Annotated in this window: 50 protein-coding genes (1 of these 50 only partly in view); 34 read left to right on the top strand and 16 right to left on the bottom strand. The window is 70.5% G+C overall.

The window, feature by feature from the left end; all coding sequences use genetic code 11:
- The first annotated feature begins 478 nt into the window (after window positions 1-478).
- Together AB0G28_RS36500 and AB0G28_RS36505 are read left to right on the top strand one after the other, a co-directional pair.
- Window positions 479-1,267, top strand: a complete 789-nt coding sequence (locus tag AB0G28_RS36500; protein WP_361100105.1) for an alpha/beta fold hydrolase — start codon at window positions 479-481, stop codon at window positions 1,265-1,267.
- Window positions 1,264-2,022: an SDR family oxidoreductase gene (locus AB0G28_RS36505; protein WP_361100108.1), complete on the top strand. Its 759-nt coding sequence runs from the start codon at window positions 1,264-1,266 to the stop codon at window positions 2,020-2,022. The genes AB0G28_RS36500 and AB0G28_RS36505 overlap by 4 nt, the downstream gene beginning before the upstream one ends.
- On the opposite strand, the gene AB0G28_RS36510 is transcribed toward AB0G28_RS36505, so the two are convergent.
- Complete coding sequence (locus AB0G28_RS36510; protein WP_361100111.1) at window positions 2,007-3,554, bottom strand: transposase; 1,548 nt, start codon at window positions 3,552-3,554, stop codon at window positions 2,007-2,009. The genes AB0G28_RS36505 and AB0G28_RS36510 overlap by 16 nt on opposite strands.
- Before the next feature lie 153 nt (window positions 3,555-3,707).
- Between AB0G28_RS36510 and AB0G28_RS36515 the strand changes: the two genes are divergently transcribed.
- The 5 genes from AB0G28_RS36515 (at window position 3,708) to AB0G28_RS36535 (ending at window position 10,425) form a co-directional block, all read left to right on the top strand.
- Window positions 3,708-6,305 carry a bifunctional FO biosynthesis protein CofGH gene (locus tag AB0G28_RS36515; protein WP_361100114.1) on the top strand — a complete coding sequence of 866 codons (2,598 nt, stop codon included), beginning with the start codon at window positions 3,708-3,710 and terminating at the stop codon, window positions 6,303-6,305.
- Between the two features lie 87 nt (window positions 6,306-6,392).
- Complete coding sequence (locus tag AB0G28_RS36520; protein WP_361100117.1) at window positions 6,393-6,920, top strand: DUF4232 domain-containing protein; 528 nt, start codon at window positions 6,393-6,395, stop codon at window positions 6,918-6,920.
- A 90-nt stretch (window positions 6,921-7,010) separates the two neighbouring features.
- Entirely contained in the window at window positions 7,011-7,865 is an 855-nt protein-coding gene (locus tag AB0G28_RS36525; RefSeq protein WP_361100120.1) for an arpA protein, read from the top strand.
- 11 nt (window positions 7,866-7,876) lie between these two features.
- Window positions 7,877-8,692, top strand: a complete 816-nt coding sequence (locus AB0G28_RS36530; protein WP_361100123.1) for a class I SAM-dependent methyltransferase — start codon at window positions 7,877-7,879, stop codon at window positions 8,690-8,692.
- Window positions 8,689-10,425, top strand: coding sequence for a choline/carnitine O-acyltransferase (locus AB0G28_RS36535; protein ID WP_361100126.1), 1,737 nt, complete (start codon window positions 8,689-8,691; stop codon window positions 10,423-10,425). The genes AB0G28_RS36530 and AB0G28_RS36535 overlap by 4 nt, the downstream gene beginning before the upstream one ends.
- Here AB0G28_RS36535 and AB0G28_RS36540 read toward each other — a convergent pair.
- Both AB0G28_RS36540 and AB0G28_RS36545 read right to left on the bottom strand, forming a co-directional pair.
- Window positions 10,411-11,334, bottom strand: coding sequence for an alpha/beta hydrolase fold domain-containing protein (locus AB0G28_RS36540; protein ID WP_361100129.1), 924 nt, complete (start codon window positions 11,332-11,334; stop codon window positions 10,411-10,413). The genes AB0G28_RS36535 and AB0G28_RS36540 overlap by 15 nt on opposite strands.
- Window positions 11,331-12,113 carry a class I SAM-dependent methyltransferase gene (locus AB0G28_RS36545; protein WP_361100132.1) on the bottom strand — a complete coding sequence of 261 codons (783 nt, stop codon included), beginning with the start codon at window positions 12,111-12,113 and terminating at the stop codon, window positions 11,331-11,333. Before AB0G28_RS36545 ends, AB0G28_RS36540 begins: the two co-directional genes overlap by 4 nt.
- A 172-nt stretch (window positions 12,114-12,285) precedes the next feature.
- Here AB0G28_RS36545 and AB0G28_RS36550 point away from each other — a divergent pair, with 172 nt between their 5' ends.
- The 8 genes from AB0G28_RS36550 to AB0G28_RS36585 all read left to right on the top strand — a co-directional run bounded on the left by AB0G28_RS36550 (window position 12,286) and on the right by AB0G28_RS36585 (window position 24,045).
- A complete protein-coding gene (locus tag AB0G28_RS36550; protein WP_361100135.1) occupies window positions 12,286-14,484 on the top strand; it encodes a discoidin domain-containing protein in 2,199 nt (732 codons plus the stop codon).
- 116 nt (window positions 14,485-14,600) lie between these two features.
- Entirely contained in the window at window positions 14,601-15,275 is a 675-nt protein-coding gene (locus tag AB0G28_RS36555; protein ID WP_361100138.1) for a response regulator transcription factor, read from the top strand.
- Window positions 15,272-16,738 (top strand): HAMP domain-containing sensor histidine kinase, encoded by a 1,467-nt coding sequence (locus tag AB0G28_RS36560; protein ID WP_361100141.1) that lies wholly within the window; start codon window positions 15,272-15,274, stop codon window positions 16,736-16,738. The genes AB0G28_RS36555 and AB0G28_RS36560 overlap by 4 nt, the downstream gene beginning before the upstream one ends.
- Before the next feature lie 1,187 nt (window positions 16,739-17,925).
- The gene (locus AB0G28_RS36565) at window positions 17,926-18,933 is read left to right on the top strand and encodes a LacI family DNA-binding transcriptional regulator (protein WP_361100144.1); all 1,008 of its coding nucleotides are present in this window, start codon (window positions 17,926-17,928) and stop codon (window positions 18,931-18,933) included.
- Window positions 18,934-19,258: 325 nt separating this feature from the next.
- Window positions 19,259-20,635, top strand: coding sequence for an extracellular solute-binding protein (locus AB0G28_RS36570; RefSeq protein WP_361100147.1), 1,377 nt, complete (start codon window positions 19,259-19,261; stop codon window positions 20,633-20,635).
- Complete coding sequence (locus AB0G28_RS36575) at window positions 20,613-21,581, top strand: sugar ABC transporter permease (RefSeq protein WP_361100150.1); 969 nt, start codon at window positions 20,613-20,615, stop codon at window positions 21,579-21,581. The genes AB0G28_RS36570 and AB0G28_RS36575 overlap by 23 nt, the downstream gene beginning before the upstream one ends.
- Window positions 21,578-22,447, top strand: coding sequence for a carbohydrate ABC transporter permease (locus AB0G28_RS36580; protein WP_361100153.1), 870 nt, complete (start codon window positions 21,578-21,580; stop codon window positions 22,445-22,447). The genes AB0G28_RS36575 and AB0G28_RS36580 overlap by 4 nt, the downstream gene beginning before the upstream one ends.
- 26 nt (window positions 22,448-22,473) lie before the next feature.
- Window positions 22,474-24,045 (top strand): glycoside hydrolase family 13 protein, encoded by a 1,572-nt coding sequence (locus AB0G28_RS36585; protein ID WP_361100155.1) that lies wholly within the window; start codon window positions 22,474-22,476, stop codon window positions 24,043-24,045.
- A 55-nt stretch (window positions 24,046-24,100) separates the two neighbouring features.
- Here AB0G28_RS36585 and AB0G28_RS36590 read toward each other — a convergent pair whose 3' ends face one another.
- Window positions 24,101-25,435, bottom strand: coding sequence for a hypothetical protein (locus tag AB0G28_RS36590; RefSeq protein WP_361100158.1), 1,335 nt, complete (start codon window positions 25,433-25,435; stop codon window positions 24,101-24,103).
- A gap of 104 nt (window positions 25,436-25,539) precedes the next feature.
- Here AB0G28_RS36590 and AB0G28_RS36595 point away from each other — a divergent pair, with 104 nt between their 5' ends.
- Complete coding sequence (locus AB0G28_RS36595; protein WP_361100161.1) at window positions 25,540-26,985, top strand: ABC transporter substrate-binding protein; 1,446 nt, start codon at window positions 25,540-25,542, stop codon at window positions 26,983-26,985.
- The gene (locus AB0G28_RS36600) at window positions 26,982-27,563 is read left to right on the top strand and encodes an amino acid transporter (RefSeq protein WP_361100164.1); all 582 of its coding nucleotides are present in this window, start codon (window positions 26,982-26,984) and stop codon (window positions 27,561-27,563) included. The genes AB0G28_RS36595 and AB0G28_RS36600 overlap by 4 nt, the downstream gene beginning before the upstream one ends.
- On the opposite strand, the gene AB0G28_RS36605 is transcribed toward AB0G28_RS36600, so the two are convergent.
- Window positions 27,560-28,438, bottom strand: a complete 879-nt coding sequence (locus tag AB0G28_RS36605) for a LysR family transcriptional regulator (protein WP_361100167.1) — start codon at window positions 28,436-28,438, stop codon at window positions 27,560-27,562. The genes AB0G28_RS36600 and AB0G28_RS36605 overlap by 4 nt on opposite strands.
- Before the next feature lie 71 nt (window positions 28,439-28,509).
- Between AB0G28_RS36605 and AB0G28_RS36610 the strand changes: the two genes are divergently transcribed.
- Entirely contained in the window at window positions 28,510-29,529 is a 1,020-nt protein-coding gene (locus tag AB0G28_RS36610; protein WP_361100170.1) for an SDR family oxidoreductase, read from the top strand.
- Here the strand turns inward: AB0G28_RS36610 and AB0G28_RS36615 are convergent.
- Window positions 29,526-30,260, bottom strand: coding sequence for an SDR family oxidoreductase (locus tag AB0G28_RS36615; RefSeq protein ID WP_361100173.1), 735 nt, complete (start codon window positions 30,258-30,260; stop codon window positions 29,526-29,528). The genes AB0G28_RS36610 and AB0G28_RS36615 overlap by 4 nt on opposite strands.
- Window positions 30,261-30,288: 28 nt before the next feature.
- On the opposite strand from AB0G28_RS36615, the gene AB0G28_RS36620 reads away from it, so the two are divergent.
- Window positions 30,289-30,918 carry a class I SAM-dependent methyltransferase gene (locus AB0G28_RS36620; protein ID WP_361100176.1) on the top strand — a complete coding sequence of 210 codons (630 nt, stop codon included), beginning with the start codon at window positions 30,289-30,291 and terminating at the stop codon, window positions 30,916-30,918.
- A gap of 50 nt (window positions 30,919-30,968) precedes the next feature.
- Here AB0G28_RS36620 and AB0G28_RS36625 read toward each other — a convergent pair whose 3' ends face one another.
- The 3 genes from AB0G28_RS36625 to AB0G28_RS36635 form a co-directional block, all read right to left on the bottom strand.
- Entirely contained in the window at window positions 30,969-32,873 is a 1,905-nt protein-coding gene (locus tag AB0G28_RS36625) for a S8 family serine peptidase (RefSeq protein ID WP_361100179.1), read from the bottom strand.
- A 136-nt stretch (window positions 32,874-33,009) separates the two neighbouring features.
- Window positions 33,010-33,900, bottom strand: a complete 891-nt coding sequence (locus tag AB0G28_RS36630; protein WP_361100182.1) for an NADP-dependent oxidoreductase — start codon at window positions 33,898-33,900, stop codon at window positions 33,010-33,012.
- 57 nt (window positions 33,901-33,957) lie between these two features.
- Complete coding sequence (locus AB0G28_RS36635) at window positions 33,958-34,530, bottom strand: nucleotidyltransferase family protein (protein WP_361100185.1); 573 nt, start codon at window positions 34,528-34,530, stop codon at window positions 33,958-33,960.
- Between the two features lie 95 nt (window positions 34,531-34,625).
- On the opposite strand from AB0G28_RS36635, the gene AB0G28_RS36640 reads away from it, so the two are divergent.
- Both AB0G28_RS36640 and AB0G28_RS36645 read left to right on the top strand, forming a co-directional pair.
- Window positions 34,626-35,942: a DUF222 domain-containing protein gene (locus AB0G28_RS36640; RefSeq protein ID WP_361100188.1), complete on the top strand. Its 1,317-nt coding sequence runs from the start codon at window positions 34,626-34,628 to the stop codon at window positions 35,940-35,942.
- A 67-nt stretch (window positions 35,943-36,009) separates the two neighbouring features.
- Window positions 36,010-36,462 (top strand): GNAT family N-acetyltransferase, encoded by a 453-nt coding sequence (locus tag AB0G28_RS36645; RefSeq protein ID WP_361100191.1) that lies wholly within the window; start codon window positions 36,010-36,012, stop codon window positions 36,460-36,462.
- Here the strand turns inward: AB0G28_RS36645 and lpdA are convergent.
- The 3 genes from lpdA to AB0G28_RS36660 form a co-directional block, all read right to left on the bottom strand.
- Window positions 36,452-37,843 (bottom strand): dihydrolipoyl dehydrogenase, encoded by a 1,392-nt coding sequence (gene lpdA, locus AB0G28_RS36650; RefSeq protein WP_361100194.1) that lies wholly within the window; start codon window positions 37,841-37,843, stop codon window positions 36,452-36,454. The two genes, AB0G28_RS36645 and lpdA, sit on opposite strands and share 11 nt — an antisense overlap.
- 395 nt (window positions 37,844-38,238) lie before the next feature.
- Complete coding sequence (locus AB0G28_RS36655) at window positions 38,239-39,003, bottom strand: lysophospholipid acyltransferase family protein (protein WP_361100197.1); 765 nt, start codon at window positions 39,001-39,003, stop codon at window positions 38,239-38,241.
- Window positions 39,004-39,094: 91 nt separating this feature from the next.
- Complete coding sequence (locus AB0G28_RS36660; RefSeq protein WP_361100199.1) at window positions 39,095-39,499, bottom strand: nitroreductase family deazaflavin-dependent oxidoreductase; 405 nt, start codon at window positions 39,497-39,499, stop codon at window positions 39,095-39,097.
- Between the two features lie 214 nt (window positions 39,500-39,713).
- On the opposite strand from AB0G28_RS36660, the gene AB0G28_RS36665 reads away from it, so the two are divergent.
- The 10 genes from AB0G28_RS36665 to AB0G28_RS36710 all read left to right on the top strand — a co-directional run bounded on the left by AB0G28_RS36665 (window position 39,714) and on the right by AB0G28_RS36710 (window position 50,345).
- Window positions 39,714-40,754 (top strand): LacI family DNA-binding transcriptional regulator, encoded by a 1,041-nt coding sequence (locus tag AB0G28_RS36665; RefSeq protein ID WP_361100202.1) that lies wholly within the window; start codon window positions 39,714-39,716, stop codon window positions 40,752-40,754.
- Between the two features lie 80 nt (window positions 40,755-40,834).
- The gene (locus AB0G28_RS36670) at window positions 40,835-41,968 is read left to right on the top strand and encodes a dihydrodipicolinate synthase family protein (RefSeq protein ID WP_361100205.1); all 1,134 of its coding nucleotides are present in this window, start codon (window positions 40,835-40,837) and stop codon (window positions 41,966-41,968) included.
- The gene (locus tag AB0G28_RS36675; protein ID WP_361100208.1) at window positions 41,968-42,780 is read left to right on the top strand and encodes a sugar phosphate isomerase/epimerase family protein; all 813 of its coding nucleotides are present in this window, start codon (window positions 41,968-41,970) and stop codon (window positions 42,778-42,780) included. Before AB0G28_RS36670 ends, AB0G28_RS36675 begins: the two co-directional genes overlap by 1 nt.
- A gap of 52 nt (window positions 42,781-42,832) precedes the next feature.
- A complete protein-coding gene (locus AB0G28_RS36680; protein ID WP_361100211.1) occupies window positions 42,833-43,498 on the top strand; it encodes an IclR family transcriptional regulator C-terminal domain-containing protein in 666 nt (221 codons plus the stop codon).
- Between the two features lie 47 nt (window positions 43,499-43,545).
- On the top strand, window positions 43,546-44,256 hold the full coding sequence (locus tag AB0G28_RS36685; RefSeq protein ID WP_361100214.1) for a response regulator transcription factor: 711 nt from the start codon (window positions 43,546-43,548) through the stop codon (window positions 44,254-44,256).
- A 2-nt stretch (window positions 44,257-44,258) separates the two neighbouring features.
- Window positions 44,259-45,548, top strand: a complete 1,290-nt coding sequence (locus AB0G28_RS36690; RefSeq protein ID WP_361100217.1) for a HAMP domain-containing sensor histidine kinase — start codon at window positions 44,259-44,261, stop codon at window positions 45,546-45,548.
- Between the two features lie 219 nt (window positions 45,549-45,767).
- Complete coding sequence (locus tag AB0G28_RS36695; protein ID WP_361100220.1) at window positions 45,768-47,159, top strand: amino acid permease; 1,392 nt, start codon at window positions 45,768-45,770, stop codon at window positions 47,157-47,159.
- Complete coding sequence (locus tag AB0G28_RS36700) at window positions 47,156-47,911, top strand: carbon-nitrogen hydrolase family protein (protein ID WP_361100223.1); 756 nt, start codon at window positions 47,156-47,158, stop codon at window positions 47,909-47,911. The genes AB0G28_RS36695 and AB0G28_RS36700 overlap by 4 nt, the downstream gene beginning before the upstream one ends.
- Entirely contained in the window at window positions 47,908-49,599 is a 1,692-nt protein-coding gene (locus AB0G28_RS36705; RefSeq protein ID WP_361100226.1) for an NAD(P)/FAD-dependent oxidoreductase, read from the top strand. Before AB0G28_RS36700 ends, AB0G28_RS36705 begins: the two co-directional genes overlap by 4 nt.
- An 80-nt stretch (window positions 49,600-49,679) precedes the next feature.
- Entirely contained in the window at window positions 49,680-50,345 is a 666-nt protein-coding gene (locus tag AB0G28_RS36710; RefSeq protein WP_361100229.1) for a TetR/AcrR family transcriptional regulator, read from the top strand.
- A 131-nt stretch (window positions 50,346-50,476) separates the two neighbouring features.
- Here AB0G28_RS36710 and AB0G28_RS36715 read toward each other — a convergent pair whose 3' ends face one another.
- Window positions 50,477-51,208 (bottom strand): TetR family transcriptional regulator, encoded by a 732-nt coding sequence (locus AB0G28_RS36715; protein WP_361100232.1) that lies wholly within the window; start codon window positions 51,206-51,208, stop codon window positions 50,477-50,479.
- Between the two features lie 67 nt (window positions 51,209-51,275).
- Here AB0G28_RS36715 and AB0G28_RS36720 point away from each other — a divergent pair, with 67 nt between their 5' ends.
- Window positions 51,276-52,148 carry an alpha/beta hydrolase gene (locus AB0G28_RS36720; RefSeq protein WP_361100234.1) on the top strand — a complete coding sequence of 291 codons (873 nt, stop codon included), beginning with the start codon at window positions 51,276-51,278 and terminating at the stop codon, window positions 52,146-52,148.
- An 81-nt stretch (window positions 52,149-52,229) separates the two neighbouring features.
- The gene (locus AB0G28_RS36725; protein WP_361100237.1) at window positions 52,230-52,631 is read left to right on the top strand and encodes a hypothetical protein; all 402 of its coding nucleotides are present in this window, start codon (window positions 52,230-52,232) and stop codon (window positions 52,629-52,631) included.
- On the opposite strand, the gene AB0G28_RS36730 is transcribed toward AB0G28_RS36725, so the two are convergent.
- Window positions 52,617-53,858, bottom strand: coding sequence for a helix-turn-helix domain-containing protein (locus AB0G28_RS36730; protein WP_361100240.1), 1,242 nt, complete (start codon window positions 53,856-53,858; stop codon window positions 52,617-52,619). The genes AB0G28_RS36725 and AB0G28_RS36730 overlap by 15 nt on opposite strands.
- 111 nt (window positions 53,859-53,969) lie before the next feature.
- Here AB0G28_RS36730 and AB0G28_RS36735 point away from each other — a divergent pair, with 111 nt between their 5' ends.
- Complete coding sequence (locus AB0G28_RS36735; RefSeq protein ID WP_361100267.1) at window positions 53,970-54,830, top strand: SGNH/GDSL hydrolase family protein; 861 nt, start codon at window positions 53,970-53,972, stop codon at window positions 54,828-54,830.
- Here the strand turns inward: AB0G28_RS36735 and AB0G28_RS36740 are convergent.
- A complete protein-coding gene (locus AB0G28_RS36740) occupies window positions 54,820-55,338 on the bottom strand; it encodes a pyridoxamine 5'-phosphate oxidase family protein (protein WP_361100243.1) in 519 nt (172 codons plus the stop codon). The two genes, AB0G28_RS36735 and AB0G28_RS36740, sit on opposite strands and share 11 nt — an antisense overlap.
- Window positions 55,339-55,340: 2 nt before the next feature.
- On the bottom strand, window positions 55,341-55,983 hold the 3' portion of the coding sequence (locus tag AB0G28_RS36745; protein ID WP_361100246.1) for an LLM class F420-dependent oxidoreductase. The gene runs 341 nt beyond the window's last position; 643 of the gene's 984 nt are visible here — the last part of the coding sequence; the start codon falls outside the window, past its right edge — the gene reads right to left on this strand; its stop codon occupies window positions 55,341-55,343.

Here is a 55,983-nt window from a genome sequence, read left to right on the forward strand (position 1 = left end):
CCTGAGCCAGGATCAAACTCTCCAACAATGTCTTCGAATTCAATCGAGGCAAAATACTTGCTCTCAAAGGAAACCCCGACGAGGGGGTTACCATAAATAAGCTCTACTGGCTTAGTTCACTAGCACACTGTTGAGTTCTCAAGCAACACACCCCGAACCCGCCGCCATCAAGCGGCCCGCTCGAAGCGAGTCATTCCTAGCAGTTTTGGGTGAGACACCCACTCAATCGCGATCCGCGAGAGCTTGGTTCGTGTCCCTGTCGCTCGGTCTCCCTGGCGACGAAGAGAAGATTACACGCCCGGAAACGGCCCGAAACAGGGGGGTCGGTTAACAAGATCAGCGCAGGTCAGACCCCATGACGATGCCCGTCTGCGGCTCAGTCTGCCCCGAACCGGCCGCGAGCGCCACCGAAAGAACATTGCTCCGAGTACATTGCACCGTATTGCTCCGCGCCAAAGCTCCGCCTAGCGTCGGCCGCATGACACTCGCCCACGACGACCTCGGCCCGCGGACGGGACGACCGGTCCTCCTCGTCCACGGCCACCCCTTCGACCGCTCGATGTGGCAGCCCCAGGCCGAGCACCTGGCCGGCCGCGGCTACCGCGTCGTGACCCCCGACCTCCGCGGCTACGGGCAGTCGAAGAGCCAGGACACCAAGACCGGCCTCGACGTCTTCGCGAACGACCTGGTCGAGCTGGCCAGCCACCTGGGGCTCGAGCGGTTCGTCCTCGGCGGCCTCTCCATGGGCGGCCAGATCGTCATGCAACTCGTCGCCGACCACCCCGGCCGCGTCGAGGCTCTCCTGCTCGCCGACACCTTCGCGGGACTGGACACGCCCCAGGCCAAGCAGGCGCGCTACGACACCGCCGACCGGATCACCGCGGAAGGCATGGAGGGCTACGCCGACGAGCTCCTCCCCAAGATGATCTCGAAGCAGACCTGCGAGACCAGGCCCGACGTCGAAGCGCACGTCAGGAAGATGATGCGCAACGCGCCGCAGGAAGGTGCCGCGGCCGCGCTCAGGGGACGCGCCGAACGCCCCGACTACACGCCCGGACTGAGCGCGATCGACGTCCCCACCCTGGTGGTCGTCGGCAGTGAAGACGAGTTCACCCCGGTCGCCGACGCCGAACTGATCCACCGGAACGTGCGGGGTTCCACCCTGGTGGTGATCGAGGGTGCCGGCCACCTGCCTAACCTGGAGCGCGAGACGGAGTTCGACGAGGCACTCAGCACCTTCCTGAACAGCAGCGGAGCCACCCCATGACCCAGCAGACCGTGTTCGTGACCGGCGCGAGTGCCGGCTTCGGTGACGCCATCGCGCGCCGGTTCGTCGCCGAGGGCGCCCGCGTGATCGCCGTCGCCCGCAGTGCGGACAAGCTCGAGAAGCTGGCCACCGAGCTCGGCGACGCCGTCCTCCCGGTGACCCTCGATGTCAGCGACCCCGAAGCCGTCAAAACCGCCGTCGACGGTCTCGCCGAAAACTGGCGAGAGGTCGACGTCCTGGTCAACAACGCCGGATTGGCCAAGGGCCTCGAGCCCGCGCACAAGGCCGACCTCGAGGACTGGGACGAGATGATCGCGACCAACGTCCGCGGTCTCGCGCACGTCACGCGCGCGCTGCTGCCCGGCATGGTCGAGCGCGGCCGCGGCCACGTGATCAACATCGGCTCGATCGCCGGCACCTACCCCTACCCCGGCGGCAACGTCTACGGCGCGACCAAGGCGTTCGTCCACCAGTTCAGCCTCAACCTGCGCAGTGACCTGCACGGCACCGGCGTGCGCGTCACGAACGTCGAGCCCGGCATGGTCGGCGGCACGGACTTCTCGAAGGTCCGCTTCGACGGCGACCAGGCCAAGGCGGACAAGGTCTACGAAGGCACCACGCCGCTGACCGCGAACGACGTCGCGGAGTCGGTGTACTGGGCCGCGTCCCAGCCGAAGCACGTGAACATCAACGTCATCGAGCTGATGCCGGTGGTCCAGAGCTTCTCGGCACTGCAGATCTACCGCGAGAGCTGAAACAGATCGGCCAGGGCCTGCTGACCGGGATCCAGCTCGGTCAGCAGGCGCTTGGTCCGCGGCCGCCCGCCGGTCGACGGGTACCGCAGCACCAGCTCGCCGATGCCGGCCAGCTGGTCGAGCAGCTCCCGCACCGACAGGTTCATCCCCGCCCGGTCCGCCTCGCGCCGCATCAGGTGCGTCACGGTCGCGGCGAGCACCGACACCAGGCCGTGCGCGGCGATCCGCTGCCGCGTCCACTCCCAGCGCGGGGTCGGCCCGGTGACGGCGGGGCCGGTCAGCCAGCGGAACGTCGATTCGAGGTGGGTGCGGGCCCGGTAGGCCGTCACGACGTCACCGACCGGCCAGTCCCGGTCGGTGACCAGCACCTGCTTGCCGAAGAACTCCTCGTCGAGCCGCGCCACCGCGGCGGCGTCGATCCGCCGTTCGAGCCGGATCTCGCCGGGCCGGTTCCCGCTGAGCACGGCGGTGAGCACGCGCTCGACGCGCCGTCCCCGCGTCACCCGGCCGATCTCGGCGTGCACCTGGGCGCGGTCGCCGCGGTGGGTGCCCGCGGCCAGTGCCCCGGCCAGGCCGTCCAGCTCCCGGGTCGCGGTGGCCAGCTCGTCGGCGAACGCGCGGGACTGCGCCGCGTGCAGCGTCGCCGAATGCGTGAGGATCACCCGTCGCCGCACGCCGTCGACGACCGCGTGCGTGTCCAGCGCGGTGAGGCCGGCGAACCGCTCGGGGTCGACGCGCTTGCGCGCGGACGCCGGCTGGGTCAGCAACTCCGGGTAGTCGATCAACGGCAACGAACCGACGAAGCCGCTTCGCGAGCCCAGGTCCAGCTGGGCCGCCTGGCCCGCGTGGAAGACGAGCGTCGCCGGGCTGAGTTCCCCCATCAGCGAGGCGAACGTCGGCGCGGTGCCGTCGTCGCGCCGGTACAGCCGCGATTCGAGGGGGATGGCGCCGTCGCGGGTCACCCGTAGTCCGACGCCGGCGAGCACGCCCTGGCAGGCGGACGGCAGCGTGCAGTCGGCCGGGGCGAACGCGGCGAACTGCGGGACGTCGACGGCGAGCGCCGCGTGGTCGTCGAGGATGTCCAGGACGGCGGTGGCGACGGCTTCCTCGATCCCCGCGATGCGTTCCGGGGTGAGGCGTTCGAGGGCCCGCCACAGTCCCTCGACCGTGTCCATCCGGGGCCGGACGAGATCGGCGGCCGCCCCGGAAGCCCACCATTCGCCGATCGGCGTCTCGGGAGCGGTCGCGCGGTGCAGCACCGCGACGGCGAGGGTCAGCCCCAGGCCCGGCTTCGAGCGCACGACGTCGTCGACACGGCGGACGAAGTCCAGGCGCGAGAGCGTCGCCCACACCGCGGCGACGTCGCCGTACGTCCGGTACGTCGCCGAAGCGGGTTCGCCGCCCGGGACGGCGCGGGCGATCTCGTCGGCCGTGCCGAGGTAACGCTGGGTCACCACCCGGGGCTTGCCGTCGACCCGGGCGGACTCCGCCAGGTAGTAGTACGTCCGTCCGCCGATCTTCTTCCCGACCACCGATGCCACCCTTTAGGTAATACACGCCACCGGCCTGATCGACAACCAGTCGAACGCCCTGACCTGCGGTGACGATCACGCGCACCGAACGGGTGAGCCGGGTGCGGAACACACACTGGCTGGTCCCGCGACGACGGTCCTAGCGTGGGCGGAATGGGACCCGAACCCGACGCCACCGCCCCGACCGCCTCCGCGATGCGCCGCGCGCTCGCCCGGGCGCGTGACGGGAAGACACTCGACGTAGCCGAAGCGAGCGTCCTGCTGCACGCCCGCGGTGACGACCTCACCAGGCTGTCCGAGTACGCCTCGCGCATCCGCGACGCCGGCCTGGCCGAGGCCGGGCGCGCGGGCGTCATCACCTACAGCCGCAAGGTGTTCATCCCGCTGACCCGGCTGTGCCGCGACCGCTGTGGTTACTGCACGTTCGTCACCGTGCCGGGGCGGCTCGAATCGCCGTTCCTCTCCCCCGACGAGGTCCTCGACATCGCCCGCAAGGGTGCCGAGATGGGCTGCAAGGAAGCCTTGTTCACGCTCGGCGACCGGCCCGAGGACCGCTGGAAGGCCGCCCGCGAGTGGCTGGACGCTCACGGCTACGACGACACCCTCTCTTATGTCCGCGCGATGGCGATCCGGGTCCTGGAGGAGACCGGTCTGCTGCCGCACCTCAACCCGGGCGTGCTGACCTGGCAGGACTTCCAGCGGCTCAAGCCGGTCGCGCCGTCGATGGGCATGATGCTGGAGACCACGGCGACCCGGCTGTGGAGCGAGAAGGGCGGCCCGCACTACGGCTCGCCGGACAAGGATCCGGCGGTGCGGCTGCGGGTGCTCGAAGACGCCGGGCGCAGCAGCGTCCCGTTCACCACCGGTGTCCTCATCGGCATCGGGGAGACGTTCGAGGAGCGCGCGGACGCGCTGTTCGAGATCCGCAAGGTCGCCAAGACCTACGGCGGCATCCAGGAAGTCATCGTGCAGAACTTCCGGGCCAAGCCGGACACGAAGATGCGCGCGACCCCGGACGCCGACCTCGAAGAGCTGGCCGCGAACATCGCCGTCGCGCGGCTGGTGCTCGGCCCGAAGATGCGCATCCAGGCGCCGCCGAACCTGATCGGCAACCAGTACGACCTGATGATCCGCGCCGGCATCGACGACTGGGGTGGCGTCTCGCCGCTGACCCCCGACCACGTCAACCCGGAACGCGCGTGGCCGCAGATCGACGAGCTCGCCCGGCGCACCGAGAAGGCCGGCTTCGAGCTGAAGGAACGGCTCACCATCTACCCGGAGTACGTCAAGGCCGGCGAGCCGTGGCTGGACCCGCGGATCACGCGGCACGTCGCCGCGCTCGTCGACTACGACACCGGGATGGCCCGCGAAGGCGCGATGCCGGTCGGCATCCCGTGGCAGGAGCCGGACGGCGGCTGGCAGGAGTCCGGCCGCACCGACCTGCACACCGAGATCGACACCAGCGGCCGCACCGAAGACCGCCGCAGCGACTTCGACTCCGTCTACGGGGACTGGAAGGAGATCGGCGACCGGATCAAGACCGGGCCGGCCAAGTTCGACACGGACATCCTGGAAGCCTTGCGCAGCGCGGAAAAGGACCCCGCCGGCCTGTCCGACGACGCCGCGCTGGCCCTCCTGCACGCCGACGGCAAGGAGCTGGACGCGTTCACCCGGATCGCCGACGACCTGCGCCGCGAGACGGTCGGCGACGACGTGACCTTCGTCGTCACGCGGAACATCAACTTCACGAACGTCTGCTACACGGGTTGCCGTTTTTGCGCCTTCGCGCAGCGTCGCACCGACGCCGACGCGTACACGCTCTCGCTGGAGCAGGTCGGTGATCGCGTCGACGAGGCGTGGGCCGCGGGCGCGACCGAGATCTGCATGCAGGGCGGCATCCACCCCGACCTGCCGGGCACCGCTTACTTCGACCTCGCCGCCGAGGTCAAGCGCCGTCAGCCGGAGATCCACCTGCACTCCTACAGCCCGATGGAGGTCGTGAACGGCGCTTCGCGGACCAACCTGTCCCTGAAGGACTGGCTGATCAAGGCCAAGGAGTCCGGCGTGGACTCGCTGCCGGGCACGGCGGCGGAGATCCTCGACGACGACGTCCGCTGGGTGCTCACCAAGGGCAAGCTGCCGACGTCGGAGTGGATCAAGGTCGTCACGACGGCGCACGAGGTCGGCCTGCCGACGACGTCGACGATGATGTACGGCCACGTCGACACGCCCGCGCACTGGGTCGCGCACCTCAAGCTCCTCGCGCGGCTGCAGCGCGAAGGCCTGGAGAAGCACGGCCGGCGCGGGTTCACCGAGTTCGTGCTGCTGCCGTTCATCCACCAGAGCGCGCCGATCTACCTGGCCGGCCTCGCCCGCCCGGGCACGACGCTGCGTGAGAACCGCGCGGTGCACGCGCTGGCCCGGATCCTGCTGCACGGCATGATCGACAACATCCAGAGCTCCTGGGTGAAGCTCGGCGAAGAGGGCAGCCGCGCGGTGCTGCGGGGCGGCGTCAACGACATCGGCGGCACGCTGATGGAGGAGACGATCAGCCGGATGGCCGGCGCGTCGCACGGGTCGTACAAGACGATCAGCGACATGCGCGCGATGGTCGAGCCGCTGGGCCGCCCGCTGGTCCAGCGCACGACGGGCTACGGACGGCCGTCGCCGGAGCGGATCGCCGCCGCCGAGGCTTCGGACGGCGTCGCGACGCAGGTGCGCAAGCCGCTCCTGCCGCTGCTGACGCCCTGAGACAACGCCGGAACGCCATGAACGACTCTTTCAGGTCACCTGGTGACCTGAAAGAGTCGTTCATGGCGTCCGCTATCCTGCCGCAGCATGGGGGTTTCTCGCTTCGCGCCGTTGCTCGTCCTCGCGCTCTTGGCCGGCTGTGACAGCCCGCCGCCGCCCGCCCCGACACCGACGCCACCGCCGAGCCCGACGTACGGGCCGCCGCCGTCGACCGGTCTGTCGCTTTCGGTCGGTCAGGTCGAAGCCGGCCTCGGCCACCGCGCCAGCGTCCTGACACTGACCAACCGGGACACCGTGGCGCGGAAGGTCACCGGCTACCCGGATCTGAAGGTCCTGGCGGGCGACGGTTCGCCGCTCGACGTCAAGGTCCTGCACGAGACGTCCTACTTCGCCCCCGACCCGGGCCCGCAGGACCTGACGCTCCAGCCGGGCGAGAAAGCGCTGTCGGTGCTCGCCTGGTCGGCGACCGTCACCAGCGGCGACAAGCACACCGGCGCCGCGATCGCCGTGGTCCCGATCCCCGGGGAGCCCATGCAGAAGCAGCCCCTGGAGACGGACCTCGGTACCACCGACACCGTCCAGCTCAGCGCGTGGGCGACGAAAATCGGCAACTGACCACCTTGTGTCACCGCTCACAAACCGACGGTTGACCAGCGGGCTTCTGTGCTACCTCTGTTCCTTCACCCGCCGGAAGGGACCTCGACGATGAGCACCTCCGTAGCGCCACTGGAAATGGTCGACACCGGCCGTTACCCGCTCACCGAGCCGGACAGCCCTGCCTGGCGGGAGGTCGTCGGCCGCACCCGCGCGGAGCTGGCCGACGCCGGCTGCAGCGTGCTCCCCGACTTCATCCGCGCCGAGCTGCGCGACGTGCTGCGTGAGGAGTGCGCCGCGCTCGAACCGCACGCGTACACAAAGGTCGAACGGGTCAACGCCTACAACACCGCGATCGACGAGCCGCTGCCCGAGGACCACCCCGGCCGGACGATCATGGAGCGCGGCAACGCCTTCGTCGCGCGCGACCGCATCCCGGCGTCGTCGATCATCAGCCGGCTCTACACGAGCCCGGTGTTCCGGCGGTTCGTCGCGGACTGCTTCGGGCTGCCGGAGCTGCACGAGCTGGCCGACCCGTTGTCCGGGCTGACGCTCAACGTGATCGCGCCCGGCCGCGCGCACCCGTGGCACTTCGACACGAACACCCACACCGTCAGCATGCTGACGCAGGCCGCGGACGGCGGCGGCATCTTCGAGTACTGCCCGAACATCCGCTCCGCCACGGACGAGAACTTCGCCGCGGTGCGTTCGGTGCTGGCGGGCGACACCCGGCTGGTCCGGCGCCTGGACCTGCGGCCCGGTGATCTCCAGCTGTTCAAAGGACGCTTCGCGCTGCACCGCGTCAGTACCGTGGAAGGCGCGATCGCGCGGCACTCCGCGATCTTCGCCTACAGCGAACGCCCGGGCATCGTCGGCAGCGCCGAGCGGACCCGGCAGCTGTTCGGCCGTGTCCTGCCCGCCCACCTCGCCGGACGCGCCGTCCGGGGCGACGAACTGCTCGACTAGGAGCCTGGCCCGTGCCCTTCGACTCGACCGGCAAGATCTCGTTCGACCACATCTACACCGCGCCCGACCCGCGCCCGTTCTTCGGCACGCTGAAGCGCGTCGGCTACGGCATCCCGCAGCTGGCGAAGCCGTACTTCGCGAAGCTGATCGCCGAACACCCCGCCGAGCGGCCGACCGTGCTCGACGTCGGCTGCTCGTACGGCGTCAACGCGGCCCTGCAGCGGTGCGACACGACGATGGACGACCTCTACGCCCACTACACCTCCCCGGCCGTGCGCGCGCTGAACCACGCGGCACTGGTCGAGACGGACCGGATGCGCGTCCGCACCGGCAACCCCCGGTTCTACGGCCTCGACAGCTCGGCCCCGGCCCTCGAGTACGCGCTTTCCGCCGGCTTCCTCGACGAGGCGATCCACGCCGACCTCGAACGCGACGACCCGGACAGCACCCAGCAGAAGCTCCTGGACGACGTCGACCTCGTCATTTCCACCGGCTGCGTCGGGTACGTCACCGAGAAGACCCTCACCCGCGTCGCGCGCGGCGCGCGGCCGTGGATGGCGCACTTCGTGCTGCGGATGTTCTCCTACGAGCCGATCGCCGAGAGCCTGGCCGAGCTGGGGTACGAGACCGCGAACGTCGAAGGCGTCTTCCGGCAGCGGCAGTTCGCGTCCGCCGAAGAGCAGGAACAGATCCTGGACACCCTGAGCGCGGCCGGCGTCGACCCCACCGGGCTGGAGTCCGACGGGTGGCTCTACGCGCGGCTGTATGTTTCCCGTCCTGATGGCTCGGCCGCGAAACTCGCGGCGCGACTCGAAGAAGAAGGATGACCGTGAGCAGTCCGGAATGGTCCACCCGCACCTTCGGCAACGAGGACCGGCTCCCCCGCGTCCCGCTCCCCACGCTGGAGGACAGCGGCCGCCGGTTCCTCGAGTGGTGTGCCCCGCTGCTGACGCCGGACGAGCTGGCGGAGACCGAAGCGGCGGTCGCGGAGTTCCTGGCGGGTCCCGGGCCCGAGCTGCAGGCCCGGCTCGAGGAGTACGACCGCTCGCCCGGCGTGCGGAGCTGGCTCGACACGTTCTGGCCGTACCGCTACCTCGGCCGCCGCGACCGGATCGCGCTCAACGCCAACTTCTTCTTCCTGTTCCAGGATTCCCCGCTGGGCCAGGTGGAGCGGGCCGCAGAGCTGGCCGCGTCCGCCGTGGACTACAAGGTGCGGCTCGACGACGAACTCGTGCCGCCGGTGCTCCTGCGCGGCACACCGCAGTCGATGGTGCAGCACAAGTTCCTGTTTTCGGCGACGCGGATCCCGGGCGAGGTGCTCGACACCGCGCGCACGCAGTTCCCGTCGCCCGAGCGGCACATCGTCGTCTTCCACAAGAACACGCCGTTCCGCATGGACGTCATCGCCGAGGACGGCCGTCCGTACTCGGCCGCGCAGATCGCCGACGGGCTGCGCGCGATCCTCAAGGACGACCACCGCACCGACGTCCCGGCCGGGCACTTCACCACGAAGGCCCGTGCGGAGTGGGCGGCTTCGCGGGCGGCGTTGCTCGAAGCCGGCAACGCCGACGCACTCGAGACCATCGAAACCGCGTTGTTCTGCCTGTGCCTGGACGACTTCACGCCGTCGAACACGCTCGAAGCCGGTGACCGGCTGCTGTACGGCGACAACCGCTGGTACGACAAGGCCGTGTCGCTGATCGTGTTCGAAGACGGCACCGCGGGGATCAACGTCGAGCACTGCGAACTCGACGGCACCACGATCCTCGGCTTCACCGACGCCATCCTGAGCGGCTCGCGCGAGCCGCGGGATACGGCCGACGGGGTTCCCGGCTACGAGGTCGTCGAGTTCACGCTGACCGACGCTCTCCGCGAAGACGCACGTGCCGCCGGAGCCGCGTACCGGGCGTACGGGGAGGCCACCGCGACGCAGACGGTGTCGTTCGACTTCGGCGCCAACCGCGCGAAGGAACTCGGCATGTCCCCCGACGCCTTCGCGCAGATGTCGTACCAGCTGGCCCACCGCCGCGCGAAGGGCCTGACCGGCGCGACGTACGAGTCGATCGCCACTCGGCAGTTCCAGAACGGCCGGACCGAGGCCATGCGGGTCGTCACGCCCGAGGTCGTGCGCTTCGCCGACGTCATGACCTCCGACGCCTCCGCGGAAGAAAAGCGCGAAGCGTTCCGTGCCGCCGCGGCGAAGCACGTCGCCCGCGCGAAGGAGTGCCAGGCCGGCGACGCGCCGGAGCAGCACCTGTGGGAGCTGCAGCTGATCGGCAAACGCCGTGGCGACACCGAAACGCCGGCCCTGTACACCTCGCCGGGCTGGCTGAAGATGCGGGACGACTACCTGAGCACCAGCTCGGCGCCGTCGGTCAACATCCAGTACTTCGGGTTCGGGTCGACCAGCCCGCAGTGCATCGGCATCGCGTACGTGCTGCTGCCGGACCGCTGGAACATCTACCTGAGCACGCCGAAGCACGTTTCGGCGGAGATGTACCGCTTCGCCGACGAACTCACGAAGGCGGTCACCGAGCTGCAGGAGCTACTGGCCGAGTAGGCGGCGCAGCCACGTCAGCCGGGCGGCCCGGGCCGCCCGGCTCACCTTCGCCTCGGGGGCCAGCGAGTCGAAGCCGTGGAAGCCGCCCGGCCACACGTGCAGCTCGGCGTCGCCGCCCGCCTGCCAGATCCGGTTCGCGTACGTGATGACCTCGTCCCGGAACGTCTCGACCGAGCCGACGTCCAGGAACGTCGGTGGCAGGCCGGAAAGGTCCTCGGCGCGGGCGGGCGCCGCGTAGGCCGGGACGTCGTCGGTGCCCCGGCGGTCGCCGAGGTACGCCGTCCAGCCGATCATGTTCGCCGTCCGGTCCCACAGCCCCCGGCCGTCGAGGTCGACGGCCGACGCCGTGTCGTTGCGGTCGTCGAGCATCGGGCAGACGAGCAGCTGGCCGGCCAACGCCGGGCCGCCGCGGTCGCGAGCCAGCAGCGCCGTCGCCGCGGCCAGGCCGCCGCCCGCGCTCGCACCGCCGAGCACGACCGGGCCGGCGCAGTTCTCGACCGTCCACAAGAGACCGGCGTGGCAGTCCTCGAACGGCGCCGGGTACGGGTGCTCGGGCGCGAGGCGGTAGCCCGGCGAGACGACGGTCAGGTTCAGCTCGCCGGCCCAGGCCAGCAGGTTCCGCGCGTCCTGGCCGAGGTGGCTGCCGGCGACCAGGCCGCCGCCGTGGATGTAGTACACGACGCCCGCGCTCTCGGCGGGGCGCACGACGAGCAGTGGAACCTCCCCCGCGTACTCCTCGGTGACCCGGTATGCCGGATACGCGGCGGCCACCTGCTCGACGGTCCAGTTGTCGGCGGCGTTCAGCTCCCGGCGTCCCGGGATCTCGTCCAGGCGAGACAGCGACGGGCGAACCGCGCGCAACGCCTCGATGACCGGCGCCAGCTCGGGGTCGAACCGCGGCGGCGTCATGACGTCGGCTCCGAAACGACGAGGACCAGCGAGCCCTCGAAGGCCGGCTGCTCGCGAAGCTTGCCGTAGCGGCGTTCCCACGTGCCGTCGTCGAGGTCGTGCTGCAACTCGGCGGCGAACCGGTGGTGCACGCGGTCGTCGACGAAGCTCCACGCGGAGCACGACAGCCGCGCGCCCGGGTCCAGGAGGCGTTCGGGACGCGCGTAGTACGCCTCGTTGAACCCGTCGGTGCAGTCGCTCGGGATCGGCACGCCGATGACGGACGTGTGGCCGCCGAGCCCGTCGGCGATGTCGTCGATCGGCGGATAGCGGCGGGCCTCGGTCTCGATCACCTCGGGCGCGTAGTCGAGCAGCCAGAACCGGCGCAGCCGCTCCGGGTCGCACGTAAGGATCGCGATCGGGCCGCGCGTGACGCGGCGCATCTCCCGCAGCCCCGCCCACAGGTCGTTCCACTGGTGCACGCTGAACGTGCTCATCGCGCCTTCGAAGGCCCGGTCGGGGAACGGCAGTTTTTCGGCGACTGCGTCGACCGCCGGCGGCAGGCCCGCCGGCCGTTGCGCACGCATCGACGCGGACGGCTCGACCGCGGTCACCTCGCGGTCGGCCGGCTCGTACGCACCGGCTCCCGCGCCGACGTTGAGGACAGTTCGCGCGTCGCCCAGCGCGTCGAGGATGTACTGGCCGATCCGCGGATCCGGCTTGCGGTAGTCGGTGTACACCCCGCCGATCGCGCCGTAGTCCGCGTCCCCTGCGCTGCCGTCAGCCCGTCGCTGGCTCATGGCGACAACGTAGCAAGTCGGGCCGCACGTCGGATGAACTGCGAGGCCGTCAGATTCTGTCGCAAATTTGCGTAAGTCAGTCAAACTATTGCGGATTCTTGTTCGATATTCGTATGATCCCGGTCACGTCGACGTCCTGCACCTCCCGATCCCCGCGAGAAAGGTGACGACGATGTCCCCTACCCCCCGGCGCCGCGCGGTATTGCTGGCCGCGGCGCTCGCCGCGTCCGGGCTGACCGTGCTGGTCACCGGCGCGACGACACCGGCTGTGGCGGCGACCTGCCCCACGACGGCGTCCGGCGGCGCGAACGTGCCGTTCCGGACAGTCGAAGCCGAGTGTTCGGCGACGAACGGCTCGGCCGTCGGCCCCGACTACACCCAGGCGAGCCTGGCTTCGGAAGCGTCCGGCCGGCAGGCGGTCCGGATCGGGACCGGCCAGTACGTCGAGTTCACCCTGCCCGCGGCGGCCAATGCGATCAACGTCCACTACAGCGTCCCGGACGGTTCCTCGGGCCGGCTTTCGGTGTACGTCAACGGAACCAAGCTGGGCAGCGGGCTCTCGGTGACGTCGCGGTATTCCTATGTGGACACCGGCTGGATCCCGGGCGCGAAGACCCACCACTTCTTCGACGACGCGAGGCTGCTACTGGGCCAGAACCTCGCGCCGGGCGCGAAAGTGCGCGTGCAGGCCGACTCGGGTGACGTCGGCCAGGCGACCCTCGACCTCGCCGACTTCGAGCAGGTCGGCGGTGCGGGCACGAAACCGGCGAACGCGCTGTCGGTCACCGACTACGGCGCCACGGCGGACGACGGCTCCGACGACTCGCAGGCGTTCCGCACCGCGCTGTCGGCGGCGCGCTCGCAGGCACGTGAGGTCTGGGTGCCGTCCGGGCGGTTCGAGATCGGCTCGGCCCTGCAGATCGACCAGACGACCGTGCGCGGCGCCGGCCCGTGGTACACGGTGCTGCACGGCAACAACATCTTCAACAACGGCAGCGCGTCCGGGAACATCAGGCTCTACGACTTCGCCGTCTTCGGCGACGTCACCGAGCGGAACGACGGCAGCCCCGACAACGCGTTCCACGGCGTCCTCGGGAACGGCTCGGTCGTGTCGGGCCTGTGGATCCAGGACACGAAGTGCGGCCTGTGGCTGATGAACGGCGCGTCGTCGAACGTCGTCATCGAGAACAACCGCATCCTCGACACCCAGGCCGACGGCGTGAACTTCGACGGCGCGGTGACGAACTCGACGCTGCGCAACAACTACCTGCGCAACAACGGCGACGACGGGCTCGCGCTCTGGTCCAACGGCCAGGCCGATTCGGGCAACACCATCGCCAACAACACCGTCGTCCAGCCGAACCTGGCCAACGGCATCGCGCTGTACGGCGGCTCGAACAACACCGTCAGCGGCAACCTGGTGCAGGACACCAACGCCCTCGGCGGCGGTTACGTCGTCGGCAACCGCTTCAACTCGGTTCCGCTGGGCGGCACGATCACGCTGTCGGACAACACCGCGCTGCGGGCCGGGGCGCTCGACCCGAACTGGCAGTTCGGCGTCGGCGCGCTGTGGTTCGACGCGCGCGACCAGGCGATCACCGGCGTGACGATCCGCGTCACCGGGTTCACCGCGATCCAGAGCCCGTACGAGGCGATCCAGTTCATCGACGGCAACGGCGCCGGCAAGCCGATCCAGGGCATCACCATCGACGGCGTCTCGGTCCAAGGTGTCGGCACGTTCGTCGCGCAGGCCCAGACGCAGGGGTCGGTGTCGATCAGCAACCTGACGGCGTCCGGCGTCGGCGTCACCGGGACGTACAACTGCCCCTACCCGGCGTCGATCCCGCGCATGACGTTCAGCGGGTCCGGCAACAGCGGCTGGACCGGCACCTGGACCGACTGCTCGACCTGGCCCCCGCCGAACTCCGGCCCGCCGCAGCCACCGCAGCCGGGCACCAACCTCGCGAAGGGCAAGCCGATCAGCGCGTCGGGTTCGCAGGGCGGCTTCCCGCCGTCGAACGCGGTCGACGGGGACGCGAACTCCTACTGGGAGAGCACGAACAACGCCTTCCCGCAGACGCTGACCGTGGACCTCGGCACGGCTTCGTCGATCAACAAGGTGACGCTGAAGCTGCCGCCGTCCTCGGCCTGGGGCCCGCGTACCCAGACGGTGACGATCTCCGGCAGCACCGACGGCGGCTCGTATACGACGCTGGTGGGTTCGCGCGGCTACACGTTCGACCCCGCATCCGGCAACACGGCATCGGTGTCGTTCGCGACGACGTCCCAGCGTTTCGTGCGGTTGACGTTCAGCGGCAACACCGGCTGGCCCGCCGGCCAGGCGTCCGAGCTCGAGGTGGCGGCCGCCTAGCTTTGACGGGCACAGTGTGACGAAACGGCACGGCGGCTCGACGGTTCCGCACGAGAACCGCCGGGCCGCCGGCCGCTGCATTACTCTCGCCGGGAGATCATCCCGGGGGAGGACCAGTGCCGCGTCTGCTGCTCGTCGAGGACGACGAAGCACTGGCCGAAGCCCTTTCACTGGCGTTGCGCGCGCTCGGCCACGACGTCGTCCACGCCCCCACCGGCGAGCACGCGCTGACCGCGCTGGGCGACGCCGAGTTCGTCCTCCTCGACGTCATGCTGCCCGGCATCGACGGCTTCGAGGTCTGCCGCCGCATCCGCGCCCGCAGCCGGCTGCCGATCGTGCTGCTGACCGCGCGCGGCGACCCGATCGACGTCGTGGCCGGGCTCGAATGCGGCGCCGACGACTACGTCGTCAAACCGGCGGAACCGCGCGTGCTCGACGCGCGGATCAAGGCGATCGGCCGCCGCGCGCACCCTGCCGTGCCGGAGGCCGGCCTGCTGCGCGTGGGCGAGCTGGAGATCGACGCGGCCGCGATGAGCGTCACCCACGGCGGCGAGGAGCTCGCCCTGACCGCCACGGAGATCCGGCTGCTCGTCGAGTTCGCCGAGCACCCGAACCAGGTGCTGAGCAGGCAGGTGCTGCTCAAGCGGGTCTGGGACTACGGCTACGTCGGCGACTCGCGGATCGTCGACGCGGCGGTCGCGCGGCTGCGGGCCAAGGTCGAGGACGACCCGGCGAACCCGGTGCTGCTGCGGACGGTCCGCGGCCTCGGCTACCGCCTGGTGACGAGGTGAGGCTCCCGGCCGTCAGCCTGCGGACACGGATCGTCGCGGCGATCGTCGGAGTGACCACGACGGCGACGGCGGTCATGGCGTTCTTCGCCTACCGGGTGCAGTCCGAGGACGTGGTGAATGCGTTCACCATCGCCGCCGAGTCCCGGATGGTCACCGACACCATCGACATGCAGAAGGAAGTCGACCGGGTCCGGCCCGAGGAGCGGGCCAACGCGATCCTGGACAAGCTCAGGTTGCAGCCCGTCGGCTGGCTGCTCGTGATCAAACCACCCGGCAAGCCGTTCACCACGGTCGCCCGCGCGCCTCTGGAAATCGCCGGGCACCCGGTCATCGCCCTCGGGCCACCACGGATGGTCGCCACGGAAATCCCGGAGGACCTGCTGAGGCCGGTCGAGGCCGAGGTACTGTCCCGCCCCTTCGGCAGGATCTGGATGAGCGACGCGCACACCACGGATCCGGCCACCGGACGCCCGGTGCTGGTCGTGAGCCGCGACTTCGGCGGCACCGACTACTTCCTCGTCGAGTTCTTCGACCTCGGCGTGCTCGAAACCGACCTCGGCGCCCTGCGCCGGAACCTGGCGCTCATCGCGCTCGGGGTGAGCGTGCTCGGCGTCGGCGTCGCGTTCCTGATCGGGCGCCGGATCCGCCGTCCGATCAAGGAGCTGTCCGTGGCCGCCGACGAGCTGGGCGCGGGTGCGCTCGGCACTCGCGTCCCGGTCAAGGGCCGGGACGAGGTCGCCGCGCTCGCCGAGTCGTTCAACGCGATGGCCGCGCGGCTCGGCGAGTCGATCGACGAACTCCACGCCAAGGACCGCCAGCAGCGGCGGTTCGTCGCCGACGTCGCCCACGACCTGCGGACGCCGCTCGCCTCGATGATCGCCACCGTCGACAGCCTCGACCACGCCGAGCCCGCCACCCGCACCCGCGCCACCGCGATCCTCGGCACCCAGGCCCGGCGGCTGGCGAAGCTCGTCGAAGACCTCCTCGAGATCGCCCGGTTCGACGTCGGCAAGGCCGACCTGCGGACAGCGCCCGTCGACCTCGCCGATCTGGTCGCCGACGCCGCCGAAGTCACCGGCGTCGAAGCCGCCGTCACAACGACCGGCGACGTCACGGTCGTCGCCGATCCGCGGCGAGTGCACACGGTGATGGCGAACCTGCTGAGCAACGCCGTCCGGCATGGCGCCGCGCCGGTCACGGTCACCCTCGACGGCACCGGCGAAAACGTCGTCGTGCGCGTCGCCGACGCCGGTCCCGGGGTGCCGGAGGACCTGCTGCCGATCCTGTTCGACCGGTTCACCCGCGGCGACCACGCGCGTCAGGCGACCGAGGGCAGTGGTCTCGGGCTGGCGATCGCCCGGGAGAACGTGCTCGCACACGGCGGGACGCTGGCGGCGCACAACGACGGCGGCGCGGTGTTCACCGTGCGGCTCCCCCGGTCCACCGGCGTCGAGAACGCCTGATCGGCGAAGGCGCTGAGTCCCCGCCAGCTCAGGTCGCGTGGGTGCTGCGCGTCGAAGTAGGGCAGCGGCAGGTGCGCGAGCAGCACCGCCGCGCCGATCAGCGGCCACGGGCGGAAGTCCCGTGCCGGACCGAGCCACAGCACCAGCGCGAAGTTCGTGACGAGCAGAAACGCCCAGCGCGCCCAGTCCCAACCGCCGAAGGCGAGCAACGCCGGTGCCGCGACGGCCGCGGCGCCGAGCACGTCCGGCCGCTGCGTCAGGAAGCCCGTCACCACCACGACGAGGATGGGCGCCAGCAGCACCAGGACCTCGGTGACGGAGTACAGCTGCCAGCTTTCGCTCTGGGTGCGCTCGAACAGCGCCAGCGCGTCGGCTCGCGGGGTGAAGCCGGCGCCGGTCATCGCGGTCCACAGCCGGTCGGCCGCGCCGGCGCTCGACGCCGGCAGCGCAAGCACGGCGAGTTCCACCGCCACCGGCGCCGCGAGCAGCGCCGCCGCGCGTCGCCACGGAAACCGCCGAGCCAGCACCACCGCGAACACCGGCAGGACGGTGAGTGCCGCGATCTCGTGCACGAGCACGGCGGCGGTCATCAGCGCCGCCGCCACCGCGGGCCGACGTGGCAGTTGCCACAAAGCGGCGAACAGCAGGAGGTACAGCACCTGTTCGAAGTAGCCGACGTCGTGGAAGAAGAACCCGCCGGTCGGCAGCAGCAGCCAGCCGACGATCAGGAGCCGGTGGCCGAGGTGCGGGGCGCGGAAGAACGCGAAGGCCAGCACCGCCAGCAGAGCACCGAGGACGGCGAACGCCGCGACCGCGAAGACCCAATACGCGTAGCCGGTGGCGACGGCGAGCGGGTGCAGCAGGGTGCCGACGAGGAACCGGCGGTGAAAGCCGTCGGTGACCGAGACGGCTTCGAGCGTCGCGACCCAGTCGCCCGGCATCCGGAACCCGCGGTAAGCGGCGAGCAGCAGAGCGAGTGCGGCGAGCGCCGTGAGGCCACGGGAGTTCGTGTCCCGGGTGGTGGCGCGGTCGAGTGTGCTGGTCATCGTCCCCCTCGGATCGTCTTCCGAGGGCCAAGCTAGGAACGGGATGTGCGCGTCGCGCGACCGTTGATCGACAGATCGGCACCGGTTCGGCACGGCAAGCTTCGTCCTGCTTTTTCGCCTGCTTGCTGTAAAGTTTCACCCATGACGCGTCGCCTTGCCGAAGTCGCCCGCCAGGTCGGGGTCAGCGAAGCCACGGTCAGCCGGGTGCTCAACGGTCGGTCCGGGGTGTCCGCCAGCACCCGGGCCGCCGTGCTCACCGCGCTGGACGTGATGGGCTACGAACGGCCCACCCAGCTGCGCGGCGACCGGGCTCGGCTGGTCGGGCTGGTGCTGCCGGAACTGCAGAACCCGATCTTTCCCGCATTGGCCGAGATCATGGGCAACGCGCTCGCCCAGCAGGGGTTCACCCCGGTGCTCTGCACCCGGACCGCGGGCGGGGTGTCCGAGGCCGAGTACGTCGAACTGCTGCTGCAGCAGCAGGTGTCGGGCGTGGTGTTCGCCGGCGGGCTGTACGCGCAGGCGGACGCGATCCACTCGCATTACCACCACCTCGTGGAGCGGCGGCTGCCGACGGTGCTGATCAACGCCGCGGTCGACCACCTCGGACTGCCCCAGGTCTCGTGCGACGACGCCGTCGCCGTCGAGCAGGTCGTAGGGCACCTGAGCTCGCTCGGGCACGAGAAGATCGGCTTGGTACTCGGCCCGTCCGACCACGTGCCGTCCCAGCGCAAGCTCGAAGCATTCCAGGCGTACGCGGCGAAGCTGGGGCTGCCGGTGCTGGACGAGCTGGTCGAGCACGGGATGTTCTCGATCGAAGGCGGCCACGCGGCGGCGGCCCGGCTGTACCCCCGCGGCGCGACGGCGGTGCTGTGCGCGAGCGACCTGCTGGCCTTGGGCGCGATCCGCGCGGCCCGGCGGCAGGGCCTGTCGGTCCCCGACGACATCTCGGTGGTCGGCTACGACGACTCGGCCCTGATGAACTGCACCGACCCACCCCTGACGACAACCCGCCAGCCCATCGAGGCGATGGGCCGAGCGGTGGTGGAGCTGCTGGTCAAGCGCATCAACGGCGGTGAAGTGGCAGCCGAGGAACTGCTCTTCGCCCCCGAGCTGGTGGTCCGCGGCTCCACCGCCCGCCGCACGGCTTAGCTCTTAACCTCAAGGGCGCGACGGTCCAGCCGTCGCGCCCTTTCGCATGCCCACCCCAGGCTCGCGACCAGCAGCGCTTCGCCCAGAAAGCACCCCCCGCCCTCTCCGGGGGACCGGCCCCGCATCCAGCGTATCGGGCCTGCCCGACGAAAAGCCGGAAAAGCCCGCGCCGGGGCCACGTTGTCCACATCCCAGCCGCCCTGTGGACAACTCGACCTGTTCGCAAGTTGCAGACTCTAGTCGGGTTATTGCGTCGTTCCAGTCTCACACTTTAGAGTGACCGCAATCACGTGACAGCCGTCGCGACCCTGAGAAGAGGCTTGAGATGAGCAGTCCCTGGTCCCGAACCGTCACCCGCCGGACGTTGTGCCTGCTCGCCGCAGGCGGCCTCGCTCTGGGGGTGACCGCCTGCGGCAACGGTGACAACGGCGCCCAGACCGGTGGCAAGGTGAAGATCACGGTCACCGGCCAGCCGCCGGCCAGCCAGCCGTTCGAGCGCAGCGTGTTCGACGCCGACGTCCAGGAGTTCGAGGCGTCGCACCCGAACATCGACATCGATCCGCACGAAGGGTTCATGGACCCGAAGACGTTCTCCGCGAAGCTCGCCGGCGGCCAGCTCGAAGACGTCTACTACGTCTACTTCACCGACCCGGCACAGATCATCGCGAGACACCAAGCCGCCGACATCACCGAAGCCGCGAAGAGCGTCCCGCACGTCAACGACCTCAAGCCGGAACTGCTCGACAACTTCCGCGACGCCAACGGCAAGCTCTACGGCCTGCCGACGATGAACTACACGATGGGCTTGCTCTACAGCCGCCCGCTGTTCCAGAAGGCCGGGCTCGACCCGGACAAGCCGCCGCAGACCTGGGACGAAGTCCGCGATGCCGCGAAGAAGATCTCGGCACTGGGCAACGGCATCGTCGGATACGCCGACTACAGCAAGAACAACCAGGGCGGCTGGCACCTGACCGGCTGGCTCTATTCGATGGGCGGCGACATCGCCCGCAAGGACGGCGACAAGTGGGTCGCCGACTTCGCCAACGAAAAGGGCAAGAAGGCCCTGCAGTACCTGCACGACATGCGCTGGACGGACAACTCCATGGGCGCCAAGCAGCTGCTCGAAGCCCAGGACGTCCAGCGGATGATGGGCGCCGGCCAGCTCGGCATGTACATGGCCGCCCCGGACAACGTGCCGGTGCTGGTCAAGCAGTTCAACGGCAAGTACGAGGACTACGGCATCGCGGGCATGCCCGGCGGCCAGGGCACCCTGCTCGGCGGCGAAGGCTACATGATCAACCCGAAGGTCACGCCGGAAAAGATCAAGGCCGGCCTCGAATGGATCCAGTGGAAGTACCTCAACCCGGACCGATTCGAAAAGCACATCCGGCAATACGTCGACGGCAAGCAGCCGGTCGGCCTGCCCGCCGAACCGACCCCGGACGTCTGGCAGGGCGCGGTGCGCGACCAGCAGCTGGCGTTGAAGGCCAAGTACGCCAACGTCCCGGCGCAGAACTTCCAGTCCTACGTGGACACCACGAGCAGGATCAAGGGCAGCATCGAGCCACCGAACGCCCAGCAGATCTACGCCGCGCTCGACAGCGTCATGCAGGCCGTCCTCACCGACCAGAACGCGAACATCGACCAGCAGCTGAAGTCCGCCGCGTCGAAGGTCGACAGTGTCCTCGCCCAGGTCAAGTAGCCTGCTCGCCTGGCCCGCGGCGAGACCGTCGCGGGCCGGGCGCGCGGCTGCGGCACACGCGAACCGGACCCCGCTTCGCCGCAAGCTCAAGGAGAACCTCACCGCGTACGGCCTCCTCTGCGCCGCGCTCGTGGTGTTCGCGCTGTTCTCCTGGTACCCGATCGTGCGCGGCATCCTGCTGAGCTTCCAGCAGGTCGACTTCGTCAACGCGCCGACGTGGGTCGGGTTCGCCAATTTCGAGAAGCTGTTCGAAGACCCGCTGTTCGGCGTCGCCTGGCGCAACACGCTGCTGTTCACCGGCCTCGCGCTGGTCTTCGGGTTCGCCGTCCCGTTCCTCACCGCGGTGCTGCTGAACGAGCTACGCCATGCGAAGGCGTTCTTCCGGCTCGCCGTCTACCTGCCGGTGATGCTGCCGCCGGTCGTCACGGCGTTGATGTGGAAGTGGTTCTACGACCCCGGTCCCGGCCTGTTCAACTCCGCACTCGGCGCGGCCGGCCTGCCCGGCGGCCAGTGGCTCGACTCGAGTGGCACGGCGATGCTGTCACTGGTGTTCGTTTCGACGTGGGCGAACATGGGCAGCACCACGCTCATCTACCTGGCCGCGCTCGGCACGATCCCCGGCGAGCTGTACGAAGCCGCGGAGCTCGACGGCGCCGGCCTTTGGAAACGCCTGCGGCACGTGACGTTCCCGCAAACCCGGTTCGTCCTGCTGGTGCTCCTCCTGCTGCAGATCGTCGCGACCATGCAGGTCTTCACCGAGCCGTATGTGATGACCGGCGGCGGACCGGACGACTCGACGGTGACCGTGCTCCTGCTGCTCTACCGCTACGCCTTCGTGTACAACGACTTCGGCTCGGCGAGCGCGATGAGCCTCTTGCTGTTCGTGGCGCTCGGCATGTTCTCGGCGTGGTACGTCCGGTTGACGCGGAAGGCGGACCAGCAATGAGGACCTTGGTCTCTCCCAGCGCGTTACGCAGCCCGCGCGGCAAGCTCGTTTACGCCGTCGTCTTCGCCTGCACGCTCGTCGTGTTCATCCTCGCCTTCATGTTCCCGCTCTACTGGGCGGTGACCGGGGCGATGAAGTCCCCGCAGGAACTGGCCCAGACGCCGGCGACCCTCGTCCCGCACGAGTGGCACCCGGAGACCTTCGCCGACGCGTGGGACCAGCTGAGCTTGGGCAAGTACTTCCTCAACACGCTCGTCGTCGCCGGCGGCGCGTGGCTGGCGCAGCTGGCCATCGACGTCCCGGCCGCGTTCGCGCTGTCGAAGCTGCGGCCGAAATTCGGCAACGTCGTGCTCGGACTGATGCTCGCCACGCTGATGCTGCCCGCCACGGCACTGCTTGTCCCGACCTACGTGACGGTGACGGACCTGCCGCTGCTCCACCTCAACCTGATCAACTCGCCGACCGCGGTGTGGCTGCCGGCGGCGGCGAACGCGTTCAACATCTACCTGCTGAAACGGTTCTTCGACCAGATCCCCGACGAGCTGGTCGAAGCCGCGCGCATCGACGGCGCCGGGCCGGTGCGCACGCTCTGGCGGATCATCCTGCCGATCTCGCGGCCGATCCTGGCCGTCGTGTCGATCCTCGCGGTGGTCACCGCGTGGAAGGACTTCATCTGGCCGCTGCTGGTGTTCCCGGACACCGAAAAACAGACGCTCTCGGTGATGCTGCAGCGAGTGGCGATCGACATGCCGCTCAACGTGCTCGTCGCCGGGATGGTGCTGGCCAGCCTGCCGATGGTCGCGCTGTTCCTGGCGTTCCAGCGGCAGATCCTCGCCGGGCTGACCGCCGGCGGCGTCAAAGGCTGATCCCCGACTACGAGGAGGGCACTTTCGTGACCGACAAGACCGGCTGGTGGCGGAGCGCGGCGATCTACCAGGTCTACATCCGCAGCTTCGCGGACGGCAACGGCGACGGCGTCGGCGACCTCGCCGGCGTCCGTGCCCGGCTGGACCACCTGGCCGACCTGGGGATCGACGCGATCTGGTTCACCCCGTGGTACCCGTCGCCGATGGACGACGGCGGCTACGACGTCGCCGACTTCCGCGACATCGAGCCACTGTTCGGCACGCTCGCCGAGGCCGAGGACCTGATCGCCGAGGCTCACGCCCGGGGTATCCGCGTGATCATCGACATCGTGCCCAACCACTGTTCCGACGAGCACCGCTGGTTCCAGGCCGCGCTGGAAGCCGGTCCCGGTTCGCCGGAACGGCAGCGGTTCTGGTTCCGGCCCGGGCGCGGCCCGGACGGCAGCGAACCGCCGAACAACTGGAAGTCGCGCTTCGGCGGATCCGCGTGGACGCGCGTGCCGGACGGCGAGTGGTACCTGCATCTCTACAGTTCACGCCAGCCCGACTTCAACTGGGACAACCCGGAGATCCGCACGGAGTTCGAGGACGTGCTGCGGTTCTGGTTCGACCGCGGGGTCGACGGCTTCCGCATCGACGTCGCCGACGGGCTCGTCAAGGACCCGCGGCTGCCCGACGTCGACGACGGCGACGAGTCGCCGTTTTCCGACCAGGAGGGCCTGCACGAGATCTACCGGTCGTGGCGCAAGATCGCCGACAGCTACGCGGGAGAGCGAGTCCTGGTCGGCGAGATGTGGCTGGCGGACATGTCGCGAGCGGCTCGTTACCTGCGCCGCGACGAGCTGCACTCGGCGTTCAACTTCGACTTCCTGGTCTGCCCGTGGGACGCCGCGAGCTTCCAGGACGTCATCACCCGCACGCTGCGGGCGCACGACGAGGTCGCCGCGCCGGCGGCGTGGGTGCTCTCGAACCACGACGTCACGCGGCACGTCACGCGCTACGGCCGGGAGGGCGACACCGGGTTCAGCTTCGCGAACCGGCTGCACGAACTGCCGGTCGACCTCGAACGGGGCACCCGGCGAGCGCGGGCGGCGGCGCTGCTGACGCTCGCTCTGCCCGGCGGGCTGTACGTCTACCAGGGCGAGGAGCTGGGTCTTTGGGAAGTCCTGGACATCCCGGACAAGCTGCGTCAGGACCCGGTCTTCGCCCGGACCCGGGGCGCCGACCCCGGCCGCGACGGCTGCCGGGTGCCGATCCCGTGGTCGGGCGACGCGCCGCCGTTCGGCTTCGGTTCGGGCGGCATCTGGCTCCCCCAGCCCGCTTCCTGGCGCGAGTTCACGGCGGAGGCGGAGGCGGCGGATCCGGCGTCGATGCTGTCGCTGTATCGCTCCGGGCTGCGCCTGCGCCGCGACCTCCCCACCGGCGAATTCGAATGGCTCTCGCTGGGCGAAGACGTGCTGGCGTTCCGCCGCGGGTTCACGTTCGTGCTGAACTTCTCGTCCGCGCCGGTCGCACTGCCGCCCGGCGAGATCCTCCTGGCCAGTGGCCCGGTCACGGATTCCCTGCCGACCGACACGGCGGTCTGGCTTCGGCACTGAAAAGCCATTAGGGGCCCCTTCATGGCGTGCCGTGAAAGGGCCCCTAATGGACTACCTACTTCGTCAGCTGCAGGATGTCCACACCGCGGGCGTTGTCGGCGACGTAGACGTACTTGCCGTGCCAGTACGGCGCCCACGCGCTCGCGTCACCCGGGCGGTAGTACGCGATCTGCCGCGGGTTCGTCGGATCGCTGGCGTCGAGGAAGCGCGTGCCCTGCGCGTAGAACGACTGCACCAGGACGGTGCCGCGGACGTCGAAGTAGTGCGCGGAGCAGTCGTCGGACGCCGGGTCACTGCCTTCCTGGCCGTTGACGCTCCAGGTGCCGACACTGCGCAGCCGGAACGGCTTGTCCGGTGTCGAGCGCCAGCCTTCGCCGTTGTACGAGCCTTCGAGCGACGAGATCGTCAGGACCCCGTCGCCCGCGCAGCCGTCGACGAAGTTCTCCTCCGTCGCGTAGATGAGGTCCCGGTTGCGCCAAGCGCCGTCGCCGGCGCGGTGGCCGGCCGGGTGGAAGCTGTTGTGCATGAACCGCGACGGCGCCGCGGTCTCGGAGATGCCGCCACCGGCGTAGGGCACCGGCTCGTGCGCGGTCGCGCGGCGGATCTTGCCTGTCAGCGGGTCGCGGTGCACGCCGTTCGTCCAGTAGCCGCGCACACCGCCGCGCCCGGACACCCAGGCCACGCCGTTGCCGTCCACCTGCACGTCGTGCACGTAGTCGGTCTTGCCGTCGTTGCGGGTCAGCTCGATCGGCTGCGGGTTGACCTTCGGATGTTTCGGGTCGCGGACGTCGGTGACCCAGATCGGGCGCCCGCCCCAGTCTGCCGGCTGGTCGTCGGCCTTCGCCGGGCCGCCCGTCCACAGGTAGCGGCAGCCGTCGACGCAGCTGGTGGTGTGGCCGGCCGGCACCTTGGTGTAGCTCAGGATCGCCGGAGCTTCGGGTTTGGCGACGTCGACGACGTAGATCCCGGACTCGCCGGTATGCGTGGTGCCCCCGAACGCGCGCGGGTCCCGCGAGAGGAACACGAGCTTGCGGACCGGGTCGACCTCGGTGTCCTCGGTCTCCCACAGCCCCGGCAGGCTCACCTGCCCGACCAGCTTCGGTGCCGCCGGGTTCTTCGTCAGGTCGTACACCTTCAGCCCGAACTCGCCGGACACGACCATCACGTCGCGTCGGCCGTAGTCGAGGAAGTTGATCGAGATGGCGCCGGCGGCGTCGGGCACGTTGCCGACAGCTTTGACGTTCTTGATCGCGCCGGGGTCACCCGCCGTGCGGGCGGCCGGGGTCGCGGGCTTGTCGTCCTCGCCGCAGGCGGCGGCCGGCAATCCGGTCGCGACCAGCGTGGCGCTGACGGTGACGGCGGCGAAGCACGACCGCAACCAGGTGCGCACGCGGAACCTCCCAGAACGCTACGAGCGTGACCAACCGAACGGTACGACGGAGATCAACCGGACACAACCGTCTTTCGTTGCCATCCGACTGGTAGGACTGGCGCATGCGCCTGCTCGCCCTGCTCGCCGTCCTGACTCTCGCCGTCACGGGCTGTTCCGGCCCTGACCCGGCGCGGCCCGGTGTCCTGTCCGTCGGCATCCGGGAGCCCGCGACGCTGCTGCCCGCCGACCTCGCCGACCAGGCGGGCCGGCTGGTGACCGGCGCGCTGTGGACCCCGCTCGCCGATTACGACGCGGCATCCGGGAAGGTGACACCGCGAGCCGCCGAGTCGATTACGAGCGCCGACCGGGTGCACTGGACGGTCAAGCTGCGGCCGGCCACGTTCCACGACGGCACCCCGGTCACGGCGCAGTCCTATGTGGACACGTGGAAAGTGATCGCGGAATCGCGGTGGGTTTCCTCGCCGGTACTCACGAAACTGCTGCGAGCCCGGGAAATCACGGCGCCGGCCCCGGACACGATCGCCCTGACCCTCGACCGGCCTTCCGGTCAAGTACCGGCGCTGCTCTCGGCGCCGGGTCTGGTACCGCTGCCCGCGTCGGTACTCGCTTCCCGCGACTGGGACGGCTTCGCGAAGAACCCCGTCGGCAACGGCCCCTACCGGCTCGAAGGACCGTGGAAGCCCGGCTCGGGCGGCACGCTCAAGCGAACCGGCCAGGGCAACGCCGCGGAAATCGAGCTGCGGGTCGGTGAACCGGCGGCCCAGTACGAGGCGGTGAAGGCGGGCACGCTCGACCTCGCGACGGAGGTCCCCGGCGAGAAGCACGAAGCCATGCACGGCGACTTCGGCGACCGCCACGCGACCTGGTCGTTGCCGCGAGCCGGCTATCTCGCGTTCCCGGTGGCGGACCCGCGCTTCGCCGACGCGACGGTCCGCCACGGCTTCGCGCTCGGCGTCGACCGCGCGGCGCTGGAAGCCGGCCCACTCGCGCACCAGGTCGACCCGGCCAAGGCGCTGCTGCCGCCTGCGGACGCGCCCGGCGAGCGATCCGGCACCTGCCGCCCGTGCAGCTTCGACGCGGCGGCTGGTAAGGCCCTGCTGCACCAGGCGGCCTTTCCCGGCGGTGCGACCGTCTACTTCGGACCCGGCGCCGAGGCGTGGACGCGGACGCTCGTGGTCGGCCTGCACAAAGCCCTCGACGTCTCCGTGACCGCGCAGGCCAAACCCAGCACCGGGCCGCTGGACGGGCCGGCCACGCTCGACGTCAAGCTGGCCACGGCGAGCCCGTACGAGCTGCTCTCGGAACTGGCTTCGGAGTCGGGGTACACCGATGACGTCTTCCGCCAGAACCTGGCCCTCGCCGACGCCGCGGCGAGCGCGGAAGAGGCCGGGGAGCTGTACCGGCTGGCGGAGAACCAGCTGCTGCGTGACCTGCCGGTGGCCCCGCTGTGGTCGGGCCACGGCCACGCCGTCTGGTCGTCGCGCGTCCACGACGTCACGACGACGCCCTTCGCCGGCCCGGTGCTGGCCGGAATCGGGGTGTCATGACCTGGGATCCCGCACCCCTGTCCGAGGTCACCGCGTTGTTCTCGCGGGTGCAGGTGCCGTGGTGGATCGCCGGCGGATACGCGATCGAGCTGGCCGTCGGTCACGCGTTCCGCGAACACGGCGACGTCGATGTCCTCCTGCTCCGGCGCGATCAGTCGGCGGCCCAGGAGGCACTGTCCTCGTGGGAATGGTGGGCGGCCGATCCACCCGGCACGCTGCGTCCCTGGCAGCGCGGCGAAACCCTGCCGGCCGGCGTCGACGACGTGTGGTGCCGTCCGGCGGCAGCCGCGCCGTGGCGAATCCAGGTCATGCTCGACGAGGCGCGGGGCGACGAGTGGGTCTCGCGCCGGAACGGCGCCGTACGGCGCGCCATCGCCGACCTGGGCGAGGTCTCGCCGGACGGCGTGCCCTACCTCGCCCCCGAGGTGCAGTTGTTCGCCAAGGCCTGGGAAACGCGTCCCAAAGACGAGCAGGACTTCGCCGAGGTCCTGCCGATCCTCGGCGACACGCAACGACGCTGGCTGGCGAAGGCTCTCGAAACCACATACGGACGGCATCCGTGGCTTGATCGCCTCTAGACGGTCGCGTGCTCGGCGAGCGTTTCGATGAACGCCGTGGTCAGCGGGTCGGGCGTGGCGCGTGTGAAAGCGACCAGCGTCCGGCGGACCGGCACGGACGGGCGCAGAACGCGGCCGTCGAACCGCGCGGGCAAGACGTTCGCCGGGACAAGCGCGGGACCGAGGCCCGCGGCGGCGAGGATCGGCGCGGCGGCCGTCTGTTCGGTGCGGACCGCGGCGCGCGGCCGGAACCCCGCCGCGGCGCATGTCTCGTCCACGAGCTCGGCAAGGCCGTTGCCCGGGGCGTAGTGCACCCACGCGCAGCCGGCGAGCGTGCTCAGGTCGACCACGCCGCTGGTGTCGTCCTCCGAAGCGCCGTCGGCGGGCAGCACGACGACGAAGTCCTCGACGCCCAGTTCCCGCACCGGCCCGGCCCAGCCGGTGGGCCGCGGACCGAGCGCGACGTCGGCTTCTCCCGCGGCCATCGCTTCCCGCAGCTCGTCGGCATGCCGGAATTCGACCAGCCGGACATCGACCTCCGGCCGGTCACGCCGCCACACGCGCAGCGCGGGTGGCAGCACGCCGAGGCTCACCGAGTACACCGTCGCCACCTGCAGCTCCCCCGCCGTCGTCCCGGACGCGAGCCGGGCCGCGCAGCGCGCACGTTCGGCGTCGGCCAGCGCGGCCCGCGCGTGCGGCAGCATCGCCCGGCCCATCGGGGTGAGCCGGACGGCCCGGGGAAGCCGCTCCAGCAGCGGCCCGCCGAGGCTGCGCTCCAGCGCGCGCATCTGGTGCGACAGCGCCGGCTGCGTCACGTGCAGCTGTTCGGCGGCGCGAGTGAACGAACCGGTGTCGACCACCGTGACCAGGTACTCGAGCTGCCGGAGGCTTGTCATGAACTCAGCTTATCGACTTGGTGACAAGTAAGCCTTGGACTCATCGCTCCGGCCTGGGCAGCCTTGAGGTCATGAAGCGCAAGACCGCCCTGGTCGCCGGGGCCCACGGAATCATCGGCAAAAACCTGGTCGAGCACCTGCGAGCGGACGGCGGCTGGGACGTCGTCGGTCTGTCCCGCCGCGGCGGACCGGGAACGGTGGCCGTCGACCTGCTCGACCTTGCGGACACCCACGCGAAGATCGGCTCCCTGAGCGGCACGACCCACGTCTTCTACGCCGCCTACCAGGACAAACCGACTTGGGCGGAGCTCGTCCCGCCCAACCTGGCGATGCTGACCAACCTCGTCGACGCCGTCGAAGCGGCAGCACCCGCGCTCGAGCACGTCAGCCTCATGCAGGGCTACAAGGTCTACGGCGCGCACCTCGGACCGTTCAAGACCCCGGCGCGCGAGACCGACGCGGGGCACATGCCACCCGAGTTCAACGTCGACCAGCAGGCGTTCCTGGAACGGCGTCAGGGGTCGTGGGCGTGGTCGGCGATCCGGCCGTCGGTGGTCGGTGGCACCGCGCTGGGCAACCCGATGAACCTCGCGCTGGTGATCGCGGTGTACGCGTCGATCTCGAAGGAACTCGGGCTGCCGCTGCGCTTCCCCGGCAAGCCCGGCGCCTACGACAGCCTGCTCGAGATGACCGACTCGGGGCTGCTGGCCGAGGCGACGGTCTGGGCGACCGGGCACCAGGGCGCGTTCAACATCGCGAACGGCGACCTGTTCCGCTGGCGCGAACTCTGGCCGAAACTGGCGGCGTACTTCGGCCTCGAGGTCGCGCCGCCGTTGCGGATGTCCTTGGCCGAAGTCATGGCCGACAAAGGTCCGCTGTGGACCTCGATGGCTTCGAAGTACGGTCTTTCGGCGTCCTATGCGGACGTGTCGTCGTCGTGGACGTTCGGCGATTTCGTGTTCGGCTGGGACTACGACATGTTCGCCGACACGTCGAAGTCACGACGGGCGGGTTTCCACACCTACGTCGAGACCGAGCTGATGTTCTTCCGGCTCTTCGACGAGTTCCGCAAGGCGCGGGTGATCCCCTAGCCGCGACCGATGAACGGCATGGTCGTCGCGGTGATGGTGAGGAACTGGACGTTGGCGTCGAGCGGCAGGCCGGCCATGTAGAGCACGGCGTCGGCCACGTGCCGCACGTCGAACGTCGGCTCGGCGACGACCCGGCCGTCGGCCTGCGGGATGCCCGCTGCCATCCGTTCGGTCATCTCGGTGGCGGCGTTGCCGATGTCGATCTGCCCGCAGGCGACGTTCCAGGCCCGGCCGTCCAGCGAGATCGACCGGGTCAGCCCGGTGACGGCGTGCTTCGTCGCGGTGTAGGCGACGCTCGCCGGCCGCGGTACGTGCGCGGAGATCGAGCCGTTGTTGACGATCCGGCCGCCACGCGGGTCCTGGTCCTTCATGAGCCGCACGGCCTGCCTGGCGCAGAGGAACATCCCGGTCAGATTGACGTCGACGGTGCGTTTCCAGTCCTCGACGGACAAGTCGGCGACGGTCCCGCCCGCGGCGATCCCGGCGTTGTTGACCAGCAGGTCAAGCCGTCCCCAGTTCGCGCGGACAGCCTCGAACAGGGCCGCGACGGAGCCTTCGTCGGAGACGTCGGTGGGAACCACGAGCGCCCCGTCGGCCCCGGCAGCAGTTTCGGCCAGTGCCTCGGCTCGGCGTCCGGCGAGGGCTACCTGGTAGCCGTCGTCGAGCAGGGCCCGCGCCACAGCCCGGCCGATCCCCGATCCCGCTCCGGTGACCACCGCGGTCTTCGCCATCGCGCCTCCTCGGTGCCAGACTGCCGTCATGGGACTTCGCGAAAGTTTCCAGGCCGGGCTGGCCCGGCAACTCGGTCACCCTAGCGGCCTGCGGGGCCGCGTCGTCGGCGCGATGCTCAACCGCCGGAACCGGGCGGCGGTCGTGAAGGCGGTCGCGGCCCTGGAGCTGTCCGGTACCGAAACGGCACTGGACATCGGTTTCGGCGGCGGGTTGGGCCTTGAGCTGCTGCTTCGCGATGCGGCCGCGGTCCACGGCGTGGACATCTCGCAGACCATGCTCGCCCGGGCTCGCGGCGGGTTCGGCAAGGAGATCGTCGCGGGCCGGCTGCAGCTGCACGAAGGCTCGATGACGGCGTTGCCGCTCGGCGACAATGCTGTCGAGGCGATCGTCTCGACGAACACGATCTACTTCGTCGACGATCTCGGTGCCGCGTTCTCGGAGGTCGCCCGGGTGCTCGCCCCCGGCGGCCGGTTCGTGTTGGGCATCGCCGATCCGGACCTGATGGGCCGGTCGAAGATGCTGACCGACAACGGCTTCCGCATCCGTCCCGTGGACGAGGTGGAAACGGCGCTGAGCACGGCGGGCCTGCCGGTGACCCGGCACGAGACGTTCGGCCACAGCGGGCTCGGCTTCCACCTGCTGATCGCCGAACCATGATGACGAAACGGGGGCCCGGCGAACCGGACCCCCGTTTTCGGAAGAGAGACCTACTTCGGCTGCACGCCCAGCGCGGCCAGCGCCGGGCCCGCCATGATCACGCCGCTACCGGTCACCGTGTCGAACCCAGGAGTGCCCAGGTCGATCGACGAAGAGACCAAGGCCGTGCGGATCTGGGCCGGAGTCGCCGTCGGATTGCCCGAGAGCAGCAGCGCCGCGATCGCCGCCGCGTGCGGGGCCGCCGCCGATGTTCCGAAGAACGGCTGGAAACCGCTCACCGAGGTCGCGACGCCGTCGGCCGCGGTGATGTCCGGCTTGTTGCGGACCGTGCCGCCGGTCGAGGACACGTTGCCGGGAGTGATCGCGGTGCCGTCGGCGTTGTAGAACAGGCGACGCTTGCCGTCGGAGGAGAACCGCTCCCACTTGCTCGACGCGGTGAACAGGCCGGGGTACGGGCCGGCCGGGTTCGCCGGGTCGCCGGTCTCCAGCGGACGGCTGAACGCGGCCGCCGCCGGGGCCGCCGCGACGCTGAACGCGTTCGCCGCGGCCGAGTGGCCGTTCGTGACGCCGTTGGTGCTGAACGCCTTGAGCGAGCCCGAAGCCACGAACCGGCCGCGAATGACGTTCAAAGCGATGAACCGGTCCGCGCCGCTGTACTTGACCACCGCGACCTTGTAGCCGGAGCCGGTGGTGGGCACGTTCGCGATCTCGTACGGGTTCTGCGCGCCGGACTGGCCGTTCTCGCTGGAGGCCACGACGCTGCCCGACGAGTTCAGGATGAACAGGTCGTAGTCGTTGGCGGACTTGCCCCACGGGTCGGACCAGAAGAGCGTCACCGGCTTGCCGAGCGAGCCGGCCGAGAGCGCGTCGAAGTTCTGCGTGGTGCTGCTCGGGTCGAAGTCGTGCGGGGTGCCGGTGACGCCGCTGATCTTCGTCGCGGAGGCGCGGAAGTCGCCTTCGTAGTAGCCGCTGGTGCCGTCGGTCGCATTGCCCGAGTTGCCGGCCGAAGAGAAGTAAAGCGCGCCGGCCGCGGTCACGTCGTTGACCGCCTGCGCCACCTGGGTGTCCTGGAACGGCGATTCGTCGAAGTAGGAGACGTCGTCGACGATGATCTGGCATTTGCCGGTGCTGCGCAGCGCGCGGATGTTCGCGGCGAAGCTGGCCTCGCTGGTGAACGCCGTGGCGAAGCCGAGCGTCGCGTTCGGCGCGAGGTCGTGGATGATCTCGAGCATCGCGGTGCCCTCGTCGCCACTGCCCTTCTGGCCGGACAGGACGTCGACCGCGGGCAACTCGCCGGCGCTCTGCGACTTCGCCAGCGAGTCGACGCCGTCGGAGAGCACGCAGACCTTTACGCCGGAGCCACTGACGCCATAGGTCGCGCGGGCGGTGTCCGCACCGTGCGCCTTGTCGCCTTCGGAGACCTGGGTCGTGGCCGCGGCCTGCGCGGCGAGAGCCTGACGCAGGTCCCGGTTGCCCGGCTCGCTCCAGGTCGTGGCCTGTGCCGCGGGCTTCACCTCGGCGACATCGGCCCGGCCGGCGATCGCGTCCAGCGCGGACAGCGGCAGGTCGGCGCGGACGGCACCGTCCGCGGAGACGTAGCGGACGGTGCCGCCCGCCGCCCGGACCGCGCTCGCGACGGCCTTGCCGTGCGCGGCGATGTCGACGGCGACGGTGCCGGCGGTGCTGACACCGACGCCGGAGCGGTAGTCGGGCAGCTTCGCGGCCAGCGACCGGTCGGCTCGCAACCGCTTCTCGACGACCAGCTGGCTCGATTGCTTGCGCTCCGCGGGGCTCAGGCTCTTCTTGATGCTCTGCAGCGCGTTGATGCCCGCCTCGGTGCGCGCGGTCGCCGCGTCCACGGTGGACGGCTGCGCCGCCGAGACCCCCGTCGTCAGCAGCAGCGCGCCGACCGTCAGCGGAACCGCGTGCGCGGCGACCCGGCTGAATCTCACCATCGATGTCTCCCTGTAATACTCGGCCGCTCGACCGAATGACACCCGACTGGGTGTATTGGGGAGAATCTAAGGAGTGCCCGCTCAGTGGTCCACCGACCAAAGTCGGGAACACCCACTGGTCCACATACTGGAACGGTCAGGAAAACGTGAGAACGATTTTTCCTCGGCCGTGTCCCGTCTCGACCTCCCGATGGGCGGCGGCTGCCTCGGTGTACGGATAGGCGCGGCGCACGTGGAACCGCGAGTCGCCCTTGGCGTAAAGCGCGGCCAATTCGGCGAGACGCGTGGCGGAACGTCCGGACTTCGAGACGAGCACGCCGAGCTCCGCGGCCCGACCGTGATCGACGAGGGTGAGGATCCGACGCCGGTCCTTCACCAGTTCGAGCGAGATGTCGAGTGCGGGGCCACCCGCGCCGTCGAGTACGACGTCGATCCCCTGCGGCGCGGCGGCTTCGATGCGGTCCTTCAGTCCTACGCCGTAGACAACGGGGGTAGCGCCCAACTCGCGCAGGTAGTCCTGGTTCGCTTCGCTCGCGGTACCGACCACCTTGGCGCCCTGGAGCTGAGCAAGCTGCACGGCGGCGGTGCCGACCGACCCGGCGGCGCCATGGATGAGCAGCGTCTCACCTTCCCGCAGGCGCAGCGTTTCCAGCGCGATCGACGCGGTCTGCGCGCCGGCCGTGAACCCGCCGGCCACCTCCCACGGCATCTCCGGCGGCTTCGGTGTCACATCGGCAGCCGGGACGACGATGTACTCGGCGGCAGCCTGCACGGCGGTGAAGCCCAGTACTTCCGTGCCCACCTCGATGTCCCCGCTGCCTTCGTCGACGATACCGGCGAATTCGTTGCCGGGCACCCGCGGCCAGCCCAGGTTCAGTCCCGGCGGCTCCCACCCGGCGCGAACGGCGGCGTCGTACGGCTGCACTCCGGCAGCCTTCACCTGACCCGGCCCTGCATGGGGCTCGGGCAGCTCGAGAACGCGGAGTACGTCCGGCCCGCCGAACTCGGTGAACGCAGCGGCTTTCATCGGCTCCTCCAGGTTGTCGCTTGCTCCACCATCGTGGAACTTCAAGCTCGGTGGAGGTCAAGGCCACGGCTGCACTTTCAGCTGAGGCCACTGGCTTTGCCATCGGGCGGCTTTGCGTTCATAGACTTCTCGCGGGGCGAGCACCCGGTTCGGCCGGACGACCAGCGCGAAGAGGTCACCGCAACCGTGGGGTGCGTGGAAGTGCCAGTGCCCGTCGCGTTCGATCCGGACGCCCACGCAAGAACAGATCGCCGGGAAGGCATCGATCGCTTGCTCAGTGGTGGCGAAGGGACGGCAGGGGATGCCGAACTTCCCTTCGTACCAGAGGTGCACCCGCGCTTCATTGCGTACTTCCACTTCGACCGGAAGATCTTCGCACGCTGCGCCGACCATGCGGATCACCCGATCCTCGGCTTCCCAGCCGAGGTCTCGGGAATCGTGGTAGAAGAGGTCATAGTCCTTGATTCCCCTCGTCGCCTCGCGCCCGGTCAGCACGTTCCAAACCGTCTGCACGGCGCACCCCGCCGTGGGGTACCACTGCGGAAGTTCGAGCCGTCTTACCCGATCGAGCACCTCGACGAGAATTTCGTTGTGCTCCAACACGTTTCGGAGCCGTTCGAGGTCCGTCACAACTCGATCCTACCGCAGATCTTCACCCGATCGAGTGGCCATTTCCGCCGCTGCAGCGCGATTTTCTGTCGGTGTCCGCCTCTAACGTCGCCGCCATGACCACTACCGATGCACCCGTCCAGAACATCACCGACAACGAAGTCCGCAAGGCAGTCGTGCACTACCTCAGGCGCGAAGACCGGGCGTTCCGCCTTCGTTCCAAGCACATCGAGCAGCTGACCGACAACGGGCTCGTCCGCGTCATGCAGGCCGCCGCATCCGAAATCGCACGGCTCGAAGCGCTCCAGATGCGCGCCGCGGCCACACTGAGCCGAAGACGCGGGAATCCGCGCAGCACCGAGGCGGAACTCTCCCTCGCCCTCTCCGTCACGACACGTCAGGCGGGCGCGATGATCGCGACAGCCGAGGCACTGACCAGCCGCCTGCCCGGCACCTTCGGACTTATGGAGCGTGGCCGGCTCGACCTGCCGCGCGCGACGAAAGTCACCAACGCGACAGCATGGCTCACGGACGAGGCCGCACGGGAGGCCGACGCGAATCTCGTGTTGCGCTTGCCGGGCAAGAATGCCACGGAAGTCCGGAAAGCAGCGACGTACGCGGCGAAGATGGCGGATCCGGAAGGCGCCGAGCGACGAACCCGCGAACGGCGCGCTGCGCGTTGTCTCACATTGATCCATCAGGATTCGGGTGCGGCGACGCTGTCCCTCGACCACGCGCCGGCCGAGAAGGCCGCTGCGGCGTATGCCCGGGTCAACGGGATGGCCAAGGCGCTGAAGACGAGCGACGAGTCCCGCACACTTGACCAGCTGCGCGCCGACGTCGCGCTGGACCTGCTGCTGAGCGCGGAAGTCGGTGGTACGCCTCCTCGTATGGAGGGATTCCTCTACCTGGACCTGGCCACCTACCTGGGCCTGAACGAGAACCCGGCGGAGTTCGCGGGCCACGGACCCATTTCCGCGACGCTCGCCCGCGAACTCCTCGCGGGCCCTGACACGGTCCTGCGCCGGATCATCACGGATCCGTTGACGGGTCAGGTGCACGATCTCGGCCGTACCCGTTATCGCCCCACGGCGGCCATGGCGGAGTTCGTCCGGGTCCGCGACCGCGAATGCCGCCGCCCCGGCTGCGCTCGCCCGGCGCAGGCGTGCGAGATCGACCACGTCACCGACTGGCACCACGGCGGCCCGACCAGTACAGCGTCGCTGGCCGCGTTCTGCACCTGCGACCACCACCTGAAGGACGAACCGGGGTGGCACTACGCCCTGGCCGAGGACGGCACCCTGACGATCACCACCCCGGCCGGCCTCGTCCACCACTCGACCGCACCGCCACTGCACGCACCGCGCGCAGCCGGGAACACCGCTCGCCCGCTTCCGCACACCTCACACCCGCCACAGAACGACGCGGCTTAGAGCCGGTCTCATCCTCATAAGACGGCAACGAACCGAAACTGTCGGTACCCCGCCGTACGCTCTGGCCATGGACAAGATCGAAATCTCTCGTGCCAACCCGGCACAGGCAGGTGCCCTGACCGCCCTGATGCACGCTTCTTCGGCCTACCAAGGCGAATACGCGTCCATCTTGGACGGCTACACGGTCACACCCGAGTACATCGAAAGGAACCCGACATTCACCGCAATGACAGGCGACGAACTCCTCGGTTTCTACGCGCTGCTGACAGAGCCGCCGGAACTCGACATCCTCTTCGTCGCGGACGAGGCGCAGGGGCTCGGCATCGGTGCGCGCCTGATCACACACATGCTCGCCGAGGCCCGCGAACGCGAGATCGAAAGCGTCCGCGTTGTCTCGCACCCGCCCGCGTTGCCGTTCTACGTCCGCATGGGCGCACGGCGCACCGGCACGATCCCACCGAAACCCCCGAAGGTCCGCTGGGAACGGCCGGAGCTCCGCTTCGACGTCCCTACATGTTGATCATGTGGCCCGCGAGGCCGTGGATCGCTTCCTTCACCGCTTCACCCAGGGTGGGGTGAGCATGGACGTTCCGTGCCACTTCGTGCACCGTCAGATCCCACTGCTGCGCCAGCGTCAGCTCCGGCAGCAGCTCCGTGACGTCCGGCCCGATGAGGTGGCCGCCGATCAGCTCGCCGTATTTCGCGTCGCTGATCAGCTTGACGAAGCCACCCGCGTCGCCGAGGCCCTGGGCTTTGCCGTTGGCCGTGAACGGGAACTTCGCCACCTGGACGTCGAAGCCCTTCTCGCGGGCCTGTTCTTCAGTCCAGCCGAAGCTCGCGATCTGGGGCTGGCAGTACGTCGCGCGCGGGATCATCGGGAAGTTGAGTTCCATCGTCTCCGCGCCCGCGATCGTCTCCGCGGCAACCACACCCATCGATTCGGATGCGTGCGCCAACATCAGCTTCGCCGTCACGTCACCGATCGCGAAAATATGCGAGACGTTCGTGCGGCCCCGGCCATCCACGGCGATCGCGCCTCGATCCGTGAGCGCGACACCCGTCTTCTCCAGGCCGTAGCCCTCCACCCGCGGCTGAAAGCCGATGGCCTGCAGGACTTTGTCCGCCTCGAGGACCTGCTCGCCGTTCTTCTCCGAAGACACAGTGACACGTACCGACGGGGCCGATTCGTCGATCGACTCGACGCGGGTCGACGTCAGCACCTTGATGCCGAGTTTGCGGTACCGGCGTGCGAGCTCCGCCGACACCTCGGCGTCCTCCAGCGGCACCATCCGGTCGAGGAACTCGACGATCGTGACATCGACACCGTAGTTGTGCAGCACATACGCGAACTCGACGCCGATGGCACCCGCGCCGGCGATGATGATGCTCGACGGCAGCTCGCTCGAGAGGATCTGCTCCTCGTAGGTCACCACGCGGGAGCTGCGCGAAGTCCCGGGCAGCAGCCGCGTGGTCGCGCCCGTCGCGATGATGCAGTGGTCGAACGTCACCTGCGAGCCGTTGACCTCGAGGGTGTGGTCGTCGACGAAGGTGCCGTGCCCGTCGAACTCGGTGATCTTGTTCTTCTTCATGAGGAAGTGCACGCCCTTGACGCGCCCGTCGGCGACCTTCCGGCTCCGCTCGTAAGCGGCCGTGTAGTCGACGCGGATCGGGCTGTCGGACGAGATGCCGAACGCCTTCGCCTCCTGCGTCACCACGTGCGCCAGCTCGGCGTTGCGCAGCAGCGCCTTCGACGGGATGCACCCGACGTTCAGGCAGACGCCGCCCCAGTACTTCTCCTCGACCACCGCGACGCTCAGCCCCAGCTGGGACGCGCGGATCGCCGCGACGTAGCCGCCCACCCCGGCCCCCAGCACGACGACATCAAAGTGTTGTGCACTCATGAGCCGAAACTACCCCTTTCCGCGTCGCCAAGCGGAGTGACGGTGCTCGCTCGACCGCCACGGTGGCCGCGCAGCGATGCGGTCACCTCCTCGTTGCACCCTTCGGGCAAGAAGCCGCCGCCAACCTGCAGATGGGTCCGCAGGTCGAGCACCACGAAGTCCCGACCGCTGCCGGTTCGAAGGGCAGGTTCAGTGCTGGGCACCACCTCTTGGTGGCGACGAGCATCGCCAGCCGGGGCCGGCCGACGGGACCGCCGGATCGTGCTCCACGTCCGTCGTCACGCTCGCCCGGCAGTCCACACGCTGCGGTTACCGGTCGGCACGGAACCGCTGGTGAGCGCCTCGGAAGGTCAAGGACGGAAGGTGCCCACCGTTGCCGAACGCCGACCGTCGCCTCAGGCGGCGATCGGCGGCTGCTCCCCGCGGATCGACGCCAGCAGCGACGTCACAGCCGCCATGATCCGGGCCGTTGCCTCTTCCAGCACCGCGCGGGTCTGCTCCCGGCCGACCAGGTCCGAGAGGTCGACCGGTGGCCCCGCGACCAGTTCCACCGTCTTGCGGGGCACCCCGCGCGGCAGGAGCGCCGTGGCCGGCAGCAGGTGGTGGGTCCCCCAGTTGGCGACCGGGATCACCGGGGCCCCGGTCGCCAGCGCGGCCCGGACCACGCCGGTCTTGCCGCGCATCGGCCAGCCGTCGGGGTCGTTCGAGAACGTGCCTTCCGGGAAGATCGCGACACACTCGCCTGCCCGCACGGCGGCAACCAGGTCGCGGTAGGCCTCCGCCGCCGTCGCCGCGCCGCGGTAGACCGGGATGTGGCGCCCGGAGCGCATCACCGAGCCCACCACCGGCAGCTTCCAGAGCGAGGCCTTCGCCAGGTAGCGCGGTACGCGGCCGGCGGCGAGGCAGAACGCCGTCAGCGTCGTGGGGTCGGCGAACGACAGGTGGTTCGATGCCACCAGTACCCCGCCGGATCGGGGGATGTGCCGCGAGCCCCGCACGCGGAAGCGGGTCGTCTGCACGAGGAACTGCCAGACGACCTCGATCGCGAGGCTGTACCAGGCGCCTCGGCCGGCACGGGCGAAGCGCCGGCCGTAGGCGATCATCTGGCGTCGGGTGAGCAGCTCACCTTCGGTGTCCAGGGCGGTCCAGCGGTCGGTCATGAGTGTCATTCGTAGCCCACGACCGGCCGGTTGGGCGCCGGCGCGCGCCGAACGCGGCGCAGATCACAGCAGAAAGTTCACCGCGGGAAGGTCACAGCCGCTCGAGCACCACCACGGGGATTTCGCGGTCGGTCTTCTTGGCGTACTCGTTGTAGTCCGGCCAGACCGAGGCGAGCTTCTCCCACAGCTTGGCGCGCTCCTCACCGGAGGTGGTGCGGGCCCGCGCCTTGAACTTGTCGGCCTTGACCTGCACGCCGACCTCGGGGTGATCGACGAGGTTGAAGTACCAGCCGGGGTGGTTCGCCGCGCCGCCCTTCGAGGCCACGATCACCGGGTTTCCGTCGACTTCCTGGTAGATCAGGGCGAACTTGCGCTCCTGACCGGTCTTGCGGCCCTTCGTGGTCAGCACCAGCGTCGGGACGCCTTCCTGCCAGTCGTGGCCGACCTCGCCGTTGGTCTCCTCGTAGCGGCGGACGTGCTCGTCACCGAACAGCATGTGTGGTTCCTTTCGCGATCTTCCGGTGTGGCCAGCACACCACTTGACGGTTCCCTCGGACAGGAACACCCACACCGCCGTGGATCTTCCTCAGCCGGTTTTCACTCGATCGGGGGACATTCGCCGAGTAGCGGTTTCTCCGTCCGCGTTCGACTCCCAGTAGATTGCACCGACCGAGCACACGCGAACGCCCGAGACCGATCTTGGAGGAGCCATGAAGGCCCGGCCGCACGTGACACTGGAAGATGTGGCACGCAGCGCGAACGTCTCGCTCGCGACGGCGTCGCGGGTGCTCAACGGCACCGCGTCCGTCCGCGCCGACCTGCGGGAGCGGGTCTCCGCCGCCGCGGCCGAGCTGGCCTACGCCCCGAACGCCCACGCGCAGGCCCTAGCCGGCGGCACCCACCGCACGGTCGGCGTGATCTGCCACGATGTCAGTGACCCGTACTTCGCCGCGATCGCCGGTGGTGTGATGCGGGTAGCCACCGACAACGGGTTGCTCGTGATGCTGGCCGGCACGTTCCGCGACCCGGACCGCGAGGTCGCCTACGTCTCGACGCTGCGCGCGCAGCGGGCCGCGGCCATCCTGCTGATCGGCTCGGCGTTCGAAGACCGGGCGTGGGAGCGGGCGATGGCCGCCGAACTGGAGCCCTACCGCCGGGGCGGCGGCCAGGTCGCGGCGGTCAGCCGCCATCGCGGACTCAAGATCGACACCGTCCAGCCGGACAACAAGGGCGGTGCCGCGGAACTGGCGAAGGCGTTGCTCGGGCTCGGGCACAAGCGGTTCGCCGTGCTGGCCGGGCCACGGCGGCTGAGCACCGTGATCGACCGGCTGGCCGGATTCTCGGGTGAGCTCGCCGCACACGGCGTCGAGCTGCGCGAAGACGACGTCTTCGAGGCCGCGTTCAGCCGCGACGGCGGGTACGAAGCCACGAAGCGGCTGCTCGCCGGCCGCAGGCGCAAGCTGCCGACCTGCCTCTTCGCCGTCACCGATGTGATGGCGATCGGCGCGCTGACGGCGTTGCGGGAGGAAGGCCTGTCCGTACCCGGCGATATCTCCGTGGCCGGTTTCGACGACATCCCCGTGGTCCGCGACCTGGCCCCGGCCCTGACCACCGTGCGGCTGCCGCTGGAGGAACTGGGCGAACGGGCGATGGACCTGGCGATCAAGGGCTCTACGGGCACCCGGCCGCGGACGGTCCGGCTGTCCGGCGAGGTCGTCCTGCGGGAAAGCACCGCGCGCCCCAAGCGCTGACCCGGTCGGGCCTTGTCGTGTACCGGCACAGGCCCTACCGTGGAATTGAGAAAGCGCTTTCTGACGTCTCGGAGGTCCCGATGCTCGTGCTCCCGGTTCCCGGCGGGGGGCTCCTGAACTGGTCGCCGTCCGGGCCGCCGCTCCCGGAGCCCCCGAAGACGCCGCCGTCGTCGCGGATCGTCTACGCCGCCGCGCACGTGGTCGCGGACGCGCTGGCCGACGAGCCCTACGCCGTCGACTGGGACACGACGCTGACCTTCCGCGAGCACCTCTGGTCATGCGGGCTGGGCGTCGCGGAGGCGATGGACACCGCGCAGCGCGGCATGGGCCTCGACTGGGCGACGACACAGGAACTGGTCACACGCACCGGCGCGGTCGCCGCCGGGCGGCGCTGGTGCGCCGGTGTCGGCACCGACCAGCTGCCCGCCGGCCCGGCGACCGTCACCTCCATTGTGGACGCCTGGCGCGAGCAGCTGGAACTGGTCTCCCGCGCGGGCGCGATCCCGGTCGTCATGGCCAGCCGGGCACTGGCCGCGGCGGCGACCGGTCCTGACGACTACCACGCGGCGTACGGGAAGCTGCTCTCCGAAGCGAGCGGGCCGGTCCTGCTGCACTGGCTGGGCGAGCAGTTCGACCCGGCGCTGGCCGGCTACTGGGGCCACGATGACGTACGCGCCGCGGCCCGTGAGCTGGCCGCACTCTGCGCCGAGCACGCCGGCACGATCGCCGGCGTGAAGGTCTCGGTGCTGGACGCCGAGATCGAGACCGAATTCCGGCGGGCTCTTCCCGGTGGAGTCGCCTGCTACACCGGTGACGACTTCAACTATCCCGAACTCATCGCCGGAGACGGCGAAGGACACAGCGAGGCCTTGCTCGGGATCTTCGATCCGATCGCGCCTGTCGCCGCGGCCGCGCTGGCCCGCCTCGACGGAGGCGACCAGGCCGGGTTCCGGACCTTGCTCGACCCCACCGTGCCGCTGTCCCGCGAGATCTTCCGCGCACCGACCCGGCACTACAAGACCGGCGTCGTCTTCCTGGCCTACCTCAACGGCCACCAGGAACACTTCCGGATGATCGCCGGCCAGGAATCCGCGCGCACGATCACGCACCTCGCGACGCTGCTGCGGCTCGCCGACGAGGCCGGTGTGCTCGCCGACCCCGAGCTGGCCGTGGCCCGGATGCGGCCGCTGCTGCAGGCCGCGGGGGTGGCGTGATGGACCCCCGGCTGAGCCTCAACCAGATCACCACCAAGGCCTGGTCGCTGCCCGAAGCGGTGGCCGGCTGCGCGGCGGCGGGCGTCGGCTGGATCGGGCTGTGGCGCGACAAGGTGGCCGAAACCGGCGTCGACGAAGCCGCGCGGGTGCTCAAGGAACACGGTGTGCGGGTTTCGTCGTTGTGCCGCGGTGGGTTCTTCACCGGCGTGACACCCGAGGGGTCCCCTGTGGACGGTGTGGCCCAGACCCGGGAGGCGATCGACGAGGCCGCCGCGCTCGGCGCCGACGTCCTCGTGCTGGTCGTCGGCGGGATCGCGGGCAACGACCTGGCCGCGTCCCGGCAGCGGGTCGCGGACGCCGTGGGTGAGCTGGCGCCGTACGCCGGTGAGCGCGGGGTGCGGCTCGGCCTGGAGCCACTGCACCCGATGCAGTGCGCGGAGCGCTCGGTGTTGTCCACTGTGGATCAGGCGCTGGCGGTCGCCCGGGAGCATCCCGCCGAGCAGGTCGGCGTGATCGTGGACGAGTTCCACGTCTGGTGGGATCCGCGGATCGAGGAGTCGATCGCCGCGGCGGCCGGCCGGATCGCCGGGTTCCACGTGTGCGACGTGCTGGTGCCGCTGCCCGACCCCCTGCTGGGCCGCGCGCTACCGGGCGACGGCCCCATCGACCACCGTCACCTGCGGGCCTGCGTCGAGGCCGCTGGCTATACGGGCCCGATCGAGGTCGAGGTGTTCAACGCCGGGCTGTGGGCGCGGCCGGGTGCGGAAGTGCTCGCCGAGACCGTTGCGGCGTTCGAGCGACACGTGGCCTGAGCTCGTCCGTTCGCCGATACGCTGGGTCCACCACGCGGACGGGGGTCGCACGATGCACGCGGAAGACGAGGGGGCGGTCCGCAGCGTGCTGCGGACCTTCGACCTGCTCGCGCTCTTCACGGAACGCACCCGGACCTGGGCGGTCAAGGACCTCACCGCGGCGAGCGGCCTGGCGAAGACGACCCTGTTGCGGCTCGTCGCCACTTGCGAGCAACGCGGCCTGCTCTGGACGCGCCCGGACGGGCGGATCACCGTGGGGCCCGGGATGCTCCGCTGGGCGCAGCTGGCCAACACGGCGTGGCAGCTGCCCGAGCCGGTCCGGCAGGTGCTGCGCGACCTGGCGCGGGAGTGCCGGGAGACGGTGAACATCTACGTGCGCAGTACCAGCGTGCTCGTCTGCGTGGCACAGGAGGAGGGCCCGCAGGCCATCCGGCACGTGGGTCGCGTGGGTGACGAGCTGCCGCTCGGGCGTGGGGCCGCCGGGCAGGTCCTGGCCGGCGTGGCCGAAGGCGCTGCGGTCTGCCACGGCGAGCCGGAGACGGGTGCGTCGAGTGTCGCCGCGCCGGTGCGCGACGGTGACGGCCGGGTGCTGGCGGCGCTGACGATCACCGGTCCCAGCAGCCGGTTCGGGGGCGCCGAAGTCGCCGCGTTGAGCGAAGCCGTCGTCCACGCTTCGGGGCGGATATCGCGGATCGGCCTCGGTACCCGGGCGGAATAGACCACAACGCCCCGGCTCCGGCCACATCGTTGGTTAGGCTGCCCGACATGCCGAACCTGCTGGTGGTGGAAGACGACGCGGCGATCGGCAGCGTGCTCGAATCGACCCTGCGACTGCATGGTTACCAGGTGTGCTGGCGACGCGACGGGCGGACCGCCCTGCAGGCCGCCGACGGGGGCGAGTTCGACCTCGTGCTGCTCGATCTCGGCCTGCCCGACCTGGACGGCGTCGAGGTCTGCCGCCGCCTGCGGGCCGCGTTGCCGTCCGCGGTGCTGGTCATCCTCACCGCGCGGCAGGAGGAGATGGATGTCGTCGTCGGCCTCGACGCCGGAGCCGACGACTACCTCGCCAAGCCGATCCGGCTGGGCGAGCTGCTGGCGAGGGTACGGGCGCACCTGCGTCGCGGCGCCCCGGCCGCGGCGCGGCCGCCGGTGACCGTCGGGGCGCTGATCGTCGACATCGCCGGCCGGCGCGCCACCTTGCACGGGCGCGAGGTGGTGCTGCGCGCCAAGGAGTTCGACCTGCTGGCCCGGCTCGCCGAGCAGCCCGGGGTCGCGGTCAGCCGCGAGACGCTGATGTCCGAGGTCTGGGACGCGCACTGGTACGGCTCGACGAAGACACTGGACGTGCACATCGCGGCGGTGCGCCGCAAGCTCGCGTCGGCGGCCGGGCCCGACGCGGAGGTGCCGCGGATCGCCACCCTCCGCGGGCACGGCTACCGCCTGGAGGACCCCGCCCGGTCCGTGGCCGAAGGGTAGCCGTGCGGCGCCGGATCACCTCGCTGACGGTGCTGGCCGCACTCGTCGCCACCCTGCTGTTCGCGCTGCCGCTGGGCATCGCGGTGTGGCAGTACTACCACGACGACGCGAAAGGCGACCTGGAGCGGGCCGCGGACGCCGCCGCGCTCGCCGTGTCGGAAGACCTGACCGCCGGGCGACGGCCGACCGTGCCGCCGCTCGACGAGGAGAACGACGAAGCCGAGGGCGAGGTCGCGATCTACGCCCCGGACGGGCGGCTGCTCGCCGGTCACGGGCCCGCCGTCGGCGGCACGGTCGAGCGGCAGGCGGCGAAGGCCACGGTGGACGTCGTCATCGGCCGGGAAGGCGACGAAATAGCGTTGGCGGTGCCGGTGGTCAGCGGTCCCCGGGTGACGGGCGTGGTCCGCGCCGCACTGCCGCTGGCTCAGCTGCGGCAGCGGATCGTGCTGACCTGGCTCGGCATGGCCGGGCTCGTGGTCGTGACGACCGGGGCGAGCTGGCTGCTGGCCCGCCGGTTCACCACGCGGCTCGTCCGGCCGCTGGAGGAGCTCGCCGCCGCGGCCGAGCGGCTCGGTGACGGCGACTTCACCGCCCGGTCGCCCCGTGCGGGGATCGCCGAAATCGACCAAGTCGGCGAGACCCTGGACGCCACGGCGACCCGGATCGGCGAGACGCTGGAGCGCGAGCGGGCGTTCTCCGCGGAGGCGTCGCACCAGCTGCGCACCCCGCTGACCGGGCTGCGCCTGCAGCTCGAAGCCGCGCTGGAGACGCCGGCCGCGGATCCGTACGCGGCGATCCGCGCCGGGATCGCGTCCGCCGACCGGCTGGAACGCACCATCGAGGACCTGCTGGCGCTCGGCCGGGAACGTCGCGCGCCCCGCGCCACGCTCGACCTGGAGGCTTTGCTCGACGAAGTGCGGCAGGCCGGCGACGCCCTGCTCGGACCGCGTGGGCGGGCCCTGCGGATCGTCCGGCAGGACCCGCCGCCGGCGCACGCGGCGGCCGCGGCGGTCCGGCAGGTGCTCGGGGTGCTGCTCGACAACGCGGCGACGCACGGGCGGGGCACCGTCACCGTGGTGGCCCGGGACGCCGGTGACGCGCTCGCCATCGACGTCGCCGACGAAGGGCCCGACCTCGGCGAGACCGATCCGTTCGCGACCGCGCCCAGCGGGCACGGGATCGGCCTGCCGCTGGCCCGCAGCCTCGCCGAAGCCGAAGGCGGCCGGCTTCGGCTGAGCCGGCCGGACCCGCCGACGTTCACGCTGCTGCTGCCCGCCGACAGTCCCGAGTGACGAACCGGGCATCACCTGTGATCGGACAGGCATCACCCGTGTCTGGCGGGGCATCACGTGTGATTGAGCGGGCATCGGCGTGCCCGGGAATCACGGGTGATGCTGATGGAATGATTCGCCATGATCCGTTGGTTCTGTGCAATGAATCACCTGTGATTCATCTGTACGCGCAACGTTCTCCTGTTTTGCGCGTCGGGAACGGCGGATACCGTCGTCGGCATGAATCTGCGAGCCGCGACGGTGCGGCGGAAACCGGTCGCCGATCTCGTCGCCGAAGGTGATCATGGCACGCTGAGGCGGTCGCTCGGGCTCGGGCAGCTCACCATGCTGAGCATCGGCGCGACGCTGGGCAGCGGGATCTTCGTCGTGCTCGGCGAGGCCGTCCCGGTGGCCGGCCCGGCGGTCGTGCTCTCGTTCGTGCTCGCCGGGGTCACCGCGTTGTTCTCGGCGCTGTCCTACGCCGAGCTCGCCGGCATGATCCCGCTGTCGGGCTCGTCGTACTCCTACGCCTACGCCACGCTCGGCGAGCTGGTCGCCTGGGTGTGCGGCTGGTGCCTGGTCCTCGAATACGGCGTCTCGGTGGCGTCGGTGGCCGTCGGCTGGGGCCAGTACCTCAACGAGCTGCTGCGGCTGGCCTTCGGGTTCGCCATCCCGGACGCGCTGAGCCAGCCGCCGGGCTCCGGCGGGGTCGTCAACGTGCCCGCCATCCTCGTCGTCGTTCTCGCGATGGTCCTGCTGCTCTCCGGGGCGAAGGAGAGCGCGCGGGCCAACGCGGTCATGGTCGTGGTCAAGATCGGCACGCTGGTGCTGTTCTGCGCGATCGCGTTCAGCGCGGTCAAGGCGAAGAACTTCACGCCGTTCCTGCCGCTCGGGCTCGCCGGGATGAGCGCGGGCGGGGCCAAGCTGTTCTTCTCCTACATCGGGTTCGACGCGGCGTCGACGGCCGGCGAGGAGGCGAAGAACCCGCAGCGCGACCTGCCGCGCGCGATCCTGCTCTCCCTCGGCATCGTCACCGTGCTGTACTGCCTGGTCGCCGTGGCCGCCGTCGGCGCGCTGCCGTGGCAGGAGTTCGACGGCCAGGAAGCCGCGCTGTCGCATGTGCTCGACGTGGTGTCGGACAACCCGTTCTGGGCCGGGCTGCTCGCCGTCGGCGCGATCGTGGCGATCTCCAGCGTCGTGCTGACCGTTTTGTACGGGCAGACCCGCATCCTGTTCGCGATGTCCCGCGACGGCCTGGTCCCGGCCGCTCTGTCCAAAGTGGATGCCAAGTCGGGTTCGCCGCGGATCAACACCCTCGTGGTCTCGGGCTTCGTCGCCGTCCTGGCCGCGTTCATCCCCTTGGGGAAGCTCGCGGATGCCACCAGCATCGGGACGCTGTTCGCGTTCGGGCTGGTCAACGTCGCCGTTCTGCTGCTCCGGCGGCGCCAGCCCGACCGGCCGCGCTCGTTCCGCGTGCCGCTCTCGCCGGTCACGCCGATCCTGGGCGTGCTGTGCTGCGCGTACATGATGCTCAGCCTCGACGGCGCCACCTGGGTGGTCTTCGGCGCCTGGATGGCGGTGGGCCTGCTGATCTACTTCGGTTACGGCGTCCGGAAGTCGAGGCTGGCATGAGGGTCGCCATCCACCAGGGGCCCCTCGACGAACTGGCCCGCACCCTCGCAGAAAGCGGCGCCGACCTGGTCGTCGCCGCGGAAATGAGCACCACCGGCTACCACATCGGGGCCCGCACGCACGCGCTCGCCGAGCCGGCCGACGGCCCCACCGCCGCCCGGCTGGCCGCGCTGGCGGAGGAAACCGGCGTGGCGCTGGCGTACGGCTACCCGGAGACCGACGGCGAGCACGTCTACAACAGCGTCCAGCTCGTCGACGCGACCGGGCGGCGGCTCGCGAACTACCGCAAGACGCACCTGTTCGGCGACCTCGACAAAGCGTGGTTCACGCCCGGCGACGAGGCAGTCGTGCAGGCCGACGTCGGCGGCGTCCGGGTCGGCCTGCTGATCTGCTACGACGTCGAATTCCCGGAGCTGGTCCGCGCGCACGCGCTCGCCGGCACCGAGCTGCTGGTCGTGCCGACCGCGCTGATGAGCCCGTACGAGCTGGTCGCCGACACTCTCGTGCCGGCGCGGGCCTACGAAAGCCAGCTGTTCGTCGCCTACGCCAACCGCTGCGACACCGAGCGGGAACTCACCTACTGCGGACGGTCCTGCGTCGTCGCTCCCACCGGCGAAGTGCTGGCCAGGGCCGGTTCCGGGCCCGAAGTGATCGCCGCCGACGTCACCCGTGACGCGCTCGTCGCGTCGCGGGCGGAAAACACCCACCTGGCCGATCGACGGCCCGACCTGTACCGAGGAATCACCCCATGACCGCCGCCGTCCCGACCGCGATCCACCACGACGAACCGGCGGGCCGCCCGATCACGATGTTCGGCCCCGACTTCCCGTTCGCCTACGACGACTACCTCGCCCACCCCGCCGGGCTCGGGTCGGTGCCCGCCGGACGGCACGGCACCGAAGTGGCCGTGATCGGCGGCGGTCTCTCCGGCATCGTCACCGCGTACGAGCTGATGAAGCTGGGCCTGCGGCCGGTGGTGTACGAGATCGCCGAGATCGGCGGCCGGCTGCGCACGGTGCGGTTCCCCGGCTGCCCGGACGACGTCGTCGCCGAAATGGGCGCCATGCGCTTCCCGCCCGCGTCGACCGCGCTGTACCACTACATCGACAAGGTCGGGCTCGAGACCACGCCGTTCCCGAACCCGCTGGCACCCGGGACGCCGAGCACCGTCGTGGACCTGAAGGGGCGAAGCCACTACGCGCGGACGCCGGAGGAACTACCCGCCGTCTTCGGCGAAGTGGCCGCGGCCTGGGACCGCACGCTCGCCGAGCAGGCCTCCTTTGCCGAGATGCAGACGGCGATCCGCGACCGCGACGCGAAGACGATCAAGCGGCTGTGGAACGAGCTCGTCCCGCGGCTGGACAACCAGACGTTCTACGGCTTCCTCTGCGACTCCCCCGCGTTCGCCTCCTTCCGCCACCGCGAGATCTTCGGCCAGGTCGGCTTCGGCACCGGCGGGTGGGACACCGACTTCCCGAACTCCATCCTCGAGATCCTGCGCGTGGTCTACACGGGCGCCGACGACGAGCACCGCAGCATCGTCGGCGGCAGCGGGCAGCTGCCGCGGCGGTTGTGGGAGCACGCTCCGGACGGAATCGCTTTCTGGCCGGCGGGCACGAGCCTGAGCACGCTGCACGGCGGACGGCCGCTCCCCGGCGTCGCGCGGCTGCACCGGACCGCGCCCGGCAACATCACCGTGACCGACGTCGACGGCCACATCAGGACGTTCCCCGCCGCCGTGTTCACCGCGCAGAGCTGGATGCTGCTGTCGCAGATCGAATGCGACGAAGCGCTGTTCCCGATCGACCACTGGACGGCGATCGAGCGCACGCACTACATGGCGTCGTCGAAGGTGTTCGTGCCGGTCGACCGGCCGTTCTGGCTGGACCGCGACCCGGTGACCGGCCGTGACACGATGAGCATGACGCTCACCGACCGGATGCCGCGCGGCACCTACCTGCTCGGGGACGACCCCGCGAAGCCCGCCGTGATCTGCCTGTCCTACACGTGGGCGGACGACTCGCTGAAGTGGCTGCCGCTGCCGGTCAGCGAGCGCGTCGAGGTGATGCTGCAGTCGCTGCGGGAGATCTACCCCGGCGTCGACGTCCGGCGGCACATCATCGGCGATCCGGTGACCGTGTCGTGGGAGGCGGAACCGCACTTCATGGGCGCGTTCAAGGCCAACCTGCCGGGGCACTACCGCTACCAGCACCGGCTGTTCACGCACTTCGTGCAGGACGAGTTGCCGGCGCGCTACCGCGGGCTCTTCCTGGCGGGTGACGACATCTCGTGGACGGCGGGCTGGGCCGAGGGGGCGGTCCAGACCGCGCTCAACGCCGTCTGGGGCGTGCTGCGCCATTTCGGCGGGGAGACCGATCCGGCGAATCCGGGGCCCGGGGACGGCTTCGCGGACATCGCGCCGATCACTCTCCCGGACTGACCGTGCCCCGATCGTGGTACCGCTTCCGACATCGTGCTGATTGAGCTGCCCGGGCCAACCGGCCATGCGACGATGGGGCGATGAACACCGAGCCGGCGCCGAGATGGCGAAGATTGGAACCGGACGAGCGAAAGGAACAGATCTACGCCTGTGCGGCGCGGCTGTTCGGTGAACGTCCCTACTCCGAAGTGTCCACTTCGGACATCGCCGCGGCGGCGGGCGTCGCACGCGGGCTGATCAACCACTACTTCGGCACGAAACGCGAGCTGTACCTGGAAATCATCCGCCGGGCGCTGACCGTGCCGCGGCTGGCCGTCGAGATCCTCCCGGACGGGCCGCTGGAACTGCGGGCCGACGTCGCCATCGAGTGGTTCCTGGACATGGTCACCAGCCAGGAGCGGATGTGGCTGGCCGCGATCGCGCCCGAAGGGATCGGCCGGGACCTCGAGGTGGAGCGCATCCTCGAAGAAGCCGACCGCGAATCCGCCGACCGCGTGCTCGAAGCGGTCGGGCTGTCCCGCGAGAGCGACCACGGACCCGAGCTCAACGCGCTCGTGCGCGCCTTCGGCGGGATGGTGAAGTCGGCGGGCCGGGAATGGCTGGTGCGCCGGTCGCTGAGCCGTGCCCAGGTGCACCTGCTGCTTTCGAAGTCGCTGGTGACGCTGGTCGGCGAAATCTTCCCGGCCATCCAGGCGCAGCCGCCGCGCACCGGACCGCCGGCGCCGCGGCAAGGCGGCCTCGAATAGGGACTCGGACGAGCTCGGAAAGACCGAAGCCCCCGGCGCCACGAGGGGGAGGAGGGCGCCGGGAGCTCCGGGTCGATGGGCAGACCACCGACCTACCCCCCACCGTACGCCGTGGCACTGTCAAGTTACTGTCAGCCCGGCTCGTCCGATTCGCGAAGTTCGCCCAACCGGTGCGCGAGCCCGTCGAGACACCGCCGGACGGCGTAGTCGTAGAGCTGCGCGTAATAGCCCGACGCGAGTTCGGGGTCGCCCATCAGGTCGTGCATCGCGGCGCCCAGCTCGGCCATGCCCGGCAGGTCGGCCCGCTCCCGGTAGGTCGCGTACGTCTCCGTGTTGTCGATCCGCAGGGCCAGCGCGCCGTCGCGGTCGTCCTCCATCGCCACGAACTGGCAAGCGGTCATCAGCAGCAGGTTGTACGCCAGCACGCTTTCCCGGCCGAACCCCGCCTTCAGCAGCACGCCGACGCCCGCGTCGATGCTGCGGGTGGCCGCCTGGACGGACGGGCCGAACAGCGCGAGCCGGCGCGCGCAGCCCGGGTAGGTGCGCAGCAGCGCCCGCAGCCCGGCCAGCAGTTCGGTGAACCACTCCTGCCACGGCAGCCGTTCGTCGGGCAGCTCGATCAGGCCGACCACCCGGTCGACGACGGCGTTCACCACCGCGTCCCGGTCGCCGACGTGGTGGTAGATCACCGCCGGGTACGCCTCGACCGCGCGGGCGAGCTCGCGCAGCGTCCAGTTGTCGAGGCCGCGCCGGCCGGTCAGGTCCGTCGCCGCGGCGACGATGCAGTCGGCCGTCAGCGCCGGCAGTCCCGCGGCGGCCCGCGACCGGGGGCGTTCTCCCGTGCCCGAGGATGAGGTCGGCATGGGGCGTAACGGTAACCGCACCGGCCGGGCCCGTGCCACCACCGCACGAGTACGGCAGGATCGGGATATGGCACGTGCACAGGCCAACGGTCTCGAACTCGAATACGACACCTTCGGCGACCCGGCGGACCCCGCGCTGGTCCTGGTGATGGGCCTCGGCGCGCAGATGATCACCTGGGAGGACGGCTTCTGCGAACTGCTGGCCGGCCGCGGGTTCTTCGTGGTGCGCTACGACAACCGGGACGTCGGGCTCTCCACCTGGCTCGACCACCTGCCCGCGCCGGACCTGGCGGCGATCGCGGCCGGTGACATGACGACGGCGCCGTACCGGCTCTCGGACATGGCCGACGACGCCATCGGGCTGTTCGACGCGCTGGGGATCGGACGCGCGCACGTCGTCGGCGCGTCGATGGGCGGGATGATCGTGCAGCAGCTGGCCATCGACCACCCGGACCGGCTGCTGAGCCTCACGTCGATCATGTCGACCACCGGCGACCCGGCGGTCGGCCGGGCCGAGCCGTGGGCGCTCGCGCTGCTGTCGCGGCCACCGGCGAACACGCGCGAACAGGCCATCGCCGACAGCGTCGAGGGCTACCGGCGGCTCGGCTCCCCCGGATACCCCGACGACGAAGCGTTCCTGCTGGCGAAAGCGGCCCTGCACTACGACCGCGCGCGGCACCCGGTGGGCACGCTGCGCCACGCCGCGGCGGTGGTGGCCTCCGGCGACCGCACCGCAGGGCTGCGTGCGGTGCGGCTGCCGGCGCTGGTGGTGCACGGCGACGCCGACCCGCTGATCGACATCAGCGGCGGCAAGGCGACGGCCGAGGCGATCCCGGACGCGGAACTGGTCGTCATCCCCGGGATGGGTCACAACCTGCCGCGGGCGGTCTGGCCCGAGATCGCCGAGGCAATCGGCCACGTGACCGCCCGGAGTAAATAAGGCGTAAGGATCCGTGGGGTCCCGCGTAGGGAATGTGTCCTGGATCATGGCCTTCGACGCCGTCGAAACTGCACTGGGGGCATGACAGCTGGGTTCGGATTCCCGTGCGGGTGTGTGGCCGCGATCGCGGCGGTGATCGTGGCGGACCTGGCCGGCGCGACGGGTCATCCGTGGTATGCGCTGGTCATGCTGGGCGCGGTCGTGCTGGCGGCCGCCCACGAAACCTCCTTCGGCGCCGCGGCCGGGATCACGGTGGTCGCCTGGGCGCTGCACACCGGGTTCGTGCTCGGCCGCTTCGGCGAGCTGACGTTCGACCGCGCCTCGGCGGCGGCCGCGATCGTGCTGGCGGCCGCGCTGGTGGCGGGGGCACTCACCGGGCTGGTCGTCCGGACGCCGTGGCCGGTCCGGGTGCCCGCGCCTCGTCGTCCCGCGGAAGTGCGAGCCCGCGACCTCTCGCGGTCGCACCAGTCAAGCCCGGCGTGATCCCGACGCCCGGCGGGCCGCGAGTGCGGCGATGACGCGGGGCAGGCCCGCCGGCTGGAGCGGGTCGACGCCGGTCAGGTCACGGACGCGGCGGAGGCGGTAGTCGACCGTGTTCGGGTGGACGTGCAGCCGCGTCGCCGTTTGGCGGCGATTCGTGTCCAGGGCCAGGTAGGTCTCCAGGGTCTCGACGAGCTCGGGGTGCGCGTCGAGCGGGCCCAGCACCGCCGCGAGCCGGTCGCGGGCCGCGCCCGGACGGGTCAGCTGGTACTCGACCAGGACGTCGTCGAGGCGGTAGAGACCCGGTTCGCGGCCGAACCAGCGGAGCACGTCCAGAATGTCCGCGGTCTGCGCGGCCACCTCGCGGACCTCCTCCGGCGCCGCGGTGCCCGCCGCGGCGAGCACGGCGACACCCGCCGCCTGGCCGGCCGTGTGCAGCAGTTGCCGCCATTCGGCGACGTCGGCCCAGCGCCCGGCCAGCGGCAGCAGGACGAGACCGCCGGGGCCGTCCAGCGACGCGAGCAAGCCGTCGCCACAGCACCGTTCGAACGCCGCGAGGAAGCGGCGGAGCTTGCGGCGGACGGCGATTCCGGCGTCCACGTCCGGGGACTCTTCGTCGGCGTGCGGGCCGAGCTCGACGCTCAGGACGAGGTACCGCGCCGGCAGGGTGATCCCGGCGCTGCGGGCGACGACGTCGACCGGGCCGCCGTCGACGAGCACCGAGAGCAGCGTCCGGCGCGCCGTGTGCTCCTGCCCGACCTTCGTGCGCAGCTCCTCCAGGTAGCCGCGGGTGACCGCGCCGGTGACGGTGCCGGCGAACGCGAGCACCCGGTCCGCGACCTCGAGAAGATCGGCGACGTCCGCGCTGCCCGCTTCGCCGGAGCCGACGGCGAAGATCTCTCGCGCGCCGACGTGGTAGGCGGTCAGCACGGCCTCCAGCGGGAAGCCCTCTTCGGCGCGGCGGACCGCGGACGCGCCGATCTGCGCCAGCTCGGCGGCGTTGAGCTCGCGGTCCTCGCGCAGGCTCCGCGCGAACGCCCGCACCGCCTGCCGGGTGATGCCCGCGATGTCGCCGGCCAGCTCCTCCACCGGCAGTCGCCGATAATCGGCGACTTCGGCCTGGATGCGCGTGAGGACCCGGGAGACCAGCTCGGGCTCCTCCCGGGTGAGCCGCTCGTGCACGCGCTGTCCGCCGAGGGACAGGTCCCCGCCGTGCTTGTGCTCCGTCACAACCGAACCCCCCGTTCTCTGCCCGGATTCCCAGTCAATCCGGCCACGCTGCGTGCCGATGGTGTCACGGAAGCCAATCATCGGCACAACGTCAAGGAGGACGGCGTGCGAGTGAGAACGACGGCGGTCATCGCGATCATGGTCACCGCGCTGGCGGGCGCGACGGCGGGCACGGCAGCAGCGGACACGGCGGGGGCGGGCACCGGCGGGGAGTACGTGGCGCTGGGCGATTCGGCGGCGGCCGGGCCGCTGATCCTGCCCTGGGACCTCTCCTCCCCCGGCTGCATCCGGTCGCTGCTCGACTACCCGCACGTCGCCGCGAAGGAACTCGGCGGGCCGCTGAGAGACGTCACCTGCTCCGGCGCGACGACCGCGGACATGACCGCGCCGCAGCAGACGTCGTCCGGCCCGGTGCCGCCGCAGCTGGACGCGCTCAGCGCGCAGACCCGGACCGTGACGTTGACGATCGGCGGCAACGACGTCGGCCTGGTCGGTGCGGCGACGAGCTGCATCAACCTGCTGCCCGGCATCGTGCCGGACTGCGTCGACCGGTTCACCGCCGGCGGCCACGACCAGCTCGCCGAGAAGATCGCCGCGTTCGAGCCGGTGTGGGGCGCGCTGCTGGACGCGATCCACGCGCACGCGCCGAACGCCGACGTCTACCTCGCCGGGTACGGGACGTACCTGCCGCACAACGGGTGCTGGCCGATCGCGCCGCTCACCCCGCGCGACGCGAACTACATCCAGGGCAGCGTCGACAAGACCAACGCGGCCCTGGCCCGCCAGGCCGCCGCGCACGACGCCACCTACATCGACGTGCGGACGGCCTCGATCGGGCACGACGTCTGCAAGCCGCCCGGCGTGAAGTGGTTCGAAAGCCTGATCCCGACGTCGATCGCGGCGCCGTTGCACCCGAACGCCGACGGCATGGCCGCCATCGGCGAGCTGGTCGCCTCTTCGATCAGCGGCTGAAGTCCCAGCGGGTGGCGCCGTGGGGCTCGGCGGTGGCGACGCCGATGGCCCGGTGCAGGGCGAGCCGGTACAGGTGCCAGGGCGCGGGCCCGGCGCTCGCCGCCATGAACGGGGCCGTGAACCCCTCGTCCATCACCGTGGCCGGCCAGCCGCCCTCGCGGTAGACGGCCGCCACCCGCTCGAGGGTTTCCGGATCGGCGACGCGGCGGGCCTCGCCCTCCATCGTGAGGTCGAGGCCGCGCAGCCGCACCGAGACGGTGCACGCCGGGTTCGCCGCCAGGTTGCGGGCCCTGCGCGTGCCGGGTCCGCTCACGAAGTACAGGGCGTCGTCCACCCAGATGGCCCCGACGCCGGCGGCGTGCGGCCGCCCGTCGGGGCGGACGGTCCCGACGAAGAACGTCAGGTCTTCCTTGGGCGTCTGGGTGGCGAGGAGGTCGCGCGCCCGGCTCCACGGCAGTTCCGCGAGGCCGGACCGGTCGAGGTTCGTGGTTTCGCTGGATTCAGTCATGCCTACGCGTCGAACGGGACGACGGCGGATCGACACGCGGCGAGAGTTTTCGCGCCGCCGGGGTCGTCGTCGCTGGTGGCCGGGACGATCGCCAGCTCGTCGACGCCCGCCTCCGCGTACTCGGCGGCCTTCGCGGCGATGTCGGCGCCGGCCCCGAGCAGCCCGACCGCGGCGATGGCCTCGGCCGGCACCGCGGCCAGGAGCTCGCGCGGGTGCGGACGGGTGCGCGCGAAGTCGACGAGGTCGCCGAACCCTTCGGCGCGGAACATGTCGGCGTAGCCGGGCGCGGCGAGGTAGCCGACGACGCCGCGGCGCAGCTGCTCGAGTTCGGCCGGGCCGGGGTCGGCCGCGCCGACCACCCAGGCGGCGACCGGTGGCGGCGTGCTGCCCAAGCGCGAAGCGGCTTCCCGCAGTCCGCGGACCAGCGTCGCCGCGGCCGCGGGGCTGACCAGGTTGACGACCATCCGGTCGGCGTGCCGGGCGGCGACGTCGAGGGCACGCGGGCCGAAGGCGGCGATCGTCAGGGGCGACTTCGGCGCGGCCAGCCGCAGCCGGTAGCCCCGCGAGCCCACCACCGACCCGTCCACAGTGGACTTCTCGCCGCCGAGGAGCTGCCGGACCGCGATCGCGGACTCCGCCAGCGCC

The organism is Amycolatopsis sp. NPDC021455 (assembly GCF_040640995.1).
GTDB lineage: Bacteria > Actinomycetota > Actinomycetes > Mycobacteriales > Pseudonocardiaceae > Amycolatopsis.

What these genes read in the sequence shown, in the direction of transcription:
- AB0G28_RS36505 (WP_361100108.1), top strand. Translation starts at nt 1,264, where the DNA reads ATGACCCAGCAGACCGTGTTCGTGACCGGCGCGAGTGCCGGCTTCGGT.
- AB0G28_RS36620 (WP_361100176.1), top strand. Translation starts at nt 30,289, where the DNA reads ATGGGACTTCGCGAAAGTTTCCAGGCCGGGCTGGCCCGGCAACTCGGT.
- AB0G28_RS36500 (WP_361100105.1), top strand. Translation starts at nt 479, where the DNA reads ATGACACTCGCCCACGACGACCTCGGCCCGCGGACGGGACGACCGGTC.
- AB0G28_RS36605 (WP_361100167.1), bottom strand. Translation starts at nt 28,438, where the DNA reads ATGACAAGCCTCCGGCAGCTCGAGTACCTGGTCACGGTGGTCGACACC.
- AB0G28_RS36685 (WP_361100214.1), top strand. Translation starts at nt 43,546, where the DNA reads ATGCCGAACCTGCTGGTGGTGGAAGACGACGCGGCGATCGGCAGCGTG.
- AB0G28_RS36670 (WP_361100205.1), top strand. Translation starts at nt 40,835, where the DNA reads ATGCTCGTGCTCCCGGTTCCCGGCGGGGGGCTCCTGAACTGGTCGCCG.
- AB0G28_RS36615 (WP_361100173.1), bottom strand. Translation starts at nt 30,260, where the DNA reads ATGGCGAAGACCGCGGTGGTCACCGGAGCGGGATCGGGGATCGGCCGG.
- AB0G28_RS36525 (WP_361100120.1), top strand. Translation starts at nt 7,011, where the DNA reads ATGAGCACCTCCGTAGCGCCACTGGAAATGGTCGACACCGGCCGTTAC.
- AB0G28_RS36680 (WP_361100211.1), top strand. Translation starts at nt 42,833, where the DNA reads ATGCACGCGGAAGACGAGGGGGCGGTCCGCAGCGTGCTGCGGACCTTC.
- AB0G28_RS36595 (WP_361100161.1), top strand. Translation starts at nt 25,540, where the DNA reads ATGCGCCTGCTCGCCCTGCTCGCCGTCCTGACTCTCGCCGTCACGGGC.
- AB0G28_RS36700 (WP_361100223.1), top strand. Translation starts at nt 47,156, where the DNA reads ATGAGGGTCGCCATCCACCAGGGGCCCCTCGACGAACTGGCCCGCACC.
- AB0G28_RS36740 (WP_361100243.1), bottom strand. Translation starts at nt 55,338, where the DNA reads ATGACTGAATCCAGCGAAACCACGAACCTCGACCGGTCCGGCCTCGCG.
- AB0G28_RS36630 (WP_361100182.1), bottom strand. Translation starts at nt 33,900, where the DNA reads ATGAAAGCCGCTGCGTTCACCGAGTTCGGCGGGCCGGACGTACTCCGC.
- AB0G28_RS36675 (WP_361100208.1), top strand. Translation starts at nt 41,968, where the DNA reads ATGGACCCCCGGCTGAGCCTCAACCAGATCACCACCAAGGCCTGGTCG.
- lpdA (WP_361100194.1), bottom strand. Translation starts at nt 37,843, where the DNA reads ATGAGTGCACAACACTTTGATGTCGTCGTGCTGGGGGCCGGGGTGGGC.
- AB0G28_RS36600 (WP_361100164.1), top strand. Translation starts at nt 26,982, where the DNA reads ATGACCTGGGATCCCGCACCCCTGTCCGAGGTCACCGCGTTGTTCTCG.
- AB0G28_RS36540 (WP_361100129.1), bottom strand. Translation starts at nt 11,334, where the DNA reads ATGACGCCGCCGCGGTTCGACCCCGAGCTGGCGCCGGTCATCGAGGCG.
- AB0G28_RS36515 (WP_361100114.1), top strand. Translation starts at nt 3,708, where the DNA reads ATGGGACCCGAACCCGACGCCACCGCCCCGACCGCCTCCGCGATGCGC.
- AB0G28_RS36570 (WP_361100147.1), top strand. Translation starts at nt 19,259, where the DNA reads ATGAGCAGTCCCTGGTCCCGAACCGTCACCCGCCGGACGTTGTGCCTG.
- AB0G28_RS36655 (WP_361100197.1), bottom strand. Translation starts at nt 39,003, where the DNA reads ATGACCGACCGCTGGACCGCCCTGGACACCGAAGGTGAGCTGCTCACC.
- AB0G28_RS36645 (WP_361100191.1), top strand. Translation starts at nt 36,010, where the DNA reads ATGGACAAGATCGAAATCTCTCGTGCCAACCCGGCACAGGCAGGTGCC.
- AB0G28_RS36580 (WP_361100153.1), top strand. Translation starts at nt 21,578, where the DNA reads ATGAGGACCTTGGTCTCTCCCAGCGCGTTACGCAGCCCGCGCGGCAAG.
- AB0G28_RS36640 (WP_361100188.1), top strand. Translation starts at nt 34,626, where the DNA reads ATGACCACTACCGATGCACCCGTCCAGAACATCACCGACAACGAAGTC.
- AB0G28_RS36625 (WP_361100179.1), bottom strand. Translation starts at nt 32,873, where the DNA reads ATGGTGAGATTCAGCCGGGTCGCCGCGCACGCGGTTCCGCTGACGGTC.
- AB0G28_RS36665 (WP_361100202.1), top strand. Translation starts at nt 39,714, where the DNA reads ATGAAGGCCCGGCCGCACGTGACACTGGAAGATGTGGCACGCAGCGCG.
- AB0G28_RS36695 (WP_361100220.1), top strand. Translation starts at nt 45,768, where the DNA reads ATGAATCTGCGAGCCGCGACGGTGCGGCGGAAACCGGTCGCCGATCTC.
- AB0G28_RS36520 (WP_361100117.1), top strand. Translation starts at nt 6,393, where the DNA reads ATGGGGGTTTCTCGCTTCGCGCCGTTGCTCGTCCTCGCGCTCTTGGCC.
- AB0G28_RS36610 (WP_361100170.1), top strand. Translation starts at nt 28,510, where the DNA reads ATGAAGCGCAAGACCGCCCTGGTCGCCGGGGCCCACGGAATCATCGGC.
- AB0G28_RS36715 (WP_361100232.1), bottom strand. Translation starts at nt 51,208, where the DNA reads ATGCCGACCTCATCCTCGGGCACGGGAGAACGCCCCCGGTCGCGGGCC.
- AB0G28_RS36705 (WP_361100226.1), top strand. Translation starts at nt 47,908, where the DNA reads ATGACCGCCGCCGTCCCGACCGCGATCCACCACGACGAACCGGCGGGC.
- AB0G28_RS36545 (WP_361100132.1), bottom strand. Translation starts at nt 12,113, where the DNA reads ATGAGCCAGCGACGGGCTGACGGCAGCGCAGGGGACGCGGACTACGGC.
- AB0G28_RS36725 (WP_361100237.1), top strand. Translation starts at nt 52,230, where the DNA reads ATGACAGCTGGGTTCGGATTCCCGTGCGGGTGTGTGGCCGCGATCGCG.
- AB0G28_RS36565 (WP_361100144.1), top strand. Translation starts at nt 17,926, where the DNA reads ATGACGCGTCGCCTTGCCGAAGTCGCCCGCCAGGTCGGGGTCAGCGAA.
- AB0G28_RS36660 (WP_361100199.1), bottom strand. Translation starts at nt 39,499, where the DNA reads ATGCTGTTCGGTGACGAGCACGTCCGCCGCTACGAGGAGACCAACGGC.
- AB0G28_RS36535 (WP_361100126.1), top strand. Translation starts at nt 8,689, where the DNA reads ATGACCGTGAGCAGTCCGGAATGGTCCACCCGCACCTTCGGCAACGAG.
- AB0G28_RS36720 (WP_361100234.1), top strand. Translation starts at nt 51,276, where the DNA reads ATGGCACGTGCACAGGCCAACGGTCTCGAACTCGAATACGACACCTTC.
- AB0G28_RS36550 (WP_361100135.1), top strand. Translation starts at nt 12,286, where the DNA reads ATGTCCCCTACCCCCCGGCGCCGCGCGGTATTGCTGGCCGCGGCGCTC.
- AB0G28_RS36710 (WP_361100229.1), top strand. Translation starts at nt 49,680, where the DNA reads ATGAACACCGAGCCGGCGCCGAGATGGCGAAGATTGGAACCGGACGAG.